This window comes from Rhodococcus sp. 2H158, assembly GCF_053764755.1.
Genome location: NZ_JBSNCE010000034.1, coordinates 1 through 57,671, shown reverse-complemented (window position 1 = coordinate 57,671; position 57,671 = coordinate 1). Strand labels below are relative to the sequence as shown.

51 protein-coding genes and 1 tRNA gene are annotated in these 57,671 nt (G+C 64.5%); 23 read left to right on the top strand and 29 right to left on the bottom strand.

Going from position 1 to position 57,671, the window contains the following annotated elements:
• Window positions 1–260: 260 nt before the first annotated feature.
• The gene (locus ACWPOB_RS25280) at window positions 261–1,370 is read right to left on the bottom strand and encodes an NDMA-dependent alcohol dehydrogenase (RefSeq protein WP_455402496.1); all 1,110 of its coding nucleotides are present in this window, start codon (window positions 1,368–1,370) and stop codon (window positions 261–263) included.
• A gap of 214 nt (window positions 1,371–1,584) precedes the next feature.
• On the opposite strand from ACWPOB_RS25280, the gene ACWPOB_RS25275 reads away from it, so the two are divergent.
• The 5 genes from ACWPOB_RS25275 to fdxA all read left to right on the top strand — a co-directional run bounded on the left by ACWPOB_RS25275 (window position 1,585) and on the right by fdxA (window position 6,963).
• Window positions 1,585–2,043 (top strand): ferredoxin, encoded by a 459-nt coding sequence (locus ACWPOB_RS25275; RefSeq protein ID WP_455402493.1) that lies wholly within the window; start codon window positions 1,585–1,587, stop codon window positions 2,041–2,043.
• Entirely contained in the window at window positions 1,991–3,412 is a 1,422-nt protein-coding gene (locus tag ACWPOB_RS25270; protein WP_455402492.1) for a cytochrome P450, read from the top strand. The genes ACWPOB_RS25275 and ACWPOB_RS25270 overlap by 53 nt, the downstream gene beginning before the upstream one ends.
• Window positions 3,413–3,478: 66 nt before the next feature.
• Window positions 3,479–5,452 carry a 2-oxoacid:acceptor oxidoreductase subunit alpha gene (locus ACWPOB_RS25265; protein ID WP_455402491.1) on the top strand — a complete coding sequence of 658 codons (1,974 nt, stop codon included), beginning with the start codon at window positions 3,479–3,481 and terminating at the stop codon, window positions 5,450–5,452.
• On the top strand, window positions 5,449–6,546 hold the full coding sequence (locus tag ACWPOB_RS25260) for a 2-oxoacid:ferredoxin oxidoreductase subunit beta (RefSeq protein WP_165037578.1): 1,098 nt from the start codon (window positions 5,449–5,451) through the stop codon (window positions 6,544–6,546). Before ACWPOB_RS25265 ends, ACWPOB_RS25260 begins: the two co-directional genes overlap by 4 nt.
• Before the next feature lie 63 nt (window positions 6,547–6,609).
• Window positions 6,610–6,963, top strand: coding sequence for a ferredoxin (gene fdxA / locus ACWPOB_RS25255; protein ID WP_165037577.1), 354 nt, complete (start codon window positions 6,610–6,612; stop codon window positions 6,961–6,963).
• A 103-nt stretch (window positions 6,964–7,066) separates the two neighbouring features.
• On the opposite strand, the gene ACWPOB_RS25250 is transcribed toward fdxA, so the two are convergent.
• Window positions 7,067–8,242, bottom strand: a complete 1,176-nt coding sequence (locus ACWPOB_RS25250) for an epoxide hydrolase family protein (protein WP_100054860.1) — start codon at window positions 8,240–8,242, stop codon at window positions 7,067–7,069.
• A gap of 20 nt (window positions 8,243–8,262) precedes the next feature.
• Window positions 8,263–9,252 (bottom strand): selenide, water dikinase SelD, encoded by a 990-nt coding sequence (selD, locus tag ACWPOB_RS25245; protein WP_100054909.1) that lies wholly within the window; start codon window positions 9,250–9,252, stop codon window positions 8,263–8,265.
• Window positions 9,253–9,333: 81 nt separating this feature from the next.
• Here selD and ACWPOB_RS25240 point away from each other — a divergent pair.
• From ACWPOB_RS25240 to selB, 3 genes are all read left to right on the top strand, one after another.
• A tRNA-Sec gene (locus ACWPOB_RS25240) sits at window positions 9,334–9,429 on the top strand.
• 28 nt (window positions 9,430–9,457) lie between these two features.
• Window positions 9,458–10,750, top strand: a complete 1,293-nt coding sequence (gene selA, locus ACWPOB_RS25235) for an L-seryl-tRNA(Sec) selenium transferase (RefSeq protein WP_377439094.1) — start codon at window positions 9,458–9,460, stop codon at window positions 10,748–10,750.
• 2 nt (window positions 10,751–10,752) lie between these two features.
• On the top strand, window positions 10,753–12,537 hold the full coding sequence (selB, locus tag ACWPOB_RS25230; RefSeq protein ID WP_100054910.1) for a selenocysteine-specific translation elongation factor: 1,785 nt from the start codon (window positions 10,753–10,755) through the stop codon (window positions 12,535–12,537).
• An 18-nt stretch (window positions 12,538–12,555) separates the two neighbouring features.
• Here selB and ACWPOB_RS25225 read toward each other — a convergent pair whose 3' ends face one another.
• Together ACWPOB_RS25225 and ACWPOB_RS25220 are read right to left on the bottom strand one after the other, a co-directional pair.
• Entirely contained in the window at window positions 12,556–14,472 is a 1,917-nt protein-coding gene (locus tag ACWPOB_RS25225; protein WP_100054861.1) for a propionyl-CoA synthetase, read from the bottom strand.
• Window positions 14,463–15,350, bottom strand: coding sequence for an LLM class F420-dependent oxidoreductase (locus tag ACWPOB_RS25220; protein ID WP_100054862.1), 888 nt, complete (start codon window positions 15,348–15,350; stop codon window positions 14,463–14,465). Before ACWPOB_RS25220 ends, ACWPOB_RS25225 begins: the two co-directional genes overlap by 10 nt.
• A gap of 235 nt (window positions 15,351–15,585) precedes the next feature.
• Between ACWPOB_RS25220 and ACWPOB_RS25215 the strand changes: the two genes are divergently transcribed.
• Window positions 15,586–16,173, top strand: coding sequence for a nuclear transport factor 2 family protein (locus tag ACWPOB_RS25215; protein WP_072636757.1), 588 nt, complete (start codon window positions 15,586–15,588; stop codon window positions 16,171–16,173).
• 73 nt (window positions 16,174–16,246) lie between these two features.
• Window positions 16,247–18,220, top strand: a complete 1,974-nt coding sequence (locus tag ACWPOB_RS25210; RefSeq protein ID WP_377439085.1) for an oxidoreductase — start codon at window positions 16,247–16,249, stop codon at window positions 18,218–18,220.
• Between the two features lie 423 nt (window positions 18,221–18,643).
• On the opposite strand, the gene ACWPOB_RS25205 is transcribed toward ACWPOB_RS25210, so the two are convergent.
• The 4 genes from ACWPOB_RS25205 to ACWPOB_RS25190 form a co-directional block, all read right to left on the bottom strand.
• Complete coding sequence (locus ACWPOB_RS25205; protein ID WP_100054865.1) at window positions 18,644–18,901, bottom strand: hypothetical protein; 258 nt, start codon at window positions 18,899–18,901, stop codon at window positions 18,644–18,646.
• Window positions 18,902–18,998: 97 nt separating this feature from the next.
• Complete coding sequence (locus ACWPOB_RS25200; RefSeq protein WP_455402490.1) at window positions 18,999–20,762, bottom strand: UGSC family (seleno)protein; 1,764 nt, start codon at window positions 20,760–20,762, stop codon at window positions 18,999–19,001.
• Window positions 20,763–20,958: 196 nt separating this feature from the next.
• Window positions 20,959–22,164, bottom strand: coding sequence for a cytochrome P450 (locus ACWPOB_RS25195; RefSeq protein WP_387435812.1), 1,206 nt, complete (start codon window positions 22,162–22,164; stop codon window positions 20,959–20,961).
• Between the two features lie 91 nt (window positions 22,165–22,255).
• The gene (locus ACWPOB_RS25190) at window positions 22,256–23,047 is read right to left on the bottom strand and encodes an enoyl-CoA hydratase/isomerase family protein (protein ID WP_072636763.1); all 792 of its coding nucleotides are present in this window, start codon (window positions 23,045–23,047) and stop codon (window positions 22,256–22,258) included.
• A 121-nt stretch (window positions 23,048–23,168) separates the two neighbouring features.
• Between ACWPOB_RS25190 and ACWPOB_RS25185 the strand changes: the two genes are divergently transcribed.
• The 5 genes from ACWPOB_RS25185 (at window position 23,169) to ACWPOB_RS25165 (ending at window position 27,558) form a co-directional block, all read left to right on the top strand.
• Window positions 23,169–23,987 (top strand): sugar phosphate isomerase/epimerase family protein, encoded by an 819-nt coding sequence (locus ACWPOB_RS25185; protein ID WP_455402489.1) that lies wholly within the window; start codon window positions 23,169–23,171, stop codon window positions 23,985–23,987.
• Window positions 23,988–24,074: 87 nt separating this feature from the next.
• Window positions 24,075–24,275, top strand: a complete 201-nt coding sequence (locus ACWPOB_RS25180; RefSeq protein ID WP_100054871.1) for a ferredoxin — start codon at window positions 24,075–24,077, stop codon at window positions 24,273–24,275.
• Between the two features lie 84 nt (window positions 24,276–24,359).
• Window positions 24,360–25,520 carry an acyl-CoA dehydrogenase family protein gene (locus ACWPOB_RS25175; RefSeq protein ID WP_455402488.1) on the top strand — a complete coding sequence of 387 codons (1,161 nt, stop codon included), beginning with the start codon at window positions 24,360–24,362 and terminating at the stop codon, window positions 25,518–25,520.
• On the top strand, window positions 25,520–26,377 hold the full coding sequence (locus ACWPOB_RS25170; RefSeq protein WP_072636767.1) for a phosphate/phosphite/phosphonate ABC transporter substrate-binding protein: 858 nt from the start codon (window positions 25,520–25,522) through the stop codon (window positions 26,375–26,377). Before ACWPOB_RS25175 ends, ACWPOB_RS25170 begins: the two co-directional genes overlap by 1 nt.
• Window positions 26,374–27,558, top strand: a complete 1,185-nt coding sequence (locus tag ACWPOB_RS25165) for a ferritin-like domain-containing protein (protein WP_377439071.1) — start codon at window positions 26,374–26,376, stop codon at window positions 27,556–27,558. The genes ACWPOB_RS25170 and ACWPOB_RS25165 overlap by 4 nt, the downstream gene beginning before the upstream one ends.
• A gap of 223 nt (window positions 27,559–27,781) precedes the next feature.
• On the opposite strand, the gene ACWPOB_RS25160 is transcribed toward ACWPOB_RS25165, so the two are convergent.
• From ACWPOB_RS25160 to ACWPOB_RS25150, 3 genes are all read right to left on the bottom strand, one after another.
• A complete protein-coding gene (locus tag ACWPOB_RS25160; RefSeq protein WP_455402487.1) occupies window positions 27,782–30,052 on the bottom strand; it encodes a hydantoinase B/oxoprolinase family protein in 2,271 nt (756 codons plus the stop codon).
• Window positions 30,049–32,160, bottom strand: a complete 2,112-nt coding sequence (locus tag ACWPOB_RS25155; protein ID WP_455402486.1) for a hydantoinase/oxoprolinase family protein — start codon at window positions 32,158–32,160, stop codon at window positions 30,049–30,051. The genes ACWPOB_RS25160 and ACWPOB_RS25155 overlap by 4 nt, the downstream gene beginning before the upstream one ends.
• A gap of 66 nt (window positions 32,161–32,226) precedes the next feature.
• On the bottom strand, window positions 32,227–33,051 hold the full coding sequence (locus ACWPOB_RS25150; RefSeq protein WP_455402485.1) for an amidohydrolase family protein: 825 nt from the start codon (window positions 33,049–33,051) through the stop codon (window positions 32,227–32,229).
• 124 nt (window positions 33,052–33,175) lie between these two features.
• Here ACWPOB_RS25150 and trxB point away from each other — a divergent pair, with 124 nt between their 5' ends.
• The 5 genes from trxB to ACWPOB_RS25125 all read left to right on the top strand — a co-directional run bounded on the left by trxB (window position 33,176) and on the right by ACWPOB_RS25125 (window position 37,279).
• Window positions 33,176–34,123 (top strand): thioredoxin-disulfide reductase, encoded by a 948-nt coding sequence (gene trxB, locus ACWPOB_RS25145; protein ID WP_455402484.1) that lies wholly within the window; start codon window positions 33,176–33,178, stop codon window positions 34,121–34,123.
• Window positions 34,124–34,183: 60 nt separating this feature from the next.
• Window positions 34,184–34,513: a thioredoxin gene (trxA, locus tag ACWPOB_RS25140; protein WP_455402483.1), complete on the top strand. Its 330-nt coding sequence runs from the start codon at window positions 34,184–34,186 to the stop codon at window positions 34,511–34,513.
• Window positions 34,514–34,722: 209 nt separating this feature from the next.
• The gene (locus ACWPOB_RS25135) at window positions 34,723–35,724 is read left to right on the top strand and encodes a thiamine pyrophosphate-dependent dehydrogenase E1 component subunit alpha (RefSeq protein WP_455402482.1); all 1,002 of its coding nucleotides are present in this window, start codon (window positions 34,723–34,725) and stop codon (window positions 35,722–35,724) included.
• Between the two features lie 16 nt (window positions 35,725–35,740).
• Window positions 35,741–36,700 carry an alpha-ketoacid dehydrogenase subunit beta gene (locus ACWPOB_RS25130; protein ID WP_100054879.1) on the top strand — a complete coding sequence of 320 codons (960 nt, stop codon included), beginning with the start codon at window positions 35,741–35,743 and terminating at the stop codon, window positions 36,698–36,700.
• A gap of 3 nt (window positions 36,701–36,703) precedes the next feature.
• Complete coding sequence (locus ACWPOB_RS25125; protein WP_072636775.1) at window positions 36,704–37,279, top strand: nuclear transport factor 2 family protein; 576 nt, start codon at window positions 36,704–36,706, stop codon at window positions 37,277–37,279.
• 106 nt (window positions 37,280–37,385) lie between these two features.
• On the opposite strand, the gene ACWPOB_RS25120 is transcribed toward ACWPOB_RS25125, so the two are convergent.
• The 6 genes from ACWPOB_RS25120 to ACWPOB_RS25095 all read right to left on the bottom strand — a co-directional run bounded on the left by ACWPOB_RS25120 (window position 37,386) and on the right by ACWPOB_RS25095 (window position 44,132).
• Window positions 37,386–38,102 carry an enoyl-CoA hydratase-related protein gene (locus tag ACWPOB_RS25120; RefSeq protein ID WP_100054911.1) on the bottom strand — a complete coding sequence of 239 codons (717 nt, stop codon included), beginning with the start codon at window positions 38,100–38,102 and terminating at the stop codon, window positions 37,386–37,388.
• Window positions 38,103–38,140: 38 nt separating this feature from the next.
• Window positions 38,141–39,154, bottom strand: coding sequence for an acyl-CoA dehydrogenase family protein (locus tag ACWPOB_RS25115; RefSeq protein WP_455402481.1), 1,014 nt, complete (start codon window positions 39,152–39,154; stop codon window positions 38,141–38,143).
• A 65-nt stretch (window positions 39,155–39,219) separates the two neighbouring features.
• Entirely contained in the window at window positions 39,220–40,371 is a 1,152-nt protein-coding gene (locus tag ACWPOB_RS25110; protein ID WP_387435829.1) for an acyl-CoA dehydrogenase family protein, read from the bottom strand.
• An 84-nt stretch (window positions 40,372–40,455) separates the two neighbouring features.
• Window positions 40,456–41,670 carry an NAD(P)/FAD-dependent oxidoreductase gene (locus tag ACWPOB_RS25105; protein ID WP_455402480.1) on the bottom strand — a complete coding sequence of 405 codons (1,215 nt, stop codon included), beginning with the start codon at window positions 41,668–41,670 and terminating at the stop codon, window positions 40,456–40,458.
• A gap of 12 nt (window positions 41,671–41,682) precedes the next feature.
• Window positions 41,683–42,684 carry an LLM class flavin-dependent oxidoreductase gene (locus ACWPOB_RS25100; protein WP_100054881.1) on the bottom strand — a complete coding sequence of 334 codons (1,002 nt, stop codon included), beginning with the start codon at window positions 42,682–42,684 and terminating at the stop codon, window positions 41,683–41,685.
• A gap of 14 nt (window positions 42,685–42,698) precedes the next feature.
• Window positions 42,699–44,132, bottom strand: coding sequence for an FAD-dependent oxidoreductase (locus tag ACWPOB_RS25095; RefSeq protein WP_165037553.1), 1,434 nt, complete (start codon window positions 44,130–44,132; stop codon window positions 42,699–42,701).
• A gap of 168 nt (window positions 44,133–44,300) precedes the next feature.
• Between ACWPOB_RS25095 and ACWPOB_RS25090 the strand changes: the two genes are divergently transcribed.
• A complete protein-coding gene (locus ACWPOB_RS25090) occupies window positions 44,301–45,062 on the top strand; it encodes an SDR family NAD(P)-dependent oxidoreductase (protein WP_100054883.1) in 762 nt (253 codons plus the stop codon).
• An 85-nt stretch (window positions 45,063–45,147) separates the two neighbouring features.
• Here the strand turns inward: ACWPOB_RS25090 and ACWPOB_RS25085 are convergent, their stop codons facing one another.
• The 11 genes from ACWPOB_RS25085 to ACWPOB_RS25035 form a co-directional block, all read right to left on the bottom strand.
• Window positions 45,148–45,951 (bottom strand): enoyl-CoA hydratase/isomerase family protein, encoded by an 804-nt coding sequence (locus tag ACWPOB_RS25085; RefSeq protein ID WP_377439039.1) that lies wholly within the window; start codon window positions 45,949–45,951, stop codon window positions 45,148–45,150.
• A gap of 69 nt (window positions 45,952–46,020) precedes the next feature.
• Entirely contained in the window at window positions 46,021–46,839 is an 819-nt protein-coding gene (locus ACWPOB_RS25080) for a ThuA domain-containing protein (protein ID WP_455402479.1), read from the bottom strand.
• Window positions 46,832–48,406 (bottom strand): AMP-binding protein, encoded by a 1,575-nt coding sequence (locus ACWPOB_RS25075; protein ID WP_455402478.1) that lies wholly within the window; start codon window positions 48,404–48,406, stop codon window positions 46,832–46,834. Before ACWPOB_RS25075 ends, ACWPOB_RS25080 begins: the two co-directional genes overlap by 8 nt.
• Window positions 48,407–48,460: 54 nt before the next feature.
• Window positions 48,461–49,657, bottom strand: a complete 1,197-nt coding sequence (locus ACWPOB_RS25070; RefSeq protein WP_100054887.1) for an acyl-CoA dehydrogenase family protein — start codon at window positions 49,655–49,657, stop codon at window positions 48,461–48,463.
• 96 nt (window positions 49,658–49,753) lie between these two features.
• Window positions 49,754–50,101, bottom strand: a complete 348-nt coding sequence (locus tag ACWPOB_RS25065; RefSeq protein WP_072636785.1) for an AtuA-related protein — start codon at window positions 50,099–50,101, stop codon at window positions 49,754–49,756.
• Between the two features lie 12 nt (window positions 50,102–50,113).
• Window positions 50,114–51,481, bottom strand: a complete 1,368-nt coding sequence (locus tag ACWPOB_RS25060; RefSeq protein ID WP_377439031.1) for an acyclic terpene utilization AtuA family protein — start codon at window positions 51,479–51,481, stop codon at window positions 50,114–50,116.
• 686 nt (window positions 51,482–52,167) lie between these two features.
• Entirely contained in the window at window positions 52,168–52,932 is a 765-nt protein-coding gene (locus tag ACWPOB_RS25055; protein WP_455402477.1) for an enoyl-CoA hydratase/isomerase family protein, read from the bottom strand.
• Between the two features lie 14 nt (window positions 52,933–52,946).
• Complete coding sequence (locus ACWPOB_RS25050; protein WP_100054888.1) at window positions 52,947–53,453, bottom strand: VOC family protein; 507 nt, start codon at window positions 53,451–53,453, stop codon at window positions 52,947–52,949.
• Between the two features lie 109 nt (window positions 53,454–53,562).
• Complete coding sequence (locus ACWPOB_RS25045; protein WP_100054889.1) at window positions 53,563–55,020, bottom strand: aromatic ring-hydroxylating oxygenase subunit alpha; 1,458 nt, start codon at window positions 55,018–55,020, stop codon at window positions 53,563–53,565.
• Between the two features lie 256 nt (window positions 55,021–55,276).
• Window positions 55,277–55,507, bottom strand: a complete 231-nt coding sequence (locus ACWPOB_RS25040; protein WP_072636789.1) for a hypothetical protein — start codon at window positions 55,505–55,507, stop codon at window positions 55,277–55,279.
• Between the two features lie 43 nt (window positions 55,508–55,550).
• Window positions 55,551–55,874, bottom strand: a complete 324-nt coding sequence (locus ACWPOB_RS25035) for a 2Fe-2S iron-sulfur cluster-binding protein (protein WP_206003395.1) — start codon at window positions 55,872–55,874, stop codon at window positions 55,551–55,553.
• A gap of 89 nt (window positions 55,875–55,963) precedes the next feature.
• Here ACWPOB_RS25035 and ACWPOB_RS25030 point away from each other — a divergent pair, with 89 nt between their 5' ends.
• Together ACWPOB_RS25030 and ACWPOB_RS25025 are read left to right on the top strand one after the other, a co-directional pair.
• Complete coding sequence (locus ACWPOB_RS25030) at window positions 55,964–56,452, top strand: DUF3237 domain-containing protein (RefSeq protein WP_455402476.1); 489 nt, start codon at window positions 55,964–55,966, stop codon at window positions 56,450–56,452.
• Window positions 56,453–56,714: 262 nt separating this feature from the next.
• Window positions 56,715–57,404: a GntR family transcriptional regulator gene (locus ACWPOB_RS25025; protein ID WP_072636819.1), complete on the top strand. Its 690-nt coding sequence runs from the start codon at window positions 56,715–56,717 to the stop codon at window positions 57,402–57,404.
• Window positions 57,405–57,671 lie beyond the last annotated feature (267 nt).

Genomic DNA, 57,671 nt, shown 5'->3' with positions numbered 1-57,671 from the left:
TATTCGCAAGACGCGTAACAAGCCTCGAGCCGACCACTCGTAGAGCCCCTGCCCCTTACGGGCAGGGGCTCTACGGCTTGCTGTACCGAGTCGTCGACAGCCGCTCGGCCTGTCACGAAACGGAGTCGATCCCCGCGGCTGGGGTATACAGACCGGTGCGACCCGGCTGGTGACAGCCGGGCCGCACGACGGATACCTGATCTTCGCTCTGCAGTGGTCCCTACACGCCGCACGGCTCGACAGAGCCGTGGGCCGAGCCATCAGAAATCGATAACACCACGGATGTTCCTGCCCGCGTGCATATCTGCGTATCCATCGTTGATCTGATCGAGGGTATACCGCGTGGTGATCATCTCGTCGAGCTTGAGCTGCCCCTCGGCGTAGAGGTCGAGAAGCATGGGGACAGCCTCGCGCGGCGAGCTCATACCGAACAGAACACCCTGAATCCGCTTCTGGTACATCGACAATTCGAACAGATTAATCGGCATACCCGTCTCGAACGGGGACCCCTGGGCCGTCACCGCAACCGTGCCGGCCTTGCGAATCGCCTTGAAGGCGTTGTTGACGTGTTCACCCGTTATCAGACTCGTCGTGATGATGGCGGAGTCGGCTCCTTGCCCGTTGGTAATGGAGCGCGCGAATTCGGTTGCCTCATCGATATCGTCGTATGCCTCGGTAGCACCGAGTTCGAGAGCCTTCTCCCGCTTGAACGCCACCGGATCCACGGCGATGACATGGGCTGCCCCGGCGAACCGAGCACCTTGGACGGCACTCATCCCGAGACCGCCCGTCCCCATGACGATGACCACATCTCCGGGACGCACGTCGGCGGCGTTGGTTGCCGATCCCCAACCTGTCGGAACGCCGCAGGCGGCGATGCACGCAACATTGAGAGGCACATCCTGTCGAATCTTGATGCACGACTCCTCGTTGAATACCTGGTGGGTGGCGAATGTCCCGAGCATGGCTGCCGTCGGTACGTCTGCGTCACCGATATGCATACGGCACGTACCGTCGAGCTGAGCGCCCGTCATGATGAGTGCACCGTAGTCGCAGAGGTGCTGCATTCCGGAAGCGCACCAGCGACATTTTCCGCAGGACGGGACAAAGGACGTGATGATGTGATCGCCGACCTTCAGGTCCCGCACGCCCGGCCCGACTTCCCGAACGATGCCAGCGCCCTCGTGTCCTGCACAGAACGGCAGCGTCGGACACGGAACATCGCCCACCGCCATATGGTCGTCGGAGTGGCACAGTCCGGTCGCCACCATCTCGACGAGTACTTCACCCGCTTGCGGGCTGTCGAGCTCGACATCCTCGATCGTCCATTTTCCCGGCTGCTCCCAGAGAACCGCTGCACGAGCCTTCATCACTACCTCCAGAGTCATAGGTCAGTTTGTGGACGGACTTTGCGCTGCTCTGAGGTGCGGCCGGCACTCCGGCCACAACCATGGAGTTGCCGTCCCGCTCGAACACCTCGCGACAACCGGTCCCCCACCGTCTGCTCGGTGGGATCGTGCCCCCTCGCCGGCGCCAGGAAGCAGCGACAACAGTATCGTTGCCGACTCATGTATGCAATAGATTATGTGCCAATGGCTACCGTTCTTTCGGCTTAGCATTTCGGCCTCCGCCGCGAGTGGACGGGTTCGCCGTGGCACTCCGAAGTCCCCTGCAAGCGCAGGTACCTCGGGTGAACGGGCCGGTGGATCGAGTCCCCTGCGTGTCGACAAGCTTGGAAAGGTCGGTGAAACTCCCCCTTGTTCGATCAAGATTTGCATGCAAAACTGTAGATCATTAGAACGTGAGGGCCGACACAGTAGGCCCCATCCCCCAAGAGGAGCACCAATGAAGGTTCGAGTCGATGAGGGTCGATGCCAGGGCCACACTCTGTGCGCTATGGCATCTCCTGACGTCTTCCTCCTTCGCGACGACGACGGTCACGCATTCGTCGACGAGACCGCCGTGACACCCGACCGATACGACGCCATCCGTGACGCACAGGCAACATGCCCCGAGAGAGCCGTGGAAATCACCGAAAGCTGAGCGGGAGGGCTCGCCCGTTCGACATGCACTTTTCCCTCCATCAACTCGGTTTCGATCCCGAAACCGGAAGCGGACATCGACCGAAGTCTCGCGCGTATCGAACCCAGTCCTACCTCGAGAACGGAGCCACCCGATGACGAGCACCCGACCAACGGTCGAGTTCGACCATCACTCTCCCGAATTCGCCGCCGACGGCGATCGCATCTCAGCAGAGCTTCGCTCACGCTGCCCGGTCTCGTGGACCGAGTCGTACGACGGCTTCTGGGTCGTCGCCAGCCACCAAGGTGTGACCGAGTCACTACGCGACCGCGACCGGTGCTCGACCAAGAAGACGTTCACCGCGGATGGCACACCGGTAGGCGGCGTGTCGATCCCGGCGCCGCCGCAACCCTGCAACATCCCGGAGGAGACGGATCCGCCGGAGTGGGACGGCTACCGGGGAGCGCTCAACCCCCACTTCTCGCCAACCGCCATCCGCCGACGCCGTGACCGTATCGAAGCGCTCACCACCGAGGTCATCAACAAGGTCATCGAAAAGGGCGAACTCGACCTCGTCATGGACCTCGCCAACCCCGTCACCGCCCTCGCCACCCTCGACCTTCTCGGCTTGCCTCTGAACACGTGGAAGTTCTACGCCGAACCGATCCACCGAATCACCTACGAACCGTATAACGCCGAGGTTCAGGCTCAGATCGGCCAGATCTTCGTCCAGTTGCTCGACATCGTCAAAGAACGCCGCGACAACCCCCGACAGGGCCTCATCGACGACATGATCGCCGTGAAGATCGACGGCGAACACATGCCCGACGAGGACCTGCAAGCCCTCTTCTGGCTCATGCTGCTCGGCGGCTTCGACACGACCGCAACCCTGATCACCGGCTCCCTGTTCTGGCTCGACGAACACCCCGAGAACAAGCAACGCCTGCTCACCGACGACAAACTGCTCCAGACCGCCACGGAGGAGTTCGTTCGCTGGATCAGCCCGGTCGCAGGACTGGCCCGCACCGCCGCCAAGGACTTCCAGGTCGAAGGTCAAACCGTCACCGCGGGTGAACGAATGTTGATGATGTTCCGCTCGGCCAACTACGACGAAAAGGTCTTCGACAATCCCGAGGAGGTCGACCTCGAACGGTTCCCGAACCGACACCTCGGTTTCGGCACCGGCATCCACCGCTGCCTGGGTTCGCACCTGGCCCGTACCATCTTCCAGGTGGTGCTGCGTCAGGTCCTCACCCGCATGCCCGACCTGAAGATCGATCGGGCCGAATCCCACAAGATCCCCGATCTCGGAGTGGTGAACTCGTTCATCGCCATGCCGGCCACGTTCACACCCGGATCGCGGATCCCTTCCGGTGTGTGCCTGGACTAGGGGCGATGCCCGTGGAGGCACGAGGGATCGACTGCGCCGGTTGCGCACCGACCGACAAGACCGAAAATGCACCAAGACTCGGAGAAACGTCCAGTGACATCGTCGACATCCGTTAGCCCCGGCACGCCGGGCCGTGGATCGGACTGCGGTAAACCTGTCCGCCAACTCGATCGCGTGGTGATCAGATTCGCCGGGGATTCCGGCGACGGCATGCAATTGACGGGGGATCGATTCACCTCGCAGACCGCGGCACTGGGCAACGATCTGTCGACCCTGCCGAACTTCCCGGCCGAGATCCGCGCTCCGCAGGGCACTCTTCCGGGTGTGTCGAGTTTCCAGGTGCATTTCGCCGATCACGACGTGCTCACCCCGGGCGATGCGCCCGATGTGCTTGTTGCGATGAATCCCGCTGCGCTCGTGGCGAATCTGCGTGATCTGCCTCGCGGCGGCACGCTGATCGTCAACACCGACGAGTTCACCAGGCGGAATCTGGCCAAGGTCGGCTACGCCGCCAACCCGCTCGAGGACGGCTCGCTCGAGTCGTGGCACGTGCACCCGGTCGCGCTGACGTCGATCACCGTCGAAGCACTCGGCGAATTCGACTCGTTGTCCCGCAAGGACAAGGAGCGGGCGAAGAACATGTTCGCCCTCGGTCTGCTGTCGTGGATGTACAACCGGCCGACCGCCGGGACGGAAGCCTTCCTGGGCAGGAAGTTCGCGGCCGAGCCCGATCTGCTCGCCGCCAACCTCACCGCGCTGCGCGCCGGGTTCAACTACGGGGAGACCACCGAGGACTTCTCGGTGTCCTACGAGGTCGCCCCGGCGACGATGCCACCGGGGATCTACCGCAACGTCACCGGCAACACGGCCCTGGCGTACGGGCTGGTCGCGGCCGCACACAAGGCGGGGCTGCCGCTGGTGCTCGGCTCGTATCCGATCACGCCGGCCTCGGACATCTTGCACACGCTCGCCGGGCTCAAGCGCTACGGCGTGATCACCATGCAGGCCGAGGACGAGATCGCCGGCATCGGGGCCGCGATCGGGGCCTCGTTCGGCGGCGCCGTCGGGGTGACGTCGACGTCCGGGCCGGGAGTGGCGCTCAAGTCCGAGGCGATCGGTCTTGCGGTCTCGCTGGAACTGCCGCTGGTGATTGTCGACGTCCAGCGGGGCGGTCCCTCCACCGGCCTGCCCACCAAGACCGAGCAGTCGGATCTGCTGCAGGCGATGTTCGGCCGCAACGGGGAATCGCCGGTGCCGGTCGTTGCTCCGCGGTCCCCGGCCGACTGCTTCGACGCCGCCGTCGAGGCGGTGCGGATCGCCGTCACCTACCGCACCCCGGTGTTCGTGCTGTCCGACGGCTCCCTCGCCAACGGCTCGGAGCCGTGGGCGGTGCCGAGCATCGCCGAGCTGCCCGAGTCGACCGTGCGGTTCACCACCGCACCGAACGATGTCGACGACAACGGCGAACCGGTCTTCCGCCCGTTCCTGCGCGACGAGCACACCCTGGCCCGACCGTGGGTGGTCCCCGGCACGCCCGGACTCGAACATCGGGTGGGCGGGATCGAGAAGGCGCACATCACCGGCAACATCTCCTACGACCCGGACAATCACGACCTGATGACGCGGCTGCGGGCCGGCAAGGTCGCCCGGATCGCCGACGCCGTCGGTGACCTCGAGGTCGACGACCCGAGCGGGGACGCGTCGGTGCTGGTGCTGGGATGGGGGTCGACATACGGGCCGATCGCCTCGGCGGTGCGCGCGGTGCGCCGCACCGGCGTCAAGGTTGCCCGCGCCCACCTGCGTCACCTGAACCCGTTCCCCGCCAACACCGGCGAGGTGCTCGCACGCTACGAACGCGTACTGGTCCCGGAGATGAATCTCGGCCAGCTCGCCCTGCTGCTGCGTGCCCGGTATCTCGTCGACGTCCGTTCGTTCACCTCGGTACGCGGGCTGCCGCTCACGACCGCCGAACTGACCGAGGCGATCACATCGATCGCGGTGTCCGACCTCGATGCCGCTTCCCCGGAGGTGCCCGCATGACCACCGATCTCGGTTTCCCGACGAACCACCTCTTCGGCGGAACCGCCGGTGTGCCGCATCATCGCCCCGACGCTCCGAAGCAGACGAAGAAGGACTTCGCCTCCGACCAGGAGGTGCGCTGGTGCCCGGGCTGCGGCGACTACGCCATCCTCGGCGCGGTGCAGAGCTTTCTGCCCGAACTCGGACTCGCCCGGGAGAACATCGTGTTCATCTCTGGCATCGGGTGCTCCTCGCGGTTCCCGTACTACCTCGACACCTACGGCATGCACTCGATCCATGGACGCGCACCGGCCATCGCCACCGGCCTGGCGACGAGCCGACCGGACCTGTCGGTGTGGGTGGTCACCGGCGACGGCGACGCCCTGTCCATCGGCGGCAATCACCTCATCCACGCGCTGCGCCGCAACGTCAACCTCACGATCCTGCTGTTCAACAACCACATCTACGGACTGACCAAGGGACAGTACTCACCCACCTCCGAGGTCGGCAAGATCACCAAATCCACCCCCCTCGGCTCGGTCGACCAGCCGTTCAACCCGGTCTCGCTGGCCCTGGGGGCCGAGGCCAGCTTCGTGGCCCGGACCATGGACTCCGACCGCAAACACCTCACCGAGGTCCTTCGGGCCGCCGCCGAACATCGCGGCACCGCCCTGGTCGAGATCTACCAGAACTGCCCGATCTTCAACGACGGGGCCTTCGACCTGATCAAGGACCGCACCGAACAGCAGGCCCGCCTGGTGCACCTGCGGCACGGGGAGGTCGTCCAACTCGGCCCCGCCGACGATCGCCGGGTACTCGTCCGCCGCACCGGCGGAGCGATGGAGTTCGTCCCCCACGCCCAGTCGCACGGCCTCGACGTCGTTGTCCACGACAGCGCGGCCGCCGAGCCGACACAGGCCTTCGCCTTGTCCCGGCTCGACAGCCCCGAGATGACCCACGTGCCCATGGGCATCTTCCGCAACGTGGCGCGCCCGACCTACGACGACCTCGTGCGCGCCCAGGTCAGCGACTGCGTCGACAACGCCGGCGGCCCGGCCACCGACGCCGACGTCGACGAACTCCTCCGCGGCCGCGACACCTGGACCGTCACCTGAGATGCGACAGATCGCCCTCCGCCCACCACAACCCGATCCGACCCACACCGAAGGTGACAGATCATGGCATATGTGATCACCGAGCCCTGCATCGACGTCATGGACCGATCCTGCATGGAAGAATGCCCGGTCGACTGCATCTACGAAGGCGCACGAGCGCTCTACATCCACCCCGACGAGTGCGTCGACTGCGGAGCATGCGAGCCCGTCTGCCCCGTCGAAGCCATCTTCTACGAAGACGACGTCCCACAGGAGTGGACCCCGCACATCGCCGACAACGCCGCCTTCTTCGCCGAACCGCTGTCCGGCCACGCCGAGCCGCTCGGCTCGCCGGGAGGTGCGGCCAAGCTCGGTGCCACAGCCACCGACACCACCATGGTCGCACGATTCCCGTTGCGCGAGAACAACACACACTGAACTCCGGTACGTCCCGCCTCGGATTGCAGAGCCTAGCGGAAACTCGGGTGGCCCGGCTGCGCGCCGGGTCACCCACCGGGGAGAATCCGGGCAATCGGAGCACTCAGCGCAAGAGCCGGAAGACGGCCCTGATGTCGTCCACAACGGCCCGCGGCTCCTCGGCGGGAGCGAAGTGACCGCCGAACGGATGCTCTTTGGTATAGCGCACGTCGAACTGCCGTTCCGCCTCACTCGAACGGCTGCTCACGTCGAATCTCATGTACGACACTCCCGTCGGCACGTTGACCAGAGGCGTGTGCGAATGGGACGGCTGCCACGGGTTCCGTCCGGCTTCGGCGTACAGCCGGGCCGAGGTCACGAAGGTGTCGGTGAACCAGTAGATCGACGTGGTGGTCAGCAGGAAGTCGCGGGTGAATGCCTGCTCGACGTCGCCGTCGTTGGCACTCCAGGCCCGGCGCCGCTCCACCAACCAAGCCAGCAGTCCCACCGGCGAATCGTGTAGGGCATAGGCGAGGGTCTGCGGATCCAGCATGTGCACGGCGACATGACTGGCGACGCGGCGCTGGATGTCGAGGTGAGCGATCCGTGTCGACTCCGGCAGGTCGTCGGACACCATTCGCCCGGCGGTCACATCCCATGGTCGCTGACTGTTCCAGTGATCGAGTCGGGGTGTGCTCGTCAAGTGAATTCCGATGACGCTGTCAGGGTACTTGTGACCGAGTTGAGCCGTGGTCGTGGCACCCCAGTCCCCACCGTGGGCACCGAATCGGCTGAACCCCAGGTGCTCCGTCATGAGTCTGTGGATGGGGTCGGCGGCACGCCACGCATTCATGCCGGGCTGCACGAGCGGCGAAGAGAATCCGAAACCCGGCATGGACACGACAATGACCTCGAAACTGTCGTTCGGATCGCCACCGAAGGACGCGGGATCTGCCAGCGGCCGGATCAATTCGTGATAGTCCCAGAAGGTCCAGGGCCAGCCGTGGATCATGACCAGTGGGATCGGATTCGGCCCCTTGCCCGGCTCCCGCATGAAGTGCAATGGGACGCCGTCGATCTCGGTCTTGTAGTGGGTGAAGCTGTTGATCAGACGCTCTTGGGCGCGCCAATCGTAGCCGTGCAGCCAGTAGTCGACCAGACCGCGCAGATACTCACCGTTCGCGCCGTAGTTCCACTCGTCGTTCGCCATGTCGTGCGGCCAGTTGGTGGCCTCCAACCGACGCCTCAACTCCTCCAGTTTCACGTCCGGAACGGCAATCTCGAACGGCTCTGTACCCATTGCGGCGATCGACCTCCGGCTCAGCGCACCACGACCACGGATTCCCCACGGGGAACGAATTCGCCGATGACCGTGCCCGCGGGAATCTCTCCCGCCAGCAACAAACCACCGCTGGTCTGTGCGTCGGCAAGCAAGATGAGGACATCGTCGCCCACGCCGGCCTCCAGGTGCGGACGTACCCAATCGAGGTTTCGTTTGCTCCCGCCGGGAACGTACCCGTCGGCCAAGGACTCACGAGCACCGGCCAGGTATGGGACTGCGGCTGCATCGACGACCACACTGACGCCGGACGCCCGCGCCATCTTGTAGAGGTGCCCCAGCAGGCCGAACCCGGTGACGTCCGTCGCGGCCTCGATCCCCGCATCCAGCGCCTGACCAGCAGCCTCGCGGTTGAGTGTCACCATGGACTCCACGGCCTCGGGGAACTGTTCGCCTGTCGCCTTGTGCCGGTTGTTGAGGATGCCGACACCGAGCGGCTTGGTCAGCGACAGCGCCTGTCCGGGACGAGCGGCATCGTTGCGCAGTAGGCGTCGTGCGTCGGCGATTCCCGTGACGGCCATACCGTACTTGGGTTCCGGGTCGTCCACGCTGTGACCTCCGGCAACGGGACATTCTGCCTCTCGGGCGATGTCCAGGCCGCCCCGTAGGACCTCCCGAACGAGTTCGACCGGGAGAACGTCCCTCGGCCAGCCCAAGAGGTTGAGCGCCACCAGCGGTCGGCCCCCCATTGCGTATATGTCGGACAACGCGTTCGCGGCGGCGATCCGGCCCCAGTCGTAGGGGTCGTCCACCACCGGGGTGAAGAAGTCGGCAGTCGCAATAACCGCCGTGTCGCCGCTGAGCCGGACGGCGGCCGCGTCGTCCCCGTCGTCGAGGCCTACGAGGAGGTCCGACGACACCACACCGACGAGGCCCTGGACGATCTCCTCCAATTCGCCCGGCGGGATCTTGCAGGCACATCCGCCGCCGTGGGCGAACTGAGTGAGGCGATAGGACTCTGCAACAGTCATGACCACAACTGTATGCCATCTGGTGGACAGAATGGCACCCTGTTGGTGCACACAATCCGTCATGCCGCTATAGTTGGCCGCGGAGATGTCTGGGTTCCTGGTGGTCCCCCCGGTCTTCAAAACCGGTGAGATCGAGTATCTCGGTCTGGCGGGTTCGATTCCCGTCCATCTCCGCCACACTCTCGCACGACCGACGGAGGCATGGGTGCTCGACCCCGATCCACGCAGGGGGATTCCTCGCACCGACGCGCTCCTCGCTCGTCCGGACCTCGGCGAGGCCGTGGAGCGACTAGGACGCCCCACCGTCCTCGAAGCGGTGCGGACCGCGCAACGCCTCGCCCGGACCGGCGAGGTGTCACCGTCCGCCGTGCCTGAGACTGCCTTGCGCCTGCTCCCCTCCCGGGCCACGACCCTCCGGCCACTGCTCAACGCGACGGGCGTCGTCGTGCACACGAACATCGGTAGGGCGCCGCTGTCGGACGCGGCCGTCGAGGCGATCGTCGCCGCAGCGGCATACGTGGACGTCGAGTACGACGTGGCAAGCGGCGCCCGCGCACAGCGGGGCCGCGGGACGCTTGCCGCGTTGCGCGCGGCGGTCCCGTCCGCGGGCGACGCCCTCGTGGTCAACAACGGTGCTGCCGCCCTCGTGCTCGCGACGACGACCCTGGCCGCCGGGTCCGAGGTGCTCGTCAGCCGCGGCGAGATGGTCGAGATCGGCGATGGCTTCCGCCTCCCGGACCTCCTCGCTTCCACCGGAGCGCGCCTGCGCGAAGTCGGCACGACCAATCGGACTCATTTGCGGGACTATGCCGATGCCCTCGGCCCGGACACGGGTTGCATCCTGAAGGTGCACCCGAGCAACTTCAAGATCGATGGATTCACCGCCTCGGTGGGTTTGGCCGAGCTGTCCGGCCTCGGTGTGCCGGTGATCATGGACATCGGTAGCGGTCTGCTGCGCCCCGACCCGCTCTTGCCCGACGAGCCGGACGCGTCCACGTGCCTGGCGGAGGGGGCTTCCCTCGTCACGGCGAGCGGGGACAAGCTTCTGGGGGGCCCGCAAGCGGGAATCGTGTTCGGCCAGGCCGACATCGTGCAGCGAATGCGGCGCCATCCTCTCGCGCGGGCCCTGCGCGTCGACAAACTGACCCTAGCCGCCCTCGAAGCGACTCTTCGCGGACCCGCACATCCGGTGATGCGGTATCTCCACGCAGATCCGACGCGTCTGCGTGAGCGGGCCGAGCGGATCGCGGCGTCCGTGGGGTGCGACGTGGTTTCCGTCGACGGCGCCGTCGGCGGCGGAGGGGCGCCGGGTGTCGTGCTTCCCGGATATGCCGTGTCGTTGCCGGCCGCCTGCGCCGAGGCTCTTCGTCACGGTGATCCGGGTGTCGTGGCGCGCGTCGAGCGGGGCCGCTGCCTGGTCGACCCGAGATGTGTACCGGAGGCGGCAGACGCCGCTCTGACGACCGCCGTGCGCGTTGCGCTGGCTGCTGTGAGTTGATCATGCACGTGATCGCGACCGCCGGGCACGTCGATCATGGCAAATCGGCTCTCGTCCGTGCTCTCACCGGAATCGAGCCGGACCGATGGACCGAGGAGCACCAGCGCGGCATGACGATCGACCTGGGCTACGCCTGGACCAGGCTGCCCTCCGGTGCGGACCTTGCCATCGTCGACGTCCCAGGACATGAGCGTTTCGTCTCGAATATGCTTGCGGGACTTGGGCCTCTACGCGCCGTTCTGTTCGTCGTCGCCGCGGACGAGGGCTGGCGACAGCAGTCCGCCGAACATCTCGCCGCCGCGGATGCACTGGGAATCGAACACGGCCTGCTCGTCATCACCCGAACAGACCTGGCGGATCCCCGTCCGGCGCTGCGTGAAGCGCGCGACGCGCTGGCTCGGACGAGCCTTCGCGATGTGCCGGCCGTCGCAGTATCGGCTCTCACCGGAGAGGGAATGAGCGAGTTGCGGAGCCGCCTCGACGATCTTGTCGGTTCCCTTCCACCTTCGGACGTCGAGGGCCCGGCCCGGTTGTGGGTCGACCGCTCCTTCACAATCCACGGCAGTGGCACAGTGGTGACCGGCACCCTGAGTCAGGGAACCGTCGCGGTGGGCGACGAACTCCTGCTCAACGGGCGTCGGGTGCGGGTTCGAGGTGTGCAGTCGCTCGGTAAGCCACGGACCCGGGTGAAAGCAGTCGCCCGCGTAGGACTCAATCTACGGAATTTGGCAGCCGGCGCCGTCGGCCGCGGGGACGCCCTGGTCACGCCCGGGGGATGGCGCAGCATTTCCGTCCTGGATGTACGCATGAGCGCGGACCCGCGCGAATCCGCCCGGGAAGTCATGGTGCACGTGGGGACCGCCGGCATCTCGGCTCGGGTCCGTCCTTTGGGCGACGACACCGCACGGCTGACGCTACGTACTCCCTTGCCTTTGACGGCGGGCGATCGGGGTATCGTCCGCAATCCCGGGGCACACGACTCGGTCCAGGGCTTCGTGGTGCTCGACATCGATCCACCCGCCCTGACTCGACGAGGAGCGGCAGCGAAGTGGGCCCAGGCGCTCGCGCAGGCGCCGCATCGGCCGGACTTGCAGCGTGAGGTTTCACGACGCGGAGCCCTGCATATGGCCGACGCCCGGGAATTGGGAGTTCTGCGGTCCGGCCACGAAGAGCCCTTACCCGACGGCGTCATCGCCTACGGCGATTGGCTCGTCTCTCCCGAGGCACTCGCACAGTGGCGTCAGGACCTGGTGAAGGCGCTGGCGGAGCGAGCCGAGACAGAGCCGCTCGACCCGACGCTCAGTGTCGGCGCGGGCCGGGCTGCCATCCACCTCCCCGACCCGGCCCTCATGCCGCTCGTGTTGGCGGGCGTCGACGTCGAGGTCATCGACGGGCGGCTACAGGCACCAGGTGTGGTGCCGTCGCTGGGTCCGGCCGAGCATGCGCTTCGCGCTCTCGAGCAACGACTCGCCGCCTCTCCGTTCGCTGCACCGGAACGCGGCGACCTCACGAATGCGGGCCTGGGTTCTCGCGAGATCGCCGCGGCGATCCGGCTCGGTCGCGTGATCCGAGTCGGCCAAGCCGGGCGCGACGACGTCGTCCTGTTGCCTCTGGCTCCCGCGCAGGCCATGCGCGTCCTCGCTGCCCTACCCCAGCCGTTCACCACGAGCGAGGCCCGCCAGGCGCTCGGCACGACCCGGCGGGTAGCGCTGCCTCTCCTCGAACATCTCGACGCGCGCGGATGGACGCGGCGAATCGATGCAGGGCACCGCGTCGTGGTCCGCTGAGATCGAGAGCGATCCCGATCACGAACCCCGAAGAACGGGTTCGAGGGTGTCGAGGACGGCGGAATCCTCGATGGTCGCCGGAACCACCGGACTGCCTCCGTCAGCCATTTCGCGCATCGTTCTGCGCAGAATCTTGCCGGAGCGCGTCTTCGGCAGTGCCGAAACGATGTCGACCCGGCGGAGCGCAGCCACCGCACCCACTTCCGTCCGGACCCGATCGACGAGCTCGTCACGAATGCGAGGGCCGTCGGCCTCGCCGTCGATTCCCGACTTGAGCACCACCAGAGCACGCGGCACTTGGCCCTTGAGGTCGTCGCGAACCCCGATGACCGCGCATTCCGCCACCGCGTCGTGTCCCGCGAGCGCGGCTTCGAGGGAACCGGTGGAAAGCCGGTGCCCGGCAACGTTGAGCACGTCGTCGGTCCGACCCATCACGAACAGATAGCCGTCCTTGTCGATGTAACCGCCGTCGCCGGTGAGGTAGTAGCCCGGGTACGTCGACAAGTACGAACTCACGTACCGCTCGTCGTCGTGCCACAAGGTAGGAAGGGTGCCCGGCGGCATGGGCAGCTTGATGCAGATCGCGCCCTCGGTACCCGGTTCGACCTGTCGGCCGTCCTGATCGAGAACGTGCACGTCGTATCCCGGAACAGGCTTCGTCGGCGAGCCTGGCTTGACCGGCATGAGTTCGATCCCCCTCGGGTTGCATGCGACCGGCCACCCGGTTTCGGTCTGCCACCAGTTGTCGATCACCGGTACACCGAGCGTCGATGTGGCCCAGTGGTAGGTGTCCGGGTCGAGACGCTCACCGGCGAGGAAGAGTGTGCGGAACTCGGACAGGTCGTGCCCGGCGAGAAGATTCGCCTGCGGATCGTCCTTCTTGATGGCGCGCAGCGCGGTAGGTGCGGTGAAGAGGGCCACGGCTCGGTACTCGGACGCAACGCGCCAGAATGCACCGGCATCGGGAGTGCCGACCGGCTTCCCCTCGTAGAGGACGGTCGTAGCCCCGGCCAACAACGGCCCGTACACAATGTACGAGTGGCCGACCACCCAACCGACATCGCTTGCGGTGAACATCGTCTCGCCCGGTGCGACGTCGTAGAGATTCTCCATCGACCACCGCAACGCGACTGCGTACCCGCCACTGTCGCGATAGATGCCCTTCGGCTTTCCCGTCGTACCCGACGTGTAGAGGATATAGAGAGGGTCGGTGGACGCAACCGGCACGGGGTCGGCACCTGCTGCGGCCGCCTCGCTCGATTCCCACTCCGCCCAGTCGAGATCGCGTTCTCCCAGTTCGACGCGCCCCTGCTCTCTCTGAAGGATGACGCAGCGTTCCGGTTTCCGAGTCGACCGTTCGATCGCCTCGTCCAGAAACGGCTTGTAGTGCACTACACGGGACGGTTCGATTCCACACGAGGCGGAGAGGATCACCTTCGGTGCAGCGTCCTCGATGCGCAGGGCGAGTTCCTGAGGTGCGAATCCACCGAAGACGACCGAGTGGACAGCCCCGAGCCGGGCACACGCGAGCATCGCGATGGCAGCCTCTGGAACCATCGGCATGTAAATCAGTACGCGGTCGCCCTTCTCGACGCCGAGTCCACGTAGTCCACCCGCGACGGCACGCACGCGCGCCAGCAACTGCGAATAGGTGATTGTCGACTTCCGGCCCGTCACCGGTGAGTCGTAGTAGATGGCCGCCTGCTCGCCTCGGCCCGCCTCCACGTGGCGGTCGACCGCGTTGTAGCACACATTGAGTTCACCATCCCAGTACCAGCGATAGAACGGGGCGTCGGTGTCGTCGAGGATTCGTGTGGGAAAGGAGATCCAGTCGATGGATCGGGCAGCCTCCGCCCAGAAGGCAGACGGGTCGGCGAGGCTCTGCTCGAAGGCACGAGCGTAGTCACCCCGGGGTGGCTCGGAAGTCACATGCATGTTTTCGCAAACCTTTCGAGTGCGTCGATGTGTTGACTCACGGAAGTGCAGGCCGGGTCTCGAATTTGCATCCAATCTGCAGCGGTGCTGATGGTTCGGAACGAAAAGTGCGTGCCACCGACGATCTCGAACGCGGTCAGGCGACGCTCCCACTCCTTCTCGCCGGCGGTGACGTCCACGACCGCCTCCAGTCCGAAGGTGGCGGGATCACGGCCGTATCCGGCGACGAGATCGAGGACGACGGGAGCCTGCTCGAAAACCTCGGGACGGGTCGATCCCCACATGAAGCCGTCCCCGTGCCGCGCTGCCCGCTTAAGGGCAGGCAGGGCCTTACCCCCGCACCACAGCGGAATCGGCACCTCGGGTAGCGGTAGGATTCCGGCCCGATCGACCCGGTGGAATCGGCCCTCGAAATCGATCACAGGCTCGGTCCACAGCCTGCGCAGAAGCTTCATCTGCTCGGTCAATCTCGGACCGCGGGTGTCGAAGTCCTGACCGAGCGACTCGTACTCGGTGTGGTTCCACCCCGTGCCGACAGCCAGCCGAATCCTACCCCCGGAGAGCAGGCTCACCTCTGCGACCTGCTTCGCCACAAGCGCGGTCTGCCGCTGCGGCAGGACCAGGACTCCCGTGCAGAATTCCAGGGTGCTTGTCAATGCAGCCAGGAAACCGAAAAGGACCAACGGCTCGTGAAACGGATCCTTCTCGTCATAGGGTCCGGTCAGTGGGGGTTCCCGTGACTCCCGGACCGCGCCCAGCACGTGATCGTACGTGACGAGGTGATCGAAGCCGAGCCCTTCGACCGCCTGGACGTAATCGCGGACAGCGATCGGATCGCTTCCGACCTCCTGCGTCGGCAGAACCGCACCGAACCTCATGGGCACACTCCTTCCTCTCCCGCGGCTGCAGCATGCGAAGGATCAGCTCGACCCCAGAAACGTCCACATAGTCGACCATTATGCATGCAGGTATGCTATCGCAGCCCCGACTTCGACAGCTGTGAGGTCATCCGCCCGCTCGGTACGCGCCGACCGTACCTCCTCCCCTATTGCCCTTGCAGCCGATAGCATGCAAAATTGCCGAATATCACGCTTGCAGCTGAGGAGAGAACAAGTGACGATCGATTGGAACGCACGCCTCCAACTCATGTGGGACCGCCAGGAGATCGAGCGGGTCCTGTACACGTATTGCCGGGGGGTCGACCGGCAGGACCTCGAGGTTCTCAAATCCGTGTATCACTCCGACGCCATCGATGAGCACGGCTACTTCGTCGGCAATGCCCACGAGTTCGCCGAGCACGTACTCGAGCGCATGGCAGTAAACGTGTCATACGGGCAGCATCAGGTGACGAACCCGCTGATCGAGGTCGAGGGAGACAAGGCCATCTGCGAGTCGTCGTACTGGGGCTACCACAAGGTCCCCGCCGGCTGGGAGTCCCTGTCCACATTCTTCGGCGAGAAATACGCCGAGCGGGCCAAGGAGGAGGGGACTCTGGACAAGCCACACGAATACCTCTGCGGTGGAAGGTATCTCGACAACTTCGAGCGACGCGACGGCGTGTGGCGGATTGTGCATCGGCGCATCACGAACGAGTGGAACCAGACCGGCCCGTCGACCGAGCAAACCGAGGGGTCTCGCGCGGCCCTGACCCTCCCTGGAAAGCGCGACAAGACGGACCCCGTCTACTCGCTCAGGATATAGCCGGCCGCGCGACAGCTGAACCCCATCCGGGCAAGGACACGCCCGGACTCTCACCGAAGGAGCTCGCTCACCGATGGCCGTCTCGCGCGTCCTACCACACGTCTTCAGTCCCGTGAAGGTCGGAACTCTCGACCTCACTCAGCGCGTCGTCGTCCCGACACATGCAGGTGGGGGCGGCTCGTTGACCGGTCCGGGCCCACTCTTCGAGCGCTTTCTGGCGTACTGGAAGACACGCATCGACGGCGGCGCCGAATGGATCGGCGGCAGTCCTGCCTTCGTGGCCAGCCCCGCCAATCCCGGTTTCGAGGCGACCGGAGTCGGCGCCAACCAGGCGGGCACGATTCGCACAGTCAACTTCGCCTCCCGGCTCGCCACTTTCACCGATATGGTCCACTCGTCGGGAGCCTATGTGACGCAACAGTTCCTGATTCAGGGAGGCACACCGCTAGGCCCGTCCAATGCCCTGTCGGGATTCTTCGAACACAGGATTCCCCACGCTACGTCGCTCGAGGAGATCAACTGGCTCGTCGGCGAGTACGCCGCCAGCGCAAAGATCGTCGCAGACGCGGGGGTCGATGCCCTCGAACTACACGCATGTCACGACGACCTTCTGCAATGGTTCCTGTCGCCCTTCACCAACAAGCGTACGGATGCCTATGGCGGGAGCCTGGAGAACAACCGACGCCTGGTTCGCGAGATCGTCGAACGGATGCGGGACAGTGTCGGACGACCGATCACCCTCGGTCTGCGCCTGAACCTCGAGGAGACGGTGGAAGGCGGCCAGGATGTCGAATACGTCCAAGAACTGGTCAGCGCGTTCACGGCAGACGGGACTGTCGACTACTTCAGCTTCGTCGCAGGGGACAACTGGGGGCGCTTACCCTATATCCAGCCGGGCTTCTTCAAGGAAGGCGAGTGGGCCCCCACGTGCGGACGCATCAAGGAAGCGACCAATCTTCCGGTCATCTACGTCGGTCGTGTCGCATCCGTCGAACGCGCCGAGGAAATTCTGGCCGCCGGCCAGGCCGACCTGGTGGGGATGGCCCGCGCGGCTATCGCTGATCCCATGTTCCTTCGCAATGCCCGCGAGGGTCGCAGTCGAGAGACGCGACACTGCATCGGCATGAACGAGTGCATCGACCGCGGGATGGCCGAGGGCATGTCGTTCGGCTGCGGCATCAACCCGCGGGCGGGTCGGGCGGAATATCCCGATTCGGCCCCGGCCAAGGAAGTCAAGAACGTCCTGGTCATCGGTGGCGGCCCCGCAGGCACCGAGTTCGCCGCTCAGATGGCCGAGCGTGGTCATCACGTCCGCCTGTGGGAGGGCGAATCCGCGCTCGGTGGTCAATTCGCCGCAGCCGGACGCCTGCGTATCCATGGGGATCACTATCCGGACTGGATCCAGTGGCAGGGTGCACGACTCAAGTCGCTGGACGTCGACGTCGTCTTGAACAAGTTCGGGACTGCCGCCGATGTCCTGGCCGCCGAAGCAGACATCGTCGCGGTCGCGACAGGAGCCACACCGCGTCGCCCGCTGGCCACCGGCCTCGACCAGCCCAACGTTGTGACGGCGTACGACGTCGCGCGTGGGGTCGCGGTGCCGTCCGGCCGGGTCGTACTTCTCTCGGAGGACGACCGCAGCCTGCCCCTGACGGTAGCCGACCACATCGCGTCGCTGGGGTTGGACGTGACCGTCGTTCATGCCTCGCCCGGCCCCTCATCGCTCGTGAGCAAATACACGATCGGCGCCATTCTGGCGCGTCTGGATGCCCAGGGCGTCAAGACGATACCCAGTGCGAGGCTGACGGCTGTGAACGGCAGGTCGATCACGTTGTCCCACATCTATAGTGGTCGAACGTGGGATCTGACCGACGTGGACACCGTCGTGCTCGCGTGCGGCTCTGTCCCAGAGGACGGCCTGTTCCACGAACTGAGCGGTGTTCATCCAGAGGTGCACCTCCTGGGTGATGCCTATGCTCCCCGGCGCGCGGCATTCGCCACCCTGCAGGCGCTGGAACTGGCCGAGCTTCTCAGCCCGGCTGAATGAGCCGACGACACACCCGGCAGCTCGGGTCACCGAATCGGTGACCAGAGCTGCCGGGTGACGTAATCGAAGCTCTTGCGAACTGCAGGACTCCACTTTCGCGCCGAATTCCCGGATGTGGTGCCGAGTCGACCGCAATTCCCGGCCTCCCTGCGGCGGGGCGACTCAAAGGCATTGTGGTCGACGTCCGCCGGACCGCTCCGCACCCGCAGGGATCTTTCCGACCGAAGCAGCCATGATCCGGATCGCCGGTGCGGTCTTGTCATCGCCTGTTCGGGCCCGTCAGGAGTCTCCTGTTCCGGCATGGACTCGGAGTTGCCGGGCGCGCTGTAGCCGAGTGGTCCGAGACGGCAACGGCCGCCGCAGTATTCCTACATCGGGAATATTGCGGCGGCCGTCGGGACAACTCTCGTCGGAAGCGGCGTGTCAGTGGGACTCGGCGCCGTCGAAGCCGACCTTGCTCAGTCGAACCGACCGGTTGTCTCCGTTGTCCTTGATCGCCACCTGAAGGATCTGCAGGAGCACCGCGTCAGGGACCAGACAATCACTGCATGCATCGGGAAGCGCCTCGAGAACGACCTCGATGCTGTCCGGCATGCTTTCACCTACCTTCAGAATGTAGCCGTCCGCGCCCAGGCTCGGCCGGATCGTCTCGAGAGCCTTCTCGACAGCCATGTTGCTCATGATCTCTCCTCGCATCAAGTGTGAATACATTATTGCACACAATTTGAGGAATGGAAGCCCTGCGGGTGCCCTGCCAGGACAGGGCACCCGCGACTCCTCATGGCTGGGAGAAGCGCTCCCGAATCTCGTCCCACGACGCCGGCAGCTTTACCGCCTTGGTCAGCGGCCTACCTTGAATCTGGTTGGAAATGTAGGCCCGTGACTGGTTGCGACCAGGATTGCCCGCGACCACGATGTCGAATGCATCCGGCCCCAGGGTGCCCCGCACCATCAGTTTCTCCTCGATGGCGTACCGGTATTCCTCGGGGGCGCGGCCGTCGTCGGCGAGCAGACCCCAGTCGAAGTTGCGCCCGCTCACTCCGCGCGCATATTCCTGCACCCATGCGGCATCGATCACGAGATTCTCGTAGAGGTACTGCTTCACCCGGTCCTTGGTCCATCCGTCGGCCGCAATATTCCGGGCGATAGCCGGTCCGAGGATCACCAACGGGAACTGCCCACCGTTGAGGTAGGTGTACCCAGCCCATCCGCCGAGCGCCTCGGCGGCGGTGCGCGCGATCACCCTGAGATTGTCGTCCGCCCGTTCACCGCTGCTGTAGATCGGAGCGCTGATCGCGGACACGCTGCGCAAGGTGACCGTGGTGTCCTCGAGCCCGAAGCCCCGATCGACCCGTTGCGGGGCCCAGCCCAGCTCATTCGTCACCTCTTCGTCCTCCGCGAGTGCGACGTTGAACGTGTAGGAGATCGCTCCCTTGTCGGACTCGTCGGGGTAGGGCCGGAAGCCTGCCACATTGCGCATGTACAGGCGCAGGAACCGGCCGACAGAAGTGTTGGCGCGGTTGCCGACGCGCAAGGCACCTGCACCGGAGTTGAAGCCCAGCTGCCTTACCAGCGGCCCACTTATCGTGATGAGGGGCTCCCAGCCGGGCGTACTCCCAGCGTCCTCGACACCGAATGCCCGATCGGCCAAAGCCTCCACAACCGCAACGAGAATCGGCATGTATTCGGGACGGCATCCCGCCATCACACCATTTACCGCGACCGACAGGACCGTTGCCTCGGTATTCGACGAGCGCAGGTTGCCCAGCGAGGTGGTGGCAGCGAGATCTGTGCATGCCAGGAACGCATCGACGCGCTCGCGCGTAGGCGGAACGATGGGCAGACCCTCGGTCCAGCCCCGCCTCGTGAATTCCTCCAGGACCTCGTCGTAGTCGCCGGTGAAAACCACTTCGCCGGCGGCTATGTGCTCGACCGATCCGTCGACCGCTGCCGCTCGATCGCTGAGCAGTGCATCGAACATCGCGGGCACCATGGCGTTGGCGACCTTGGCATGGAAGTCGATGTCGGAGTCGGCCATGATCACACCCGGGTACACGGCCAGTGGTACCCCGGCGATTCCGAACGCCTTGGCAGTCAGTTCGGCCATCGGCACGAACTCACTTCCGATCAAACCGACCGAGGGCAATCCTGCACGCTCGATCGAAACGCAAGCCCGCAACACGGCAGGCGTGCAACTGCCTCAAGCACCGACGCCGACGATGGCGGCGTCGAACTCCTGGCTCTCGAGGCTCTCGGCGAGGCGCTCCAGAGCCTCTTCACCTTCCTCCGCGGGACCGTGGAAGTTACCGAACTTGTCGGGATCGAGGAATGTCACATCCGCGAACCGCTCGTGCGCTTGTTCCATGAACCGGGCGAACATCTCGTCGCCCCGAAACGCGTAGTCGAACACGAATGCGATCCGCTTACCCGACAATGTCGACAAGCGCGGAGCCAGGCTGCCTTCCTGCTGCCTCCGTTCCCCGAGCGGCGCGAGAACGGAGAACTGCGGCGACGAGTGACTTTGATCAGACCGTGAATTCATGAAACTACCCTATCCATAGACATTGTTGTGTGAAGTACCCCGGAGAGATCCGTCCGACCGGCGCCTCACGCGCAGCGGATCCCGGAGGTCGTCCTCACCCGTCGCCACCAGCGGTGTCGAAGGTTTCACATCTTCGCCGCGACGGGAGAGGGATCCGGGCCGGGACGCCGGTTCGCTGTCGGTCGGAGACCGCCTGTCACCACTCGACGGGAAGGGAGTGCACACCCCAGACGAAACCGTCGTGCTTGTAATCCAGCTCTTCCTCGGGGACGGCGAGTCTCAGCGTGGGGATTCGCTCCAGCAGGGTCTTGTACGCGAGCTCCAGTTCGGTGCGAGCCAGGTTCTGACCGATGCACGAGTGCATACCGATGCCGAATCCCATGTGGTGAACGCCCTTCGGCCGGTCGAGCTTGACCTTCATGGGCTCGGGGAAGACGTCCGGATCGTGGTTGGCGCCGGCGCCCAGGGGAAGGATTCCTTCGCCGGTCTTGATGAGCTGGCCTCCGACTTCGATGTCTGCGGTGGCCATGCGGATCATGACGGCGTCCGTGACCGAGTGGATTCGGAGGAGCTCGTCCACCGCGCGCGGCCACATGTCCGGGTTGGCCAGCATCGTCGACCGGAGGTCGTCGTCAGTAAGCAAAGAAAGGACGCCCATCGAGATCTGATTTGCGGTCGTCTCGTGGCCGGCCACCAGGAGCTGGAGGGTGAGATTGACGATGGTGTCATAGGTGAGTTCGCCGTTGCGGACATGCTCGATGATGAGACGGCCGATCAAGTCGTCCTCGGACGGCGCGTCCACCTTCCTCCTCACAATTCCATGAAGGTAGTCGACGAGGCTGTCCAAGGTGGCCTTGAACTTCTCCGCGGTGGTTTGAGTCGAGAGCATGACCCCGGTCACCTCTTCGAAGAAGTGGTGATCCTCGTAGGGAACCCCGAGAAGGTTGCACGTGACCAGGCTGGGGACCGGAAGGCTGAATGCCTGCTGCAGATCGGCTTTACCACCCAGTTCCAGCATATTGTCGATGGTGAGGTCGACAATCCGCTGAAGCTCACCCCGATTGGAGAAGATCCTGCGCGCCGTGAAGTCGGGCGACATCATCCTGCGCAGCCGACCGTGCTCGGGCTCGTCGAGGTACTCCAGGTTGCCGTCCTGAGTCAGGGCGATGACGCCCTTGCGCTGTTGCGGGAAGCCCGGCGCCAGCTTGTTCGCCGTGGTTCTCTCACCGTCGTGGAGCACCGCCTTGACATCCTGGTACCTCGTGACGGCCCACACCTCGGTCCCGTTGGGGTACTGCACCTTGACGGGCTTGTCGTGCTCGCGCCACTGCGCGTACTCGTCCGGAGCAGAGAACGGGCACTTTCGACGAGCGGGGAACGCAGGGATGGTTGCAGCAGTCATGACTCTACCCAATCTGTAGGGAGGAGGACGGGTGTGTGCATATTATTTTGCATGATATCGAGCCGAGCGTAGGTTGAACAGACCGGTGAGCTCACGCACCGGTGTAGTGACCTTTCCGCTTGTTCTCGAAGGCATCGATGGCTTCGAGCAGATCCTCGCTCTGCATGGTGCCGAGCTCGAGCATCAGGCCGAGATCCAGCACGCCGGTCGATTGCTGAGCCAGTGCAGCATTCAACGTGCGCTTGGTCCCCTGAACGGCCAGGGGTGGGAGTTCCGCCAGCCGGCGAGCCAGATCCCTGGCCAGAGGCAGCACCTCGTCGGGAGTCTCCACCAGGTCCGAGACCATGCCCATGGCATAGCCGTCCTCGGCCAACACCGGATCCCCGAAGAGCAGGTGCCGCTTGGTGCGGATGAGCCCGACACTCGGTGGCCACACCACCGCTCCGCCGTCCCCCGCGACCAGCCCGATCTTGACGTGCGAGTCCATGATGCGGACCCCCTTGCTCGCCACGACGACGTCGCACGAGAGCGCGATGGTGGATCCCAACCCGACCGCATGACCCTGCAGGGCCGCGATCACAGGAACCGGCACCTCGAAGATGGTGCGCAACAGTTGCCTGCCGTCGAGGGAGCCCCTCTCGGCCCCGACCGGATCTCCGTTGCGTCGCTTCATCATCTCGAAGTCGCCACCCGCGGAGAACACCTTGCCCCGTGCGCCGAGTACGACGGCGCGGATCCCCTTGGTGAAACCGAGGTCGGTGAGCGCATCGATCAACTCGGGACGTACATCCTCGTCGATGGCGTTCAGTCGCTCCGGACGCGACAGGATGATCTCGGCAACCCCCGCATCCTCGGCGACCTCGATCGTCTTGTACTTCGTCATACGTCGGCTTGCCTTTCGAAAGCGGCTGGTGCGTCTTCGCATCCGGCCTCGGGCCTCAGATACGAGACCGCCGTTACGGCGATCGTTTAGGCTATTCTGCATACAATCCTTCATCAACGCAATGAGGCCGATCATTATGCAAGAGCTTTCCCTAGCCGCCCTGAGCCTGATCGGATCGCATCCCGTGGACGCCATTCGAGCCGCAGGCAAGGCAGGCTTCCAGTCCGTGGGGCTTCGCTTGGCCGCAATTCCGGGAAGCGGCGTGGACAACGATCTGCTGGGCAATGCGACGGGCATTCGCCAGGTGCGCCGCGCCCTGGACGACGCAGGAGTGCAGCTCTTGGACGCGGAGGTGTTCCGCTTCAGCCCCGCGGACGGAGTACTCACTCCCCGACAAGCCATGCTCGAGACTGCAGCCGAGCTCGGAGCTCGTTCTGTCGGGGTCACCAGCTACGAACCCGACCTCGGCCGCAATGCCGACCTTCTGGCCGAACTGGCAGGAGCCGCCGCCGAGTACGGGCTGTCCTGCGTGCTGGAGTTCATGGGTTTCAGTGGCGTCAAGACCCTCGACGATGCACGAACCGTCGTCGATCGGTCGGAAGCCGAAAATGCTTACATCCTCGTCGACACCCTGCACTTGACCAGGACCGGCGCAACCGTCAGCGACCTGTCCGCACTCCCTCCGCGATACCTCACCGTGGCCCAAATCTGTGACGTGAGTCGTACCGGCGCCGAGAGCGACCCGGTCAAGGCGCGCGCTGAGGCCATATCGGCGCGACTCGACCCGGGCGCGGGCGTACTCCCGCTGGTAGAGACGATTCGGGCACTGCCCGCCGATCTCCCCCTGAGTATCGAGGTGCCGCGCCCCGACGGGCGGACGCCGGACGAGCACGCCGCCGCACTGATGGCAGCGGCCACGACCGTTCTTGCCGCGGTGTGACAGGGGACGTGCCGCTCTTCCAATATGCATGCAATAGGGCATACTCTTGTATGCCGGATCACAAGTTCAGGCGAGAAGGGAACCATCATGGCCAAGGTGTACGTCGATCGAAGGAAGTGCCAGGGCTTGGGCCTGTGCGAGTCGATTGCCCCCCAGGTCTTCGAGGTGACCGAGGACGGGGTACTGAGCCTGCCCACCGAGGGCACGTTCGTCGAGACCGATCGGGAATTGATCATCTCCGCCGTAGAGGGCTGCCCGAATGAGGCATTGAGCATCTCCGAGGAATGAAGGTACTCCTCCCACCGCAATTTTCGACCGACGGGAGGGACCGACCGCTACTGCTTCAGCCCGATATTCGAAAGGAATCCATCCATGACCGACGGCACTGCCCTGGACCACGATCTCGACGCGAGATTGAGCGCGATCATCGAGAATCTCGTTCGCCCTTCGGCCCAGCGCATCGACGAGGCGGGTGAGTATCCGCGCGAGGCGCTCGCTGCTCTCGCGAAGAACGGACTGCTCGGTCTCATGAGCCCCTCCGCAGCGGGGGGCGGTGGCGCTCCCCTGTCCGCGGGAGTCGAGGTGATCGAACGGGTCGCATCGGCGTGCGGCTCGACCGCGATGACTCTCATGATGCACTACGCGGCTTCGGCCGTGATCGACACTCACGGATCTCCCGAACAGCAGGCGCAGGTCGCGACGGGCCGGGGCTTGTGCACCTTGGCCTTCTCCGAGACCGGGTCCCGCAGTCACTTCTGGGCGCCCATGTCGACGGCAACATCCGACGGTGACCGAATTCGCCTCGATGCTCGAAAGAGCTGGGTCACCTCGGCTGGAGAGGCCGACATCTATGTCTGGTCGAGCCGACCCCTCGGAAATGCCACGACCGGGGGGATGACCCTGTGGTCGGTACCCGACGGCATTGCAGGCCTGCGCGTCGACGGCAGCTTCAACGGGCTCGGGCTGTGCGGCAACGCGTCGCGGCCGATGCGGGCCGATGCAGTGCTGGTCCCACGGACTGCCATTCTGGGGGAGGACGGCGACGGGCTGAACATCGCCCTGGGCGTCATCCTTCCCCGATTCCTGCTCCTCAATGCCGCCTTCTCACTCGGCTTGATGGAGGCTCTGCTGGACCAGGCGGCCGCCCACCTGACACACTCGCGGCTCGAGCATCTCGACACCAACCTCGCCTCTCAGGTGCTCCCCCGCAGCGCATTTGCAGATCTGAGGATTCAGGTCGATTCGACCCGCGCGTTCATCAACGACACCCTGAGCGCACTCGAGGGCGACCGCGACGACGCGATTCTGCGTGTCCTCCAGGTGAAACTCGTCGCAGCGGAGGCCGCGTCCGCAGTCAGCGACGGCGTGATGAAACTGTGCGGCGGGACGGCCTTCCGGAAGGAACTCGGCATCGAACGCCAATTCCGGGACTCGCTTGCTGCTCGAGTGATGGCACCGACATCGGAGGCGCTCCGCGACTTCGTCGGCCGCCTGTCGCTGGGGCTTCCCTTGTTCGACGAGGAGCCCGCCTGATGTCGCGCCCGCTGTTGATGGGGGCGGTCGCGTACGACCCCAAAGTGGTGACAATATGGGACGGCTTTCGCGCGTGGTTCCGAGATCACGGACTCGATTTCGACTACGTCCTCTACTCGAATTACGAGCGGCAGGTCGTCGATCTCGTCGAAGGCCGGATCGACGCAGCGTGGAACTCGCCCCTCGCCTGGGTCCGAACGGTGCGGATGGCCGCTCGCGCGGGTCGTGTCGTCCGGCCCGCTGTGATGCGGGACTCGGACCAGGATCTGACATCCGTAATTGTCGTGCGGGCGGATTCGCAGATCCGAGACGTGACGGAATTGTCGGGAAGGGCCGTAGGGGTGGGAGCCGTGGACTCGCCCCAGGCAACACTCATCCCTTTGGCGCACCTGCGGTCGGCAGGGCTCGTGCCGGGACAAAACTTGGAAGTACGCCGATTCGACGTCGGGGTCGGTCTTCACGGCGACCACATCGGTGGAGAGCGGGACGCCGCCCGGGCACTCCTTCGTGGCGAAGTCGACGCCTGCTGCATGATCGACTCGAACCACATGCTCTTCGGTCGAGAAGGTACGTTCCCTGTGGGGGCAGTCCGAATCGTGGCGCAGACCGGCACGTACGACCACTGCAACATGACGGTCGCCGATTCGATTCCGAAGAAGACCGCGGACCGTTTCACCGAACTGCTCCTGTCGATGTCGTATGCCGATCCGGAAGTGCGCTCTCTCCTGGAACTGGAGGGCCTGAAGGAGTGGAGGGTCGGGAGGACCCAGGCGTACGCATCCCTCGAGCGCGCTGTGGACGAGGCCGGATTTCTCGATGCGGACGGCAATCTGACGGACCAGGACTACCGACCATGATTCGCTTGGACCTCGAGGGTCTGAGCTTCGACCAGGGTGCTCATCTCCTGGTCCGCCATTTTCTCGAAAAGGTTCCTGTGGGCGGCAGAGCGACGGTCGTCGGCACGGCTCCCGCACTGGGCGTCGACCTCCGCTCCTGGTGCCGCGCGGAGGGACACAGATTCGAACCAACCGAGCAGTCGGGCGCATACGAGGTGGTGCGAGGGGGAGCTCAGCTCGCACGGTGGCTGAATGCCGAACGGGCCGGCTCCTCCAGTGCATCCGCACTCGTTCGACGACCGGATCCCACTTGGGGTCTGGCTGCCAGAGGGGCGCTGGTCGAACCTGGAGGGCCGGCCGTATCGTTCGATCTCGACGATCGAGACGTGGTGTGGGCGGACCTCGCACCACGGCTCTATGCTCATGCGGCGGCAGCCCAGTGGGATCCCGCATCTGCAGTAGATTGGGCGTCGGAGATCGACGTTCCCGGCGACATCGAGCGGGCGGTCGTGCAGATCATGACCTACCTGATCGAAAACGAGCAGGCGGCACTCGTCATTCCGGCGCGGCTCCTTGCACGGGTCCATCCCTACTTCTACGAGGTCCAGCAGCTACTTGCGGTGCAGGCCGCCGACGAGGCCCGGCACATGGAAGTGTTCCGACGCCGCGCGGTGTTGAGCGGTGGGGAGCTCGGCACATCGTCGGTCGGGGGTCGAGAGTCGTTGGCCAGCCTTCTCGACGAGCCGGATTTCTCCTTGGCTTCTTTCCTGCTGTCGGTTCTGGGGGAAGGTACTTTCCTCTCGCTGTTGTCGTTCCTCGACAAGTATGCTCCGGACCCGATCACCAGAGCAGTCACACGCTTGGCCCGCGTCGACGAGGCACGGCACGTCGCGTTCGGTGTCGCGCACCTCGAGCATCAAGCGAGTCACGACCCGTCGCTGCGCGGGCGCCTCCGGGGGGCAGTCGAGCGTCGTCACGACGTTCTTGCCACGACGGTGGCGCTCAACTCCGACGTGTTCGACTCCCTGGTGCTGCTCGCGGCCGGAGAGTGGACTCCGGCCGCAATCGCTCGCGGCCACCGTGCCGTCGCGGACCTCAACAAGACGATGGATGAAGGCCGTCAGAGACGCCTTCTCCGCCTTGGGTTCTCCGGGGCCGAGGCGGTCGAACTTTCAGCACTTCACACCCGCAACTTCATGTGACGACCAGCGGGCTGCATCCGACACCATTCGAACCCTTCTCGGGTGCGTCCGGCCTGAGGTGACATCGGTGTGATTGGGCTACAACGAGATCTGTCACCAAGGGGGCAGGACGGATCGGTTCGACGCGGTGGCCGGAACGACGACGTCCGTCCTCGGACGCCGCCGTTCCGGCGCGGGAATGAGTCCCTTCGGATCCAGCGTGGCTACCGGATGACCGGTTTGGTCAGGCCCCTGCGGGGATCACGTCGTGCAGTGACGGCTCGCCGACCATTGCCAGTTCGGCATCGATGCGGAAACCCGTGACCGGACAGATGGCCTCACGGAACTCCCAGCGATCCGCGATCTCGTGGTTGGCGACCTCGAATTCGGCCGCGATCTTGCGGACAGGCACCACCCGGGTCACGGCGCGATCCTTGTAATTTTCGTACTGGTCTCCGAGATCGGCACCGTTGCACCACCAGCGACCATTCACGATGTAGAGGAGTTCACCGATACGGCGCGCCCCTGCAGGCGGCTCGACGCACTCACCGGCCTCGACCCCACCGAGGCGTTCGCGTCGGACAGCGGCACGTGCCCTCGCAGTGGCCTCCGAATCCACCACGCCGTCGGCGAAGACCACGCCGTAAACTGCGGCCGCGGCTTCCTCGGTGATCAGTCTCGCGTCGAGGTCCTTCTGCACATCCTGCGGATCCCTCAGGAGGGGGTCGCCGTAGCCTGCCGCACCCGGCGAGACCCACTCGATGACGTCACCGTTGGCGAGTGTCTCCGGACCGCCCTTGAATTCGAGCTCGACCTCGTCCCCGTGGATGTCTTCGATGGACACCGGAAGCGCACCCGACGCCAGTTGTTCCAGCGCATCGTTGTTGCGCTTGAAGCGACACGTGGCCAGCGAGCCGGGATTTCCTCCGAACAACCCGGCCGCGCGAGGGACGTTCTCGTTCTGGTGGACGACCAATGCTCCCCCGGCGATCCCGTGGGCCATCAACGTCTCTCGCATACCCACGCCCGCACGACAGCGGCCGGCACCGTCGCCCGCTACGGGAAGCAGCACCCGGCTCAGCACCAGGAAGGGGGTCTGCGCCTCCATCTCCTCGGAGTTGTAGGCGATCGAATCCGGAATCCACCACTGGCCACCGACGTCGACCCCGTCACGGGACGCACGTCCAGCCAGGGAGCCCATCAGTCCGTTGCTGTCCATGAGCATGAAGGGCTTGCCGTCGTCCCGCACTCCTCCAGCCAGGACGGATGACAGGTTGGGTGTCGGCGCCCCGAGAATCAGGTCCCGAGTCTCGTCGTCTCCCGCGGCAAGCATCATGCAGACCGGCGTCGCCGCCACGTTGAGCACGTGCATCTGGGTGAAGACCGCCGAGGCGCTCACGGCCGCGGGATGGTCTGCGCAGGAGACGGTTCCCGGAGTGGGCCGGAACTCGATCCGCCGATAGGCCCCGCCGAACGCGCCGGCCATCTCCGGCAACATCTGTGACGTGAAGGAGGCGAGGACGCACCCGCTCATCCCGGCATACGTCACATTGATGGCACCCACCTGGGGATCGCTGCCTTCGTTGTCGACGATGAGCCGGTCGCCTTGCTTGGTCACATTGATCTGGTAGCGGTAGAACTCGTGGTCACCGGGGACCGATCCCTCCATGGAGGCCCGGTAGGACCAGCGACCGTCGGGGATCCTGGCGAGGCGCTCGACGAAGAGTTCCTCGCCGGCGTCCAGCACTCGATTCATGATGCCCTTGACGACAGCTGCACCGTACCGTTCCACGAGCGCGACGATCTTCTTTCGCGTGGTCTCCAGCGAACCGTAGGCCGCGCGCAGATCCATACGAGTCACGTCCGGGAATCGGCTCTGGCGTACGAACAGATCCTCGACGTCGGTCCGGACGCGGCCCCTCTCGACGAGACTGATCGGAGTCCAGATCGCCGACTCCTGCCAGCAGTCCTCCGCCGACACGCACAGGCTGCCCGGCACCGTGCCGCCCAGGTCCTGGAAATGCATGGAGTTGGCGATCCAGCAGAACAGCTCGCCGTCGACGAAAATCGGTGCTACGAGCGAGGTGTCGCACTGGTGGGCGCACCCGATGTACGGGTCGTTGCACAGCAACATGTCACCGTCGGCGAGCGTCTCGGCCTGATGGTGCTCGAGAATGTACTTGACGATCAGCGAATGGAAGTTCGAGTAGTACTGGACTCCCGAGCCGAGATATACGAGTTCACCGACCTCCGTGAGAATCGAGGACTGGAAATCACGGGACAGCATGACGACCGGAGAGACGGCCAGGCGCTGAATGAGATCCGCGTGCTCGAGGTTGATGTTCATCAGCGCGTAGCGGACGACCTCGGCTGTTACCGGGTCGACGTCCGTTTGCGCCGATGTGTGGAGCGTGATTGCCGGATGAATCACAGGTGGGTTGGAGGGGATGTAGCCTCGCTGACGACCGTCCCACGGGACGGTGCCCTGGGGAGTCTCGACGGTGTTGGCGGTCATGCCGACAGTTCCTTTCTCCGGGTGAGCACACAGTTTCCGGCGCGGTCCGTCTCGAGGAACTGTCCGGGGGGAACGGAAATCGTTGTGTGGGGCAGTTGCACCACGGCCGGCCCGTGAACGGCCAGGCCGTGCGCGGGCGGGGCGTCGTAGACGTCCGTCGTGACCCACCTGCCCTCATCCGGCCAGAAGATCTCCCGCGTGCCGGCGGACACCGCCGCACCGCCACCGGCCTCGTAGGGCTCGGATTCGAGGGCACCGGCGTGCCGTACAGCGGTGGCGATCACGCGGACGGAGAAGATCTCGACCTGTTGGAAGCCGGACACGGCCGTGGCTCCGTAGAGCCGTGCGTACTCTGCCGCGAACGCGCTCTCCAATGAACTTCGACTCTCCTCGCTCACCCCCCCTTCCGGCAGCGGCAGGGGCAGTTCCTGCATGTACTGCTCTGCGTAGCGGGCGAGCGCGGTCCGCTCGAGACGGATGTCCTCCGGGGCGAAGCCCCCCTCGGTCATCGTGGTGACGGCACGGTTCTCGAGTCGAGTACAGACATCTTGAAGCGCACGGACGTCGAAAGGCGCCTTGATCGAGCACTCCTCCTCGAAGATCTGCTTCGCGTCGGTGACCGCGATGCCGTACGCCGAAAGAGTCGAGGCCCCGTTACCAAGGGGTATGAGCACTCCCCGGGCACCGAGCTCGTGCGCGAAGGCGAAGGCGTGCACAGGTCCTGCACCACCGAAGGCGTAGACCATGAAGTCGCGCGGGTCCAGGCCTTGTTCCAAGGTTCGCTGGCGAATCAGCGTCGCGGCGGCGAAGCTGTTGACCTTGAGGATGCCTGCAGCGGTCTCCTCCAGGCTCATTCCCAGCTCGTCGGCCAAGCGCTGGACGGCCGCTTCGGCAGCCGTGCGATCCAGCTTCATCTGACCACCCAGGAATTGGTCCGGATCGATCAGTCCGAGAACGACATCGGCGTCTGTCACCGTCGGAAGCGTGCCGGCTCCGTAGCAGGCCGGTCCCGGATACGATCCCGCAGATTCGGGACCGACCCTGATGCCGCGGCTGATGTGATCGACCTGGGCGATGGAGCCGCCGCCACAGGCGATCGAGCGAACGTCGAGCTGTGGAACCCGATAGGTGTACTGCTCGATCACTTGTTCGCCGACGAGGAGCGGGCTGCCCTCGATGATGAGGCCGACCTCGAACGAGGTCCCCCCCATATCCGTGGCGATGACGTTGCGATGCCCCAGGCGCGCAGCGATGGAGGCAGTGCCTGTAAGACCGCCGACGGGCCCCGATCCGATCGTCTTGACCGGCGCCCCGACGGCTGACGCCAGTGGGGCCACCCCACCGTTCGATTGCATGATGAAAGCGGGGGCGTCCAAGCCGCGGCTCTGCAACTCCGACTCGAGCTTCTTCAGGTAACGGCTGGATCGGGGGCCGACGTAGGAATTGATGACGGTTGCCACGGTCCGTTCGTACTCGCCGATCCGGGGAGCGATCTCAGAGGAGATGCTGACGTAGATGTCCGGACGGATTTCGTGGATCAGTTCCCGGATCCGCTGCTCGTGCGTCGGGTTTCGGAAGGACCACATCAACGCGACGGCCACTGCTTCGATGTCCTGGTCCAGCAGCAAGCGCAACGCATTCCGGGCCTGTTGCTCGTCGAGGGGTACCAGCACCGAGCCGTCCTTGGTGACGCGCTCGACCACCTCGACGACGTGCTCGCGTGGAACCAGAGGATCCGGCTTGTCGGTGTCGCGCACACTGAGCAACTTGTCCTTGGGAATGCCCGCGGTCCGACCTCGCCCGCGCATCATCAGAAGGGCATCTCCATGTCCGGCGGTGGCCACGAGCCCGACTCGGGCACCGAGCCGCTCCACTACCAGGTTCGTTCCGATGGTGGTGCCGTGGCCGAAGGCCTCGGTATCCGCGAGAAACTCCTCGACTTCCCGTCCCGCGGCCTCGGCCAGCTTCTGCACTCCCGCTATCACCCCCTCGTCGGGGGAGCTTGCGTGCGTGGAGGGCACCTTGCTTTGGATGATGTTGCCCTGCGTGTCGACTGCCACACAATCGGTAAAGGTACCGCCGATGTCAACCCCAATTGCATACGCCATTCGCATACTGTAATGCATGCAAAACGGCCTGACAAGAGCGATCGGTGCTGCCTGCAGCGGATCTTCCTACTTCCAGCCGATCCATTCGGACAGCCCCCGCCCCATGATCCATTCCAGACTCTCCGCGTCCAAGAAGTCCAATTCCTCGGTGAAAAGGCGCCGCGCCTCGCCGTAGGAACAGGGCAACCGCGTGACGTCGCTACCCCAGAAGACCCGCCGCGGGCCGAAGGCGTCGACCACTCTCTCGATGTGGTCGTGCAGGGTCCGAAACGGATAGGGCTCGGTGATATAGGCGGGCAGACTGCTTGCCTTCACCGCAATATTCGGGAGATGGGCCAGGCGAATCAGGCGCTCGATCGAGGGACCGAGGTCGTCGGTGAGGCCGGTGGCGAACCCAAGATGGTCCACCACGATGCGCAGGTCGGGATAACGCGCCGCGATGCGTCCGATCTGGGGAATACTGAAGGGAGAGAACACCATTATCGGTATGCCCGCCACCTCCGCGACAGACCAGAGCCAGTCTGCCGTCCCGTCCTCGAGCCAGGAGGCGGGAGGGTTCTTGCTGAAGGTGACCCGGATTCCGAGCATCCCCGGCTGCTCCAGCCATCGAGGTACAAGACCTCGGCTCGCTCGGTCCGCGACGTCGAGCCGGCCCATCACACGAAAGGCGCCGGGATGATCGGCTGCCGCCTGAAGACAGTAGTCGTTCCGGTCCCCTTCGGAGAGAGGTGGTACGAGTATCGCGCGGTCCACCCCCGCGACGGCCATATCGGCCCGCAGTTCATCGATCGTGTAATGGGGTCGATGAGCATACTGGCGCCGTTCGTCCGGCCACGGACGGTCGGGCGTTTCGGCGGGCCATACGTGAACTTGGGCGTCGGTGACGATCATGCATCCGCCTCGCTCTAGAAAATATGCGTTTCTGTATGCCATTATGGCTCATCGGCGCTTCTTCGGCGACTGTCACGCGAGGACGTGATCCCATCCACAGCCAGCGCCCCGGCAAGGAGAACCCATGACCGAGAGCGACCCGCTCCGCAATCTCATCATCATCGGATCCGGTCCGGCCGGCTACACGGCAGCCGTCTATGCCGCCCGTGCGAACCTTCGTCCCCTCCTGTTCGAGGGCTCCATCAGCGCGGGGGGCGCGCTCATGAACACCACCGAGGTGGAGAACTTCCCCGGCTTCGAAGAGGGCATCACGGGTCCGGAGCTCATGGCGGAGATGCGGGCTCAAGCCCTCCGGTTCGACGCCGAGATCATCAGCGACGATGTGGTATCGGTCGACCTGATCGGCGACATCAAACGGGTAACCGACAGCGCGGGCAATACGTACGCCTCGCGCGCGGTCATCCTTGCGATGGGTTCTGCCTACCGGGAACTCGGGCTGCCCGACGAGAAGCGGCTCTCCGGGCATGGCGTCTCCTGGTGTGCGACGTGCGACGGCTTCTTCTTCAAGGACCAGGACATCGCCGTCATCGGGGGAGGTGACTCGGCCATCGAGGAGGCGACATTCCTCACCAGGTTCGCACGCTCGGTGACGATCGTGCACCGCCGCGACGAGTTGCGCGCCTCCAAGATCATGGCCGACCGCGCCTTCGCCGATGACAAGATCTCCTTCGCGTGGAACAGCACTGTCGAGGCCCTTCACGGCGACGACCGGCTCACCGGCATCACACTGCGTGACAATTCGACGGGGACGACCCGAGAACTGGCAGTCTCCGGGATGTTCGTTGCTGTCGGGCACGACCCCCGCAACGAACTCGTCAAGGGTGTCGTCGACCTCGACGACCAGGGATACGTCCTCGTGGAGGGACGGTCTACGCACACCAGCGTGGACGGCGTCTTCGCCTGCGGGGATCTCGTGGACCACACCTATCGGCAGGCCATCACTGCCGCCGGCTCCGGCTGCTCGGCCGCCCTCGATGCCGAACGCTTCCTGGCGGGGGCCGGACATCTCTGAACTGCCGGCATCCCACCGTGAGCACGCTCTCAACCGCCGGGAAACGAGGAAGGACAATCAATGGGACTAGTTATGGAGACCACCGACGCGACGTTCGACGCCGACGTTCTAGGGTCCGACAAGCCCGTCGTCGTCGACTTCTGGGCGCCGTGGTGCGGTCCCTGCAGGGGGCTCGCACGGGTTCTCGACGAGGTTGCCGCCGAAGTGGGTGACAGTGTTCGAGTCGTCAAACTCAACATCGAGGAACAGTCTGCGACTGCCGCCGCCAAGGGCATCATCAGCGTTCCGACACTGCACATCTACCGCGGCGGCGAGCTGGTCTCCTCGATGATCGGGGCCAAGCCCAAGACCGAGATCCTGGCCGCACTCGAGGCCGCCGTCTCGAGGTGAAGGCAATCTGAGCGGGCCCTCGCTGCTCCGCATGCACCGGGCGTCGACCTGTAGGGCACCGGGTGACAGCTCCCATACGAAGGCAAAAATGTATACACTCTCTGTATATTGCGGCGACGGACGTTCACGGCCGGTGGAACTGCCGATATGCAGCCCCCGCGCCTCGAGAGACTCGTGAGGATCGAAGCATGAATGACAGTCCAGCCCCCATGCAACGCGTGCCGCTGAGTGCCGATGCGCTGGAGCGCATGTACAACCTCATGCTCAGCACCACCATGGCCGATCAGCGGGCCTCTGCCGAATCCAAAGCGGGGCGACTCCGCGCGGCCTTCTACCCCGTCCGTGGAATGGAGGCCGTCTGCGCCGCTCTCGGAGCGACGATGCGACGCGACGACAAGATGATTTCCACTTACCGCAATCTCGGCGACGCCATGGCCAAGGGAATGTCGCTGCAATCGATCGTTGCCGAACTGTACGGCAAGGAGGAGGGCTGCTCCCGGGGGCGAGGTGGCCCCATGCATCTGCAGGATCAAGAGGTCAACTTCACCGCGACCACCGGCATCGTCGGCTCCGGCATGCAAATCGCGGCAGGCCTGGGCATGGCCGAACAGATGGACAGGTCCGGCAACGCCGTCGTCGTCACCTTCGGTGACGGGGCGACGTCGATCGGCGCCTACCACGAGGGCATGAACTTCGTCGCCCTGTGGAAGCTGCCCGTCGTGATCGTGTGCCAGAACAATCAGTGGGGCGAGCATACGGCAATTGCCGACTACGCGCCCAACACCGACCTCGCCAAGCGTGCTGCCGCTTACGGCATGGCGGCCGAGCGTGTGGACGGATTCGATCCCATGGCATGTGTAGACGCACTCGATGCCGCACTGACACGGGCTCGTGCGAACAGGGGTCCGACATTCCTGGAGTTCGTGCACTACCGGCTCACCGGGCACACGGGAACCGCGGACTACAGCTACGTGCCCAAGGAGGAACTGGCGGCGGCGATGAAGCGCGATCCCGCCCCGACCTTCCGCAGATGGCTCCTGGAGAACGGGTACATGTCCGAGCAGCAGATTTGCGGCATCGAGGCCGACGCGGCAACCACGGTCGACGACGCCTTCCGGTACGCGGCGGCCGGCACCGATCCCGACCAGGCGGACATCTACGAGGGTGTCTTCGCCGACGAAACCTTCGCGAGGAGCGCCAGCGGTGAGTAACACCAGCATCCAACAGATGACCATCGCCCAGGCGATCAACTCCGGCTACCACTGCGCCATGGAGGCCGACGAGAAGATCGTCATTCTCGGCGAGGACGTGGCCGATCCGATCGGGGGAGTCTTCAAGACCACCAAGGACCTGTCCACGCGGTTCGGCACCGAGCGGGTTCGAGCCACGCCGATCGCGGAGGGCGCTATCGCCGGGGCGGCGGTGGGTCTGGCACTCGGCGGCTACCGCGGCGTGGTCGAAGTCATGTTCTTCGACTTCTCGACGCACGTTCTGGATCAGATCCTCAACCATGCCGCCAAGTTCCGTTACATGACCGGCGGCGCCACACCGACGCCGGTCATGGTCACGAGTGTGATCGGAAGCAGCCACTTCGGCGCACAGCACGCTCAGTCGGTGGAGACCTGGTTCATGCACACCCCCGGAATCAATGTCTGTTTCCCCTCCACTCCACGCGATGCCAAGGGACTGCTCATGTCCTGCCTGGAGTCACCCGATCCGACCCTCCTCATCCAACACACCGGCCTCCTCTACTCCGTCAAGGAGGAGGTGCCGACGGGCCCCTACCGCGTTCCCCTCGGCAAGGCCAAAACCGTGCGGGCCGGTAACGACGTCACGATCGTCGCATACGGCACCACCGTGGCCATGGCGATCGAGGCGGCCGACATGCTGGCCCGGGACGGCATCGACGCGGAGATCATCGACCTCCGCTCGCTGGTGCCATTGGATTTCGAAACCGTGCTCGACTCGGTCGAGCGCACTCGCCGATGCGTCGTGACACATGAGGCAACCCAGTTCGCCGGACCAGGTGCGGAGATCAGCGCCCGTATCACCGAGGACCTGTTCAACGAGTTGCTGGGACCGGTTCTGCGTGTCGGTGGTCTGTTCACGCCGGTGCCATTCGCCAAGACTCTCAATCGCCTGCCGACCACCGAGCGCATCGTGGCAGAGACCAGAAAGCTGTTCTGAACCATGACGGAAGACAGGCACCCGGCCCCGACGGTGCATCCGGACGCCGCGTCGAGCTGGTCACTGCTCACCGATCGCATTGCGAGAGAGTCCGATCCGATACTCCGCCGCAATCTCGACGTGGTTGCGCGGCACGTCGTGGCGGAAGTCGCCGGTGACCTCGAGGCGCTGAAGGCGACGCTCGTAGCCGACCCTCGGTACTCGTTCTGGGGTGGGGAGTCACCGACGCGGCTCAGGTCGATGGTGGAGGTCGAGGCGTTCTACGAGAACAACATGCGGGTCGGCAAGAACCGCCTGTCCTTCGATATCACCCGCGTCCTCGTCGACGAGTCCACCGTGATCACCGAAGGCGTCTTCCGCCACGTCGTCAAGGGTGCCTTTCTGCCCGACAGAAGGCTGCCGGACGGCGGGCCGCTCGACCCCGATCTCAGCTATCTCACGGCCTACCAGGCTCTGGTCGTCTGGCCGATCACATCGGACGGACTCATTGCGGGCGAAGAAATCTATCTCGGTGAGCCTCATCAGGTCCAACGCGCAGTGGCACCGGGTGAACTACCGCACCTCGGCAGCGCACGCTGATCCGATCTTCCCCTCGATCGGGGGGATGCCGATACGGCCGGCCGCGGGGGCAACCACACAATGGTCTGCCCCCGCGTTCGTTACCGCGACGGCCGCAGCAGTGACGTCATTTGCCGTGCTTACGCCGAAGCGACCACATCTGGGGTGCCTTCTCCAGTTCGACAGCGACATCCCAGGGCATTCCGCCTGGAGCCGTCTCCCGGCGAAAGCTCATGACAAGTCGGCGAGCGAGATCCGGATCGGCCGCGACTCGCCGGGCAAGGGAAGCGGCGTAGTCCTCGGTCTCGGGGTCGTCCACCGCAGCCCAGGCCAGGCCGAGGTCGACGGCTCGCTCACCGGTGACACCCTCACCGAAAACGCCTAGGGCGGCGGCGGCTTCACGACCTATCGATCGATTCAGAAGGGTGAAATGTCCCCCACCGGGATGGATACCGATCTGAGCGAAGCCGGGGATCAGCCTCGCCGTCGCCGACACGATGCGCAGGTCTGCGGCCAGCGCGAGGTTGAGGCCTGCTCCGACCGCTGCGCCACGGACGGCGGCGACCGTGGGGATCCCGACTGTGCCGATGGCAGTGAATGCCCGGTAGACGGTTTCCAAGTCCCGATATGCCGCGTCCTCAGTCGGATCGTGCCCCACATCGGCGAGAACTTCGCGAACTGCTCCAGCGCAGAAGTGGGCTCCACCGGTGACCACGAGTGCACCGACGGACGAATCGGCCTCGGCGGTCAGGGCAGCGTCGGTGAGATCCCGCGCCATCTGCACGGACAGGGCATTACGGCGCTCCGGAGCACCGAGGCGGATCGTGGCGACACCGTCGCTCATGGCATACGAGATCTCGGACAACGGTAGATGCTCCTCGGTCAGGCGGTCGGGTGATCGGATCGGGACGTGATGAGAGGCCACAATCCGTCCCGTCCCGCTTCCGTGCTCAGATCGGTCAGCATCGTGTCCCACTCGTGAACAGAGCCGAAATCACTACGGTGGACCAGTATCGACCTGGTCAACATCGGAAGCTCGTGTTCGAGCGTGGTACCGAGCGCGCCGAGCACCTGATGGGCATTGCGGACGACAACCGAGGAGGCGTGACCGACACAGGATTTCGCGACCCCGATCGTGAACGGCGTCCCCGGGTCGTTCCACCCGGTGGTGACCACTCGGGCGACGGCCGCATCGGTCGCCGCCCGGGCAAGTGCCGCCTCCGCGGCCAAATCGGCGACCAGCGATTGGACAGCCTGGAACTTGCCGATCGGCCGACCGAACTGCACGCGCTCGTCGACGTAGGCGAGCACGATCTCCACCACTCGGGCGATACCACCTGCTGCCTGGGCACATCGGGCAAGTGCACCGCGCAGGCGGTACAAGGCCGCCGTGTCGTCACTCACGTCGGCTCCATCCTCGAGATCACAGATGTCGAACCGCACCGAGTCGCACGGCTCCCCGGCAAGGTTGCGAGCATGGGTGACGGAGAGGCTTGCCGCCGGCACATCGGCCACTCGCCACCCCCGGTCCGACTTCCACAATGCCACGATCGAGGTGGCGCTTCGTGCCCAGGGCACCGTCCGAGCGAGACCGCCGTCATCGGGCTGACACACGGTGCGGAGGCCGCCGCCCTCGGACAGATCCGCAACCTCGAGCAGCCAGCCGCCCAAGAGATCGTGCTCTGCAAGGGGTACCGGTGCGGCCGCGCCGGCCGCCGCCCCGAGCAGTACGGACGCCTCCACCCAGGAGGCACCGCTCCCGCCCCTGGATTCGTCCCCTGTGAGCCGGGTCAGACCGAGATCGTCCAGGCGCTGCCACAGAACGGCGTCGAAATTGACGGCTGCGGTAGGTTCCCCGCGCTTCGACCGGTAGTCGGCGAAAAGGCTTTCGAGCATCGCGACGAGGTCGGTGTCCGCACGCGGAGACGCGGCGAGTTCGATCGTCGAATCATGCACGGTCATCAGCGAATCCCCAATCCGCGGGCAATCAGGCCGCGAAGAATTTCGTTGGTACCACCTCGTAGCGTGAAGCCCGGGCGCTGCAGGATCGATGCCCTCAACAGGGCCTCCACTTCGGGATGGTCCGGTATTCCCGAGGCGGTGATGCGGTCGACATAGTCGGCGATGTCCCCCTCCTCGGTTGTACCGAGCAGTTTGACGACCGCAGCCGCGGTGTCGGCATCAGGATCATGGGATTGCAGCGCCGTCGAGACAGCGAAGGACATCTGGCGCAGAGCGGCCACCCTCGCAACGTGCTTGCCCAGATTCGGGTCACGAGGTAACCCGCCCTCGGCCATTGCACCGGCGGACGCGGCGAGCAGCGCATAGGTCGAGAGGATCCGTTCCGGTCCACTGCGCTCGAAACCGAGTTCGGACGTGACCTGTCGCCAACCGTCACCGACCTTGCCCAGGACCCGGTCGTCCGGGACGAAGACTTCGTCGAGATGAACCTCGTTGAAGTGGTGTTCGCCGCCCATGGACAGAATCGGGCGGATGGTGACACCGGGTGCATGGAGATCGACGATGAACTGACTGAGCCCGGCATGCCGGTGCGCCGGGTCGAAAGGCTCCGATCTGGCAAGCGCGAAGAAGGCGTCGGATTCATGCGCGCCCGACGTCCACACCTTGGTCCCGCTCAGGCTCCAACCACCGTCGATGCGAACGGCCCGCATCCGCACACTCGCAAGATCGGATCCTGAATCCGGCTCCGACATGCCGATGGCCCATACCATTTCGCCGCGGCTGATCCGAGGCAGGAACTCGTTCTTCTGCTCTTCGGTGCCGTATCGCAGAAGCGACGGCCCGATCTGACGTTCGGCCACCCAGTGCGCCCCGACCGGCGCTCCGACGACGAGCAATTCCTCGGTAACGACGAATCGCTCCAGAAAAGTTCGCCCTTGGCCCCCATACTCTTTCGGGATAACCATGCCGAGCCACCCCCGACGACCGAGTTCACGGGTGAACTCGCGGTCCCATCGGGTCAACCAGGTATCCACATGCGGAACAAACCTGCCCTGTTCGATCTGTTCTCGCAGAAATCGACGTACCTCGCCCCTGAGGGTGGCCAGCTCACGATTTTCCACGGCAACAGGCGGCACCAGCACTCGAGACACCCAAACACCTCCTCATTGCATACAATTTGTCACATCTTCGGCTGCCGCCCGAGGAGGTGGCCCGCCACCCGGCGGCTGGTCCATTCACACTCCGGACGAGGCCCGCCGGCGCTCTGCCATGAAGTCGAGCCCCTCCTGCCACGAGACACCGTTGTTGATCATCATGCGGCACTTCATGATCACCGAAGGTGAATTGACAGCCAGAGCACCCACCAGCCGATCGTTCAGTCGATAGAGAGTCACCCACTTGTCGGAGTCCACCGAGCCCGAGACCACCTGGGTCTCCTCGGCGGTGGGAAGACCGACGAACTGCAGCGACATTCCGTACCAGTGCGTCCAGTAGTACGGCACAGTCGCATATGCGGTGGGCTCGCCCAGTCCAAGTGCATTGCGCGCGGCCATACGGCCCTGCTCGGCGGCGCTGGTCCAGTTCTCGAGGCGCATCGACTGGCCGAAAGTTCGGTTGTGCCAGCTTACGATGTCGCCGGCACCGTACACACCCTCTGCCGAGGTGGCCAGGGTGGCGTCACATGTCAGGCCCCGTTCGACGGCGATGCCCGAACTCTCGAGCCACGCCGTCGCAGGATCCGCACCGATGCCGACGACGACGAGGTCCGCCGGAAGTCTTGTGCCGTCCCCGAGTCGGACCGCCTCGACCCGACGTGTCCCCTCGATCTCCTGGACGTGCGCCCCACAGATCAGCCGAACTCCGTTGCGAACGTGCAGGGCCGAGCATGCCTCCCCCATCTCGTCACCGAGCGCGCGGACGAGCGGTACGGGTGCTGCCTCGACGATGGTGACGTCGAGGCCGCGTCGGCGAGCGGCCGAGGCAATCTCTGCTCCGATGAAACCCGCGCCTACCACCACGACGTGCACAGCGCTTGCGAGTGCCGCACGGACGGCACGGGCATCGTCGACCGTGCGGAGGGTGTGGACTCCGTCGAGGTGATCGTTGTCGCTCAGAGTGCGGACCCTGGAACCGGTTGCCACGACCAAAGCGTCATAACCTATCTCGCCCGTGTCCAGTTGAACGCGCTTTTCGCGGATGTCCAGCCCTCGTGCCCATGTGCCGAGCCGAAGATCGACACCCAAATCGTCGCGCAGGTAGCTCCGAGACCGGAACGTGGTATCGAGCTCGTCGTCTTCGTAGAGGAATTGCTTACTCAGCGGTGGCCGGTCGTACGGAAGGTGCTCCTCTCCCCCGATGAGCGTGATCCGGCCGTCGAAGCCATCCTTTCGTGCTGCTTCGACGGCACGCAATCCCGCCAGCGATGCACCGACCACGACGAAGTTCTTCATGACAGTTTTTCCTCATGTTTTCGTGAAGGAGCCGTTCGCAATCAGTTTCGGCAGAACACGGTCCTCGAAAAGGCGCAGACTCTCCCAGGACTCGTCGGGATCCAGCCCCCCGAACAGCGGGTGAAAACGCAATTCGTCGTGTTCACCGAACCCCTCGAGCCGACTCAGGCACTCTTCGGGAGTGATGATCCAGATGTCTGGATCCTGCCTCACCTGATCCAGCGAAGTCATCGGTCTGTAGTTGCCGTTCGCCGCATCGGACCTCGACATCGCCCACCGAGCATACATATTCGAGGTGTGCATCACGTGAGGACCGACGACGGCAAGGGCCCTCTCCGGATCCTCGGCCAGATGCACGAATGTCGGGGTATGGTTCCGGAACGGTGCCGGTGCAGGTTTGCCCGCCTTGGCAAGTTCTTCCTCATAGAGTTCGTAGAGCTCTCTCGATGTGGGGACGTACGGCAGTCCCAACCGGGCGGCCCTACGTGCAGACGGCGGAGCACTACCGCCGATGCTGATCGTGGGGCCGTCGCCGAGCGGTGCCGGCGAGACGACAACGGTCCGGCCTTCGTACTCGAACGGCACGCCCCGCAATGCCGTGCGCAGAACGTCGATCTTCGTCTCGAAGGTTCGTGCTCGCGTTGCGAAGTCGACTCCGAACATCTCGAATTCCCGTTCGAGGTATCCGATGCCGGCGACGACGTTGAGCCGCCCACCGCCACTGAGGATGTCGATCACGGCAAGATCCTCGGCAAGGCGAAGCGGATCGTGCAGCGTCACCAGCAGCGCGGAAGGTTGCAGCCCGATCCGCTTGGTTCGGGCCGCCACCGCACTGCAGAAGACGAGGGAGGATGGGAGATAGCCATCCTCGGTTCCGTGATGCTCGGCGACGTGCACAGCGTCGAAGCCCAGCGAATCTGCCCATGCACACTGCTCGAGGGCAGCCGAGTACAGATCTGCGATCGGTGCGCCGAAGTCCGGCGCGCGCATGTCGTATCGAAGTCCGAGTTCCACGCGGAGCGCTCCGATCAGCCTTCGACGGATGCGGCATAGATTGCCGCCTCGGACCCCGCGACTCGACCGATCGTGTAGGAGTTGGCGATCGAGTTGCCGCTACCGACGTATGCGCCACCGAGCACACCGCCGGTGCACTCACCGGCTGCGTAGAGTCCTTGGATTTCCGTGCCGTTCTGGTGCAGTACGCGCGCGGTGTCGTCGATGCGGAACCCGTAGGCAGTCCAGTTGACGGTGCAAGGCCGAACCTCGGCGATGTAGTACGGCCCGGTGGAAATCGGCAACAGGAACTTCGTCGGCTTGAGATAGTCGTGGTCGACGCCTTCGGCGCACATGCGGTTGTAGCGCGCCACTGCACCCGCGACGACGCCCGGGTTGAGACCGGCATGCGCGGCGGCGTCCTCGACGGTGTCGCCCGCGAACATCCGCCCCTTCTGCACCATCTCCTCGACGAGGTCGGGGACGTAGTTCTTCGGACGGAACTCGTCGCGGTCCGGCCAGTTCTGTCGGTAGGGACTCCGATAACGATCGGCAAGTTCGGCCGGCGGGTGCATCGCTGCGTTGTCGAAGATCATGAAGGCCCGGTTGCCCACGTGATTGATCCGCTCGTCGACGACCGCGTATGGCATCGATTCGTCGAGGAACCTGTGCCCGTCCTCGGTGACCAACATGCACCACCCAGGCTGGAAGGCTTCATTGAGCTTGTTCGGAGCGAAATTCGGGGCAAGGGTACGCAGGCAGTGGTCGAATCCGGTCAATTGCGCACCGATCGCCTCAGCGAAATCGAGCGCGTCTCCGCGAGCACCGTCGGCCCCGATGTACCAGGACCAGCCTTCGTACCATACGGAGGGGGTGTACTTCGCGACACGCTCGTTGTTCGCTCCGAAGCCACCGGTGGCCACCACGACGGCCTTTGCCCGGATCTCGTCGTCGCCCACCGCAGCACCGACGACCTTGCGATCCTCGACGAGGAGACGGTCGACCCGCTGGCCGATCGCGATGTCGATGCCGAGCCGCTTCGCCACGGTGTGCATTGCGTCGACAATCGCCTGGCCACCGCCCAAGGGGATGTGGCCACGCTTGTTGCGCTCGGTGCTCGTGTAGATCAGACGGTCGGCGAACTCGACTCCGTGCCCTTCCAACCAGTCGACCGTGGCTCCTGCGTTCTCGACCAGAGTCTTGACCGGTCCCAAGTCCACATCGTAGTTGTTCCAGTGCAGATAGTCGTACAGGAAGGTGTCGACGTCGTCCTCAATGCCGTCGGCCTGCTGGGCCCTGCTGCCGGCCGCCATGAACAAGCCACCCGACAGGCGTGACGAACCGCCGACAACACTTTCGGATTCGCAGATCATGACACGTTCCGCGCCTGCCTCCCTGGCGGCGACGGCGGCGGCAAGCCCGGCGCCCCCCGACCCGATCACGAATACGTCGACATCGAAATCTGCCATCACTGCTCCTCTTCGAGTGCGGGCGGTCGTCTACCGAGAGACGCGATACAAATCGCATACTACTTTGCATGCTATATTGAGTAATGTAGCCGGAAGGGGACGCTTCGACAACCCGTCGATCGAGCCTGTAGGCACGTCACTTCCGCGAGTACATCGGAAGGGTTGGGTATGGATCTGGGCTTGAAGGGCTTGCGCGTTGTGATCACGGGCGGAGGCAGCGGAATCGGCCTCGCCATCGCGGACCAGTTCGCCCAGGAAGGTTGCTCGGTGGCGATCTGTGGGCGGACCAGGTCGACACTCGATACCGCCGTCGATCAGCTCACTTCGCATGGTGGACGCGCTGTCGCTCACGTCGTGGACATCGCAGATGGAACGGCCATCGGCCCGTGGGTAGACGCAGCAGCATCGTCTCTGGGCGGAATCGACATCGTCGTCCACAACGCAAGTGGAGCGGCCGGTGTGGGCGAGGAAGCCTGGCGACGCAACATCGACATCGACGTGCTCGGATTCTCCCGCCTCGTAGAGCACGCTACGAAGCATCTCGCGGAGTCCTCTGCGGCCTCGGTCGTCGCCATCAGCAGCACCGCGGCAATCGAATCGTTCGCAAACCCCGCTGCTCCGTTCGGGGCCATGAAGGCCGCTCTCATCCACCAGTGCGCGGGTCTGTCGAAGACTCTTGCTCCCCAGGGGATCCGGGTCAACGCCGTCTCCCCTGGTCCGATCTTCTTCGAGGGCGGACCGTGGGATCGGGTGCGATCGGAACGTCCCGACTACTACGAGAGCATCGTGGGGCAGATCCCCCGCGGCCGGATGGGCATGCCCGAGGAGGTGGCCCGCATCGTTGCCTTCGTCGCGAGCCCGGTCGCGGCGCTCGTGACGGGCGCGAACATCGTGGCCGACGGCGGGCTCACCAAGCGGATCCCGATCTGATCGAGCCCTGGTCTTCGGAGCAGCGAGACGGTCTGCTCCGCACCCGATATGCGGAGCAGACCTCGGGGCGACAACGCGCTGGTCACTACGAAGTGGGAGAACCGGGCGGAGCGGACGCCGGCGCCGGCTCGGCGCCGGTGCGGGACATCTTGGCGACCATCGCTTGCTTGGCCGCAATCCGGTGTGGATGTGTCGCCGTGCGGTCGTACATTGCGGCTTCGGCCTCGAGCTGTTCCGCAACGGTATTGCGTGCTGCCATCCCCAACAGCTCCTTCACAGCCGGAACCGCGACGCCGGGTTTGGCCGCCAGCAACTGCGCGAGCTCCATGGACGAGGCCATGAGGTGATCCGGATCGACGACACGGTTGACCAGTCCCATATCGAGCGCCTCCGCCGGCCCGACCTTTCGGCCCGTCGTCAACAGTTCGAATGCGCGGCCGTATCCGATCAGACGCGGCAGAAAGAAGCTCGCGCCGGTGTCGGTCGCCAAGCCCACGTCCACGAATCCGGAGGAGAAGACCGCGTGGCGTGAGGCCACTCGCATATCAGCGACGAGAGCCAGGGAGAGCCCCGCGCCCAGTGCCGGACCGTTGACCGCGGCGATGATCGGCAATGGCAGCGTCGCCAGCCTGAGCATCGTCGGGTTGAAGACCTCGCGCATGCGGCGCGATCCGGGCTCGATCGGAAGCGGCTTGGCCTTGATGTCCCCCCCGGAGCTGAAAGAGGGTCCGTTACCGGTGACGATCACGGCTCGGACGGCGTCGTTCGGCATCGGAAGTGCATCGTTCAACGCAGTCATCAGCTCCGGACTCGTGGCATTGCGGCGATCCGGACGATTGAGGGTGATGACACGAACGGTGCCCTCATCCCTGACTTCGACGACGCTCATCTCCTACCTCCACCTTCTTCAACCTCGGACGATGCGGTTGACACCGGATAGACCGGCCCACAACGAATGTCACGTACGCCGGGCGGCCCAGCGCACGCCGTTGAACCACAGAGCCCGGATGTTGGGGTCACCGTACGCTCCCACGCCGTCTCCCGGCTGGATGTAGACGATCCGGCTCCGATCCTGTTCGCGTACCCACCCGACCAGGTTGGAGCCCTTCGGGTGCGTCCATCCCTCCCGGTCGAACTTGTGTCCGAGCATCGCACGGCCCGTGGAGAGGAAGTTCTTCGATCGGAAATCGAAGTCGCTCGTCACCAGCGGTGTGACCGAGTCTTCGAGTAGGGCAAACAGATACAACTCGTCGCGGATGCTGAACGTCGACTGCACTCCCCTGGTGACAGGGTGGTCGGACGCCACCACGGTGACGTTGTGCTGGGTGTCGTGCAGGTAGCCCGAGTCGGGCCAGTCGATGCCTCGGAGACTGCCGGGCCAGAAGTGGTACCGACCGCCGACCAACTCGGCGTACCCCTCCCACGCGGGCCAGGAGGCGAGCGCATGATGAAGGAAGACAAGCCCGACGCCGCGACGGGTCAGTTCTCCGAATCCCTCCTGGACACCCGGCGGCAATCGAGTCGGCTTCGCCGGCCCCCGCGGATCTACTCCTGGCATGTCGTAGAAGACGACGGCGTCGTACTCTGCCGCACTGCCGTCAGCGATGGCGTCGGTCGCAGACGGGTGTTCCAGGTGCGTGACGTGCAACCCGTGGTCGGACTGCCACGCCGCCAGGAACGGTTCCCGGTCGAACGCATGACCTCCCGTAATGAGCAGGACCTCGAGGCGGTCGGCGGTCTTCCGGTCTGTGTTTCCCAACTCTGTCTCGTCAGACACTCTGATCATCCTTGATCTTGTTGCGGAGCAGTTTACCCATGGTGTTTCTCGGCAATGACGACGCGATGGTCAGTGAGGTGGGCTTCTTGTACGAGGCCAACACAGGCCTGACGTGGTCCTGAAGCTCTTCGAGGCTGGGCGGATCATCCGGGTCCGTCGGTACCACGACCGCGCGCGGCGTCTCGACCCACTTCGGATGCGGAACACCGACCACGACGACTTCGGCGACCTTGGGGTGTGAGACGAGCGCCGCCTCCACTTCGGAGGCGTAGATGTTTTCGCCACCCGAGACGATCATGTCCTTGAGCCGGTCGACGACAATCAGGAAGCCGTCCTCGTCGAACCGCCCCAAGTCGCCCGAATGGAACCACCCACCGGTGAAGGCTTCGGCAGTGGCCTTCTTGTTTCGCCAATATTCGCGCATCACCGGCGGACCCTGGTAGACGATCTCACCGACCTCGCCCGTCGGGACATCGCGCAGGTCCGGCCCCACGACCCGCACCTGGATGTGGCCGACCGGTCGGCCGACGGTGTGGATCTTCGAGAGGGCGTACTCGGGAGCAAGCGAGCATGTGGTCCCGCTGGTCTCCGTCATGCCGAAATTGGCGTAGACGGGCACCCCGGGGAAGGTCTCCTGCATGCGGGCGAGAACCGATGCGGGAGGTTTGGACGTACCCCAGATCAACCGTCCCAGTGCGAGGTTGCGCTCTCGTACGCCTGGCACGTCGCAGACCTGACCCCACTGTGTGGGTGTGAGGAAGGCGGTGAACACGCTGTGTTTCGCCCAGAGATCGACCAGCGCGTCGGCCGCGTACCCGCCAGGTTCGGTGATCAGTGCTGGCGCTCCGAGCACGATCTGCTGGAGAATGCTGTTCAGACCGCCTGAGTGGAACATGGGCACGCCGATGTGACGCAGTTCGTCGCGACTGGTCATTCGCATCGCATGAAGGATGCCCAGGGTGTTGGCGACATATCCGGCGTGACCGAGAACAGCGCCCTTCGGCTTACCCGTGGTCCCCGAGGTGTAAAGGATGAATGCCCCGTCACGAGCATCGATGTTCACGACGAGCCTGTCCGAATTCGCCGCGGCGACGCACTCCTCGTACGACACGACGGACCGAATCGCCGGCGCCACCGATACAGCATCGGACCGGACACCGCCCCCGACAACCATGATGTGCTCGACTCCCGCGTTCGAGCCGATCCGATCCAGTTTGGCGAGATGGGCTGCGTCGACCACAACGACCACCGGCTCGAGGTCCGCCACGATGTAGGCGACTTCTGCCGCCGTCAACCGGTTGTTGATCGGCGCAGCCATGGCACCGATCCTCGGCGCAGCGAAGAGACAGATGGCATTCTCGATGCTGTTGTCCATGAGCATGGCGACGCGATCACCGTATCCGACGCCGAGTTCGGCGAGCACGCGAGCCAGCCTGGTGACGCGCTCATCGAACTCGCCGTACGTGAGGTGCCGGTCCCCGTCGGACACAGCCGGGTGGTTCGGGGACCGCTCCGCTGCTCGAACGAGATACCCGTCGATCACCAGTGGGTCCACGGCCTCGATCATCTGGCCTCCTCCATTCCGTCGTTGGGTTCTGTCAGAGCTGCACCGGTTCACCCGTCAGTACGACTTCGGCAGGCCCAGGACGGTGTCTGCAATGAAGTTGAGCACCATCTGATTGTTGACGGGAGCGATCTTGTGCGGGCGCAGCTCGATCCAGTGCCGACCGATGTGGTATTCCGTCGCAAACGAGTACCCACCATGGACCTGCATGGCGTTGTCTGCGGCCTTGAAAGCAGCTTCCGATGCGAGGAACTTCGCGGTGTTCGCCAAGCGACCGATCTCCTTGGCCGGAGCCCCTGCATCGTAGGCGGCGGCAGCTTCGCGAACGGCGAGTGCCGCCGCCTGCAGTTCGATGTACGACTGCGCCAACGGATGGGACACGGACTGGTTCTTACCGATCGGGCGATCGAACACCACGCGTTCGCCGGCGTACGTGACAGCACGCTCCAGGCACCAGCGCCCCATTCCGACACACTCCGCGGCGAGCAGGATTCTCTCGGTGTTGACGCTCGACAGGATCTGATAGAAGCCGCGCCCCTCGGTGCCGACGAGGTCGTCGAGAGGAACCTGCAGGTTGTCGAACCACACCTCGTTGGAATCGACCGCGTTGCGGCCGAGCTTGTCGATCTTGCGAATCGTCACTTCGGGCACGTGGAGATCCGCCATGAGCATGGTCAGCCCGTCGGCGGGCTTGGCGCCGTTCTCGCCGCGGGGAGACGTCCGGCAGAGCAGGAGAACCTTCTCGGCCCTTTGCGCGTGCGAGTTCCAGACCTTGGCGCCGTTGACGATGTAATGGTCGTCCTTTCGCTCCGCAGACGTGGCGATCCGGGTGGTGTCGGTCCCGGCGTTCGGCTCGGTGACACCGAAGCTCACGACGAGATCTCCGTCGATCATTCGCTGCAGATACCGGTCCTTGACCGTCTGGCTGCCGTACTTGATGATCGACGACAGAGCGATAGACGAGGAATGCACGGTGCTGCACGCCGCCGTAGCTCCCCCGCCCGCGCCGACCTCCTCGAGCATTGCCGCGGTTTCGCTGATCGTAGCGCCGCCGCCGCCGAATTCCTCGGGCACGGACATGGTCGTCCAGCGACCCTTGACGAACTCGTCGTAATACTCCTGCGGGAACTCTTCCTTCTTCTCCTTCTCCGACCAGTATTCGAGCGGGAACTTGGCGTTGATCGCTCGAATGGCCTCGCGGATGCTCTCGTGGCCCACTGTCGTGATGGGAAGGTGCTCGGGCTTGATGGTCATGTCGTCGACCTTCGGTGTCGGACCGCAAAGGCAGTCACGGATACAGGGTTCGGGGTAGGCAGTGGTTCACAGCGGGAAAGCGAAGAAGGGGCCTGCTCAGGTACGATCGCCGACGAACGCGGCGGCCTCTTCCTCGGTCAGATCTATCTGCAGGAAGCACATGGCATCGGCGAGGGCCTTTCCCTGGGGATCGAGTCGCAGCGTGCTCGTCCCGCCCTTGCCGAGAATGCCGTGTAGCAGGAAGTTCAATGCCTCGAGATTCGGCACTTCGTAACGGTCGGTCGACTTCGCCCGGTCGGAGAAGTACTCCTGGACCCGCGCGGCCGTGAGCTCGCGCACCAGAGCAGGATAGAAGACGGGCCGTCGCGCCGCGACACCGATGTTGGACATTCCGCCCTTGTCACCGGAACGGGCGTAGGCGATGTCACCCACGGCAACCTTCATCTGCAGCCTCCTTCAGATCGTCACAACGTCGGTCTTGACCAGATTGCGCGGCACGACCGTGGGCCAATAGCCCAATGTTTCGGACACCCGTGCCCGACCCGAGACGAGATTGGTCTTGCCGGGGGGGCCGTGGAAGACCGTGCTCAATTCCGCTACGGCCCGAGAGACATCGGCACGATTCCGGGAACGGAAACCGACGCGCAGGACAACCTCGTTCGGCTCGCCTTCGTACGTCTTCGGTGTACGGGGACCGTGGACGGCCCCCATGCCGATGAGATCGCTGTGAATGGGCTCGAGATCCAGGCACAGGCGATTGACTCGATGCGAAATGACATCCAGGGCCTTCTTCGCCCGCCCGGGAGCATTCGGGGCCGAATACAGAAACATCGACGTCGCCGAATAGCCATCTCGATACGCAGCCGAGACCTTCAGGGTTTCCGGTGGCGGGGAACCTGTGCAGCCGACGATCTCCACCTGGTCGTCACCGAGATCCGTCACCGTGAAGCTGGTCCAGTCACATGACACATCCGGGGTGAGATACGCAGTGGGGTCACCGATCTCGTACAGGAGCTGTTCGATGGTCGTCTCGCGATCGACCAGGCCGCCGGAGCCGGGGACCTTGCCGAAGACGATCCGCCCCGAGGCATCGACCTCGACGATGGGGAATCCGATGTCCTCCATCGCCGGAACTCTCTCCCACCCCGCCTGATGATTGCCGCCGGTGCTGTGAGCGCCGCACTCGATGAGGTGCCCCGCGACGATGCCGGCCGCCAGCCGGTCCCAGTCATCGGCGTGCCAGCCATGCTCGAAGCGCAGGGCCCCCAACGTCATGGACGGATCGGCGACGCGACCGGCGATGACGATGGTGGCACCGGACTCGAGTGCCGTGACAACCGGCTCGGCGCCGATGTAGGCGTTGGCGGAGGCAAGTTCTCCTCCGATCTCCTGCAGCGACTGGCCGGTCTCGGTGTTGTCGAGAGTTACCCCCGCGGCCTGCAGCTCCTCGATCCGTCCGAGAAGGTCGTCTCCGGTGATGGCGGCGATCTTCACTCGATCACGCAAACCCAACTCGTCTGCAACCCGCGCCACTGCCTCCGCGCACCCCAGGGGGTTGACACCGCCTGCGTTGCAAACGATCTTGACGCCCTTCTCGACCGCATCCGGGAGCACCGAACGGATCACATCGACGATGTCGGTCGCGTAACCTGCGTTGGGATCTCGACGGCGCTGCTTCTGCAGAATGGACATGGTCACTTCGGCCAGATAGTCCATCACCAAGTAGTCGAGATTGCCGTCTCGGACGAGACGAAGCGGCGCAGCGATGTCGTCGCCCCAGTAGCCCATTCCGCCCCCGATTCGTACGGACTTCACCAGCTTCACATCCTTCACCGCTTATCGAACTTGTGGCCGAAATTATTGCATGCATAAATGTCTGCATGCAACCGCTGGGCCGCCGTCACAGATGCTGGGGCTGTGAGCGGCGGGGCGGTGGTGAGCGACCGTGTGCAACCGGCACGAGGACCGGCACTTCGCAGGCAGCAGGGGCATGACGACACCCGGACCCCTGCCGTATCGGTATCGGGAAGAGACCGGAACCCTTGCGAATCGGATGATCTCAGGCATACGGGCCTGCTGGGATGCGACGGGCTGCGGCACTCGATCCATGTTGCCGCGTATCGGTTCTACAATGTCTGTGCCGCCCACCTGGTGCCGGAGGTCGACGTCCCGGTCCGCACCGCCGGGATCAGACGGGGTCCCCCCATCGTGGGGGTGCTCGCGACCCGCCCGATCACCTCGCGTAGCGAAGATTCCGGCCGAATCGTCGAGCACAGCGGGAGGGTCGCGTACCGAAAGAAGATGCACGGCATTGCGCACGCAGTCTGGGACCCGCCCGTCGGTGCGCTGCCACAGGTCCGGTGGCACCACTCATCGAGCAACGCGCCCGCTCGAGTCATGGACGTCAGCCGCCGAATCGAGTCTCGGCGGCGACCCCGCAGCGCCGAATCAACGCAGCGGGTGGCATCCCGGCTCGGTCCCTGTTCTGTGTGCGCGACAATTGTGCAGTCTCACCGCCCCTTCCACTGCGGCTTCCTGCCCTCCCGGAAGGCACGAGGCCCTTCGAGGGCGTCCTCGCTGGCATACACGTGCCTGAAGATCTCGGCGGCGATCTTCCCCGTAGCACCCACCCCAGCCTCCGCGCCCACCCTCATCAACCACTTCGAGGCGGAGAGCGAGAGCGGTGCGTTGTTCGCGATGGTCTCGGCGAGTTCCCACGCCCGTGGGATGAGTCGCTCTTCGGGAACGACCTCGTTGACGAGACCGACGTCGTAGGCCCTCTGCGCAGGTATAGGCTGTGCGGTGAGGAGGAGTTCGGCCATGATGCGCCTCGGAATCATGTTCACCAACGGGGCCGCCCACGGCGCGCCTCGGCTCCACTTTGCCTCGGAGATGCCGAAGGAAGCGTTTTCCGACGCGATGCACAGATCACCGAATTGCGCGAGACGGAATCCGCCCGCCAAGGCGTATCCGTTCACCGCGGTGATCACCGGCTTTTCGATGAAGTCATCGGGGCCGAAGTCTGCGAAGTAGTCCCGCGGTGGCTGCCCCACCCTGTTCTCCGCCAATTCCTTCAAATCTGCTCCGGCGCAGAAGGACTTGGTACCAGAACCAGTGATGACGGCAACGCGCAAGGAAGTATCGGCCGCGAAATCGTTCATTGCCTGGCTGAGCAGTCGGCGCAGCTCGCTGTTGACGGCATTTCGCTGCTCGGGTCGATTGAGTTGGAGAAAGAGAATTCCGTCCTTCTCCTCGCGGATCAACACGTCGGCCATCGGCTCGGCTCCTGTCATGATCGAGTGGGCAACGCCGGAGGGCGGACGGGCAGAGAATCCGGTCCGGCATATGAAGTGGTGAGCCATTCTGCGAGCATGGTCCGCACACCTGGACCACAGAGTTCCACCCAGATGCTCCCAGGGCCGGACAGGTATGCGATCCGGGGCGGACTCGCCGGCGGCATCATCCGGAGCGTGAAACCCGCCTGTTCGAGAGTCTTTGCCGTCGCCTCGACGTCTTCCGCCCAATAGCCGAGGTGGTTGAGATCGAGTGCGTCCGATCCCCAGATGTTCCCCTCGAGTTCTTGGATCAGCTCGAGGTAGGGCGGCCCTTGTTTGGTGTACGCAGCGAACATGTGTTCGGTCCGGCGGACGCCGTCGAGCACCACCTCCAGGGTGATGTCACGAACTTCCGTGAAGGTCGCCCCGGTTGCGCTGTATGCAGCAATGGCCTCGTGGATGTCCTCGACGACGACCCCGACGTGGAACAGGTCTGCCATCGGAAACTGCGTGTTCGGCATGAAAGGCAGCTCCGTTCGTGTTGTAGTGCGCACGCATCCCGGTCGGCGGGTGTCGAGACACGCCCGTCGACCGGAATGCTGCGGAGGAACGCGCGCAATCGGCCGGTGGTCAGTCCTTTTCGATCCACTTGGTCAGCGTGTGGTGGAAATGCCGGATGCGGCTCTCCTGGTACGACGCGAGCGGGATGCTGTCCTGAGTGCGCGACAGCGCTTTCAAGCCCTTCTGGACTTCGGGGACGTTGAGGGTGTCCTGGTTGATCGTCGATGCGATCCGACCCAGATCCTTCGCGTCCACCCAGTCCATACCCGGCTCCAACCAAGTGATCTTCGCCGGCTTGGGGCGCTCGGCACCGTCGGGGACGGGAGTCAGGAACATGACTTCGGCAATGCAGGAGTCCGGGTCGAGACCGTTGGGGCGGAAGCGATAGACCTGGTTGGTCTGCTTCTGGGACCACGGGAAGAAGTTGGGGAAGAGGAAGTACTCCAGGGCATCCACCAGGAAGTACGGGGGTGTGTCGCTCAAGTCCGCACCCATGGCGGCACCGACCGTACGCCGGATCTCCTCGGTGATCTTCTGACGTGCCGTCGTACCCTCGGGCAACGTCGTGTCGACGTCTTCCCTCTTGATGTCCTTCGTGCCCTGGACGCCGAGGCGCTCCTGGTAGAAGGTGCGCCCTTCGACGTAGTTGTCGTAGATGTCCTGTTCGTCGAGTCCGATGAGATTGGGGCTGGCGACGCCCACCGGCGTAAGCGTGCGGGCCACATTGTCCCCATAGAGGTCGACCTGAGTTGTGACGTCCCCAGCGCTCGGCGCCGACTGCGGGTGAGTCTGAGTCAAATGCCAGGCCTCCATGAAGGCTTCCTGGGCGACCTTCCAGTTGCATGGAATTATCTGCGCGACATGTGCCGTCTTCACTCGAGTTTCATACTCGGTGATCTTGAAATGCTCGGGCAGCACCTCGAGATATTCTTCGAGCGGCGCACAGTCGGGGTCCATGTTGATGAAGACGTAGCCGCCCCAGGTGCCCACCTTGGCCTGAGGCAGGGACATCTTGCCCTTGTCGAGATGTTTGAAGTCCCACTCGCATGGAAGATCCTTCAGGTCACCGTCGAGGTTCCAAGTGAGACCGTGGAAGGGGCAGCGGAACTCGGGCACCCGGCCGTCTCGGCTCCGCAAGGTTCGTCCGCGATGCAGGCAGGTGTTCTGCAGGGCCTTGATGGAACCGTCATTCGTACGGGTGACAATAAAGGAGTCTTCGACGATCTCGTACACGATGTGGTCGCCCGGCCTCGGGATGTCCTCTTCGCGGCACACCATCTGCCAGACCCTGCGCCACACGCGTTCCGCTTCCAGTTTGGCGAACTCCGGCGAGATGTAGCGTTCGATCGGAATGTTCTCATCCCCCAGGTCCTGCCAGGCGAGCTCCAGATACTCCGGAACCGGATGACCGTCGGACTCGAGGATGTCGCGGTAGCTCGGACCGGGCCGGCCTTCGACCTTCTTGGCGACAAGGTCGTCGATCGCCTGCTGTTCGGGCGTCACCGCGCGTGGGGTATTGTCCGTCATGGTCCTAACCTTTCTTGCAGGATGTGCTACCGGCAGCCATATGACCGCCCAGGGATGTCGGGTACGTCCCGTCCACTGGTCCTGGCTTCCGGTTCACCTCTGTGGGAATGCGATCCGCTCCGGCACGGCCGTCATTCGATTTCCGTCATTGCGTCGATGTATCCACAAGATCGACAGCCCTCGGGACTGCCATGCGTCGATCGGAAGCCGGAGCGTGGCTCGGCCGACACATCCTTACCGGTTCGCGACCGGCGTTTCATGCATTGCGGGGCTCACGCGTTTCGGGAGGCGGATTCTCGGCCGGGTAGGATCGTCCGACGAACTGGCACATGACCATTTCGGCGTAGTACAGCTCGCCCTCGACATACTCACCCTCGGAGGTGAACACCCCGGTCTCTCCCGTTGCGGCGCTCTTGACCTCGACACGCCCGTCCTCCCGAAGGGAGTAGACGTCTCCGGTCCCCGCATGGGTGAATTGCTTTGCCATTACTCTCCTCCTGTGCTCTCGTGCATCTTCTGCACGGCGCCTGTCAGTCCCCGCTCGCGGGCGGCTTGACGCCGGTCTTGCGAACTGTTGCTTCACCGCAGACGAGGGCCTGACAAGCCAGGCGCACTCCGGCGTGTACTCCGCCGACCGTGCTCTCCAGATCCTCCAGGCCTTCCTGTTCCCAGTCGTCGGGCTCTTCGAAGCCGTCCGCGCCCTCGACGACCTGCATGTAACACGTGCGGCACGATCCCAGGCCCTGACACACAGTCGGCCACCGATACCCCGCCTCGACCGCCGCATGGAAGACGCTCTTTCCCTCCTCCACTTCGATTTTCACGCCGAGCGGTAGAACGGTGATGATGGGCACAGCCAGCAACCTCCTCGAATGATCTTCGTGATCGACCGACGCCGGCCGAGATCTTCTCGCACGGGGTCCACTCTCGACGACCATCTTGCATGCAAAATTTGCGGATCGCAAGGGACGTTCGTCCCGTTGTCTGCTACAACGGAGCGATGTCGCACACGAGCACAGAATCCATCCCTTCCCTTCGCCACGTACTGTCCGTCGACTTCGACACCGAACGGACGGCATCGCCCGGGCATCCGGAGGGCAATCGGTATCTGCTGACTGCGACGGGAGGACGATTCCGTGGCGAGGGACCCGACGGGTTCTTCCACGGCGTCGTGAACAGCGCATCAGATTGGGTGACGCAACATCCCGACGGCTCCATGTCCCTCGACGTTCGCGCTCAGCTCCAGACATCCGACGGCACCGTGATCTTGATGACGTACGACGGCGTGAGCGCCGACGGGCAGGTTCACACCGCTCCGCGGTTCAGCGCCCCCTCGGAGTCGGCATTCGCGTGGATGAACCGTCTCGTTTGCATATCCGTCGGGACCGTCCGTAACGGCGGGGTCTCCTACACGGTCTACACACTCGCCTGACGCATCTCGCCCGATCCGGTCGCCGCGAAGGTGGAATCGACCGTCCCACGCGGGCGGATATGAGACTCTCGGCCCCATCAGCCGCAACACCACGTCCGTCCTCCGAACCACCGAAACCGAGCAGCACAGTCGAGTGCATACACGTGAACCCGGCCACAACCGCCGGGGAACCCGAACCGACCTGATGCGTTTGCATAATTTTTCGGATAATATTCGTGCTATTCGACGTCCGCGGCACCTTGGAGATGGGGAATTGAACACCATGAACGACACGGCTGCGGCGGATCCTCTGGTCACTTCGCTGTACGACCTCATTCGTACCGGCGAACTCTCACCGGGTCAGCGAGTGGATCAGCGGGCCGTCTCCGAGCGACTCGACGTCAGCCGGACACCACTTCGCGAGGCACTGCGCGCCCTGGCATCCGATGGCGTCCTGGTGCGCACGCCCAATCAGGGATACGCCGTCGCCAAACTCTCCGCCGGCGACCTTCTTCAGTACTACGCGCTTCGCACCTTCCTCGAAAGCGAGGTGCTGCGGTCGATCGCATGGCCCGACGAGGCGCAGCTGCAGGAACTGCGCGATGCGAACAAGCGCTGTCACGAGTCCGCAGAGTCAGGATCGATCGACAACCTGGTGAAGGCGAACCGAGAGTTTCACTTCATCATGTTCTCGTGGTCTCCCTTGAACATCCTCAAGGCCGAGATCGAGCGGGTCTGGAGAGTTTCCGACCCCTATCGAAGCCTGCACCTGTCGAACACTGAGCGTCGCCGCAGGGTCACCGAGGACCACCAGAAGATGATCGAAGCAATTGAGGCGAAAGACGCCGAGCGACTCGTCTCGCTGATGGATGCCCACCGCTCGACCAGCCGCCAGATGCTGCAGGACATGCTCGGCTCGTCGCTCAGCCAAGCCCTGCTCTCCCTTCCCCAGTCCTCGCCCCCCGCCGCGTGAGCATGTCGGTCTGACCATCCGAATCGCCCGCGCCGTGCCGATGGCGACTCGCGCGCCGATCCTGTCCTGACCCGATCCCTTACCCGTGCGGAGAGGTCCCGCACGGGCTTCCGTCGCATGCATCTGCAGGACTCGACGAAGATCAGGACCGAATCCCGTGGTGAAGGGCTTTCACTCCCTGATGCGCCCGCCCCATCGGCATCGAGGTGAGCACGGGACTACGATTCCATACACGCGCACCGTGGCCTCGGCTGCGATCGAAACGAT

Bases quoted from the DNA above. Each gene is read 5' to 3' on its own strand.
- trxB (WP_455402484.1), top strand. From the start codon at position 33,176: ATGACCGAGAGCGACCCGCTCCGCAATCTCATCATCATCGGATCCGGT.
- ACWPOB_RS25040 (WP_072636789.1), bottom strand. From the start codon at position 55,507: ATGGCAAAGCAATTCACCCATGCGGGGACCGGAGACGTCTACTCCCTT.
- ACWPOB_RS25135 (WP_455402482.1), top strand. From the start codon at position 34,723: ATGCAACGCGTGCCGCTGAGTGCCGATGCGCTGGAGCGCATGTACAAC.
- ACWPOB_RS25070 (WP_100054887.1), bottom strand. From the start codon at position 49,657: ATGACCATCAAGCCCGAGCACCTTCCCATCACGACAGTGGGCCACGAG.
- ACWPOB_RS25025 (WP_072636819.1), top strand. From the start codon at position 56,715: ATGAACGACACGGCTGCGGCGGATCCTCTGGTCACTTCGCTGTACGAC.
- ACWPOB_RS25250 (WP_100054860.1), bottom strand. From the start codon at position 8,242: ATGGGTACAGAGCCGTTCGAGATTGCCGTTCCGGACGTGAAACTGGAG.
- ACWPOB_RS25085 (WP_377439039.1), bottom strand. From the start codon at position 45,951: ATGAGCGTCGTCGAAGTCAGGGATGAGGGCACCGTTCGTGTCATCACC.
- ACWPOB_RS25030 (WP_455402476.1), top strand. From the start codon at position 55,964: ATGCAAAATTTGCGGATCGCAAGGGACGTTCGTCCCGTTGTCTGCTAC.
- ACWPOB_RS25050 (WP_100054888.1), bottom strand. From the start codon at position 53,453: ATGCCGAACACGCAGTTTCCGATGGCAGACCTGTTCCACGTCGGGGTC.
- ACWPOB_RS25095 (WP_165037553.1), bottom strand. From the start codon at position 44,132: ATGGCAGATTTCGATGTCGACGTATTCGTGATCGGGTCGGGGGGCGCC.
- ACWPOB_RS25280 (WP_455402496.1), bottom strand. From the start codon at position 1,370: ATGAAGGCTCGTGCAGCGGTTCTCTGGGAGCAGCCGGGAAAATGGACG.
- ACWPOB_RS25115 (WP_455402481.1), bottom strand. From the start codon at position 39,154: ATGCTCGAAAGCCTTTTCGCCGACTACCGGTCGAAGCGCGGGGAACCT.
- ACWPOB_RS25065 (WP_072636785.1), bottom strand. From the start codon at position 50,101: ATGAAGGTTGCCGTGGGTGACATCGCCTACGCCCGTTCCGGTGACAAG.
- ACWPOB_RS25175 (WP_455402488.1), top strand. From the start codon at position 24,360: ATGACCGACGGCACTGCCCTGGACCACGATCTCGACGCGAGATTGAGC.
- ACWPOB_RS25155 (WP_455402486.1), bottom strand. From the start codon at position 32,160: ATGGCGTATGCAATTGGGGTTGACATCGGCGGTACCTTTACCGATTGT.
- selB (WP_100054910.1), top strand. From the start codon at position 10,753: ATGCACGTGATCGCGACCGCCGGGCACGTCGATCATGGCAAATCGGCT.
- trxA (WP_455402483.1), top strand. From the start codon at position 34,184: ATGGGACTAGTTATGGAGACCACCGACGCGACGTTCGACGCCGACGTT.
- ACWPOB_RS25195 (WP_387435812.1), bottom strand. From the start codon at position 22,164: ATGACTGCTGCAACCATCCCTGCGTTCCCCGCTCGTCGAAAGTGCCCG.
- ACWPOB_RS25265 (WP_455402491.1), top strand. From the start codon at position 3,479: ATGCACCAAGACTCGGAGAAACGTCCAGTGACATCGTCGACATCCGTT.
- ACWPOB_RS25190 (WP_072636763.1), bottom strand. From the start codon at position 23,047: ATGACGAAGTACAAGACGATCGAGGTCGCCGAGGATGCGGGGGTTGCC.
- ACWPOB_RS25220 (WP_100054862.1), bottom strand. From the start codon at position 15,350: ATGAGGTTCGGTGCGGTTCTGCCGACGCAGGAGGTCGGAAGCGATCCG.
- ACWPOB_RS25160 (WP_455402487.1), bottom strand. From the start codon at position 30,052: ATGACCGCCAACACCGTCGAGACTCCCCAGGGCACCGTCCCGTGGGAC.
- ACWPOB_RS25170 (WP_072636767.1), top strand. From the start codon at position 25,520: ATGTCGCGCCCGCTGTTGATGGGGGCGGTCGCGTACGACCCCAAAGTG.
- ACWPOB_RS25125 (WP_072636775.1), top strand. From the start codon at position 36,704: ATGACGGAAGACAGGCACCCGGCCCCGACGGTGCATCCGGACGCCGCG.
- ACWPOB_RS25210 (WP_377439085.1), top strand. From the start codon at position 16,247: ATGGCCGTCTCGCGCGTCCTACCACACGTCTTCAGTCCCGTGAAGGTC.
- ACWPOB_RS25150 (WP_455402485.1), bottom strand. From the start codon at position 33,051: ATGATCGTCACCGACGCCCAAGTTCACGTATGGCCCGCCGAAACGCCC.
- ACWPOB_RS25180 (WP_100054871.1), top strand. From the start codon at position 24,075: ATGGCCAAGGTGTACGTCGATCGAAGGAAGTGCCAGGGCTTGGGCCTG.
- fdxA (WP_165037577.1), top strand. From the start codon at position 6,610: ATGGCATATGTGATCACCGAGCCCTGCATCGACGTCATGGACCGATCC.
- ACWPOB_RS25275 (WP_455402493.1), top strand. From the start codon at position 1,585: ATGTGCCAATGGCTACCGTTCTTTCGGCTTAGCATTTCGGCCTCCGCC.
- ACWPOB_RS25075 (WP_455402478.1), bottom strand. From the start codon at position 48,406: ATGATCGAGGCCGTGGACCCACTGGTGATCGACGGGTATCTCGTTCGA.
- ACWPOB_RS25260 (WP_165037578.1), top strand. From the start codon at position 5,449: ATGACCACCGATCTCGGTTTCCCGACGAACCACCTCTTCGGCGGAACC.
- ACWPOB_RS25130 (WP_100054879.1), top strand. From the start codon at position 35,741: ATGACCATCGCCCAGGCGATCAACTCCGGCTACCACTGCGCCATGGAG.
- selD (WP_100054909.1), bottom strand. From the start codon at position 9,252: ATGACTGTTGCAGAGTCCTATCGCCTCACTCAGTTCGCCCACGGCGGC.
- ACWPOB_RS25205 (WP_100054865.1), bottom strand. From the start codon at position 18,901: ATGAGCAACATGGCTGTCGAGAAGGCTCTCGAGACGATCCGGCCGAGC.
- ACWPOB_RS25090 (WP_100054883.1), top strand. From the start codon at position 44,301: ATGGATCTGGGCTTGAAGGGCTTGCGCGTTGTGATCACGGGCGGAGGC.
- ACWPOB_RS25165 (WP_377439071.1), top strand. From the start codon at position 26,374: ATGATTCGCTTGGACCTCGAGGGTCTGAGCTTCGACCAGGGTGCTCAT.
- ACWPOB_RS25225 (WP_100054861.1), bottom strand. From the start codon at position 14,472: ATGCATGTGACTTCCGAGCCACCCCGGGGTGACTACGCTCGTGCCTTC.
- ACWPOB_RS25045 (WP_100054889.1), bottom strand. From the start codon at position 55,020: ATGACGGACAATACCCCACGCGCGGTGACGCCCGAACAGCAGGCGATC.
- ACWPOB_RS25185 (WP_455402489.1), top strand. From the start codon at position 23,169: ATGAGGCCGATCATTATGCAAGAGCTTTCCCTAGCCGCCCTGAGCCTG.
- ACWPOB_RS25105 (WP_455402480.1), bottom strand. From the start codon at position 41,670: ATGAAGAACTTCGTCGTGGTCGGTGCATCGCTGGCGGGATTGCGTGCC.
- ACWPOB_RS25055 (WP_455402477.1), bottom strand. From the start codon at position 52,932: ATGGCCGACGTGTTGATCCGCGAGGAGAAGGACGGAATTCTCTTTCTC.
- ACWPOB_RS25120 (WP_100054911.1), bottom strand. From the start codon at position 38,102: ATGAGCGACGGTGTCGCCACGATCCGCCTCGGTGCTCCGGAGCGCCGT.